The sequence below is a fragment of the Streptomyces longispororuber genome, from assembly GCF_014656095.1.
GTDB classification, from domain to species: domain Bacteria; phylum Actinomycetota; class Actinomycetes; order Streptomycetales; family Streptomycetaceae; genus Streptomyces; species Streptomyces longispororuber.
The window spans coordinates 1-56,798 of sequence record NZ_BNBT01000021.1 but is presented as its reverse complement, the minus strand read 5'-3'; the positions used below and the strand labels follow the sequence as shown (position 1 = coordinate 56,798).

The following is a 56,798-nucleotide window of genomic DNA, read 5'->3' as shown; positions in this document are numbered from 1 at the left end:
CCGTGGAGCCCGGCCGGATGACGCCCAAGGACATCGCGGCCCGCGCGCTGTCCGAGAACGACCCGGCGATCCTGGACCAGCTCCTCGCCCTGCCGCAGGCGCACCTGGTCGTCGACGGCTACAACGTGACCAAGACCGGCTATCCCACGATGCCGCTGGAGAAGCAGCGGCTGCGCCTGCTCGGCTCGCTCTCGCAGCTCGCGCTGCAGACCGGGGCCGAGGTGACCTGCGTCTTCGACGGCGCCGAGCTGGCCGCGCCGGTGCTGCTCGCGCCGCCGCGCGGTGTCCGCGTGCTCTTCTCGAAGCCGGGCGTCACCGCGGACGAGCTGATCCGCCAGCTCGTGCGCGCCGAGCCGCCGGGGCGGCCGGTGATCGTCGTCTCCACCGACCGCGAGGTGGCCGACGGGATCGCCAAGGCCGGCGCCCGGCCGGTGGCGTCCGCGGTGCTCCTGAAGCGGCTTACGCGCGGCTAGCGCGCCTTGGGCGCGGCCGTCACGACTTGAACACCGTTGACGGGTAACGGCAACTACCGTGCCCAATGCCCGAATTGGCCCACCATTGCATGCGACGGAACGTCAATTGAGCATTACTGTCCGTCCATCAATCGTAAAGAAAACGCTCGGCGACCGTCTTTTTCCCGATGAGGATTTGATCTGATCACAATGAGGTCACTAGGGTCGCGCCCAGACCTCCCTCTGTTGATCACTCATCGAAGGAGCCGCCTTCGTGGCTTCCCACCGTCGACCCAAGCAGCCGAACCGCGCCCGCGTGACCGTGCTCACCGCGACCGCCGCCGCTGCCGTGGCCCTCACCTCGCAGGCCGCCAACGCCGCCCCGAGCGAGAAGCCGAGCAAGGACGAGGTGAAGTCGAAGGTCGACAAGCTCTACGAAGAGGCCGAGAAGGCGACCGAGAAGTTCAACGGCGCCAAGGAGAAGCAGCAGAAGCTGGAGAAGCAGGTCGACCGCCTCCAGGACAAGGTCGCCCGCGGCCAGGACGACCTCAACGACCTGCGCAGCGGCCTCGGTTCGCTCGCCAGCGCGCAGTACCGCTCCGGCGGCATCGACCCCTCGGTGCAGCTCTTCCTCTCCTCCGACCCCGACAGCTACCTGGACAAGGCCTCCGCGCTCGACCAGCTCAGCACCAAGCAGGCCGAGGCCCTCAAGAAGATCCAGGCCAAGCAGCGCACCCTCGCGCAGCAGCGCAAGGAGGCCTCCGGCAAGCTCGCCGACCTCGCCACCACCCGCGAGGAGCTCGGCAAGAAGAAGCGCGAGGTCCAGGGGAAGCTCGGCGAGGCGCAGCGCCTGCTCAACACGCTCTCCGCCCAGGAGCGCGCCGCGCTCAAGGCCAAGGAGGACCGCGCGAGCCGCGCCGCCGAGCGCAAGGCCGCCGACGCGTCCGACGCCTCCGGGGCCTCCAAGGGCGAGGCGCCCAAGGGCGGCGCCAAGGGCTCGGGCCGCACCATGTCGGCGTACGCCGCGGCGCAGAGCAAGATCGGCTCGCCGTACGTCTACGGCGCCTCCGGCCCCAGCTCCTTCGACTGCTCCGGCCTCACCTCCTGGGCCTACGCCCAGGCCGGCGTCTCCATCCCCCGCACCTCGCAGGCGCAGGCCAACGCCGGTACGCGCATCTACTCGCAGAGCGACCTCAAGGTCGGCGACCTGGTCATCTTCTACGGCGACCTGCACCACGTCGGCTTCTACGCGGGCAACGGCCAGGTGCTGCACGCCCCGCGCACCGGCGCCGTGGTCCGCTACGAGTCGATCAACAACATGCCGTACCAGTTCGGCGTCCGTATCTGACGGCCCCCGGACGACGTCGGCGGCACGCCCGATCGGGCGAATTCCGCCACCTTCCAGTGACCCCGCGCCCCGTCGGTGACCTGCGTCTCCGGCGGGGCGTCACCGTGCGTAGGCGCCGAGGGTCTTTGGCCGGAGTGTGACCGCGCGGCTACTGTCGCGCCGTTCCCCGGCACCCGGGGTGCGCCCCCGTGTCCGCGGGGGTCCGTCCAGCGGAAGGGAGAACGGCTACCCGTGGGGTCCCATCGCCGTCCCGCAGCCACCGGCCTCGACCGGAGCGCGCGCACCGCCACCGTCACCGTGCTGTCCGCCGCCACCGCGGCAGCGGCCTTCGCGGTTCCCGCGAGCGCCGCGCCCAAGGACACACCGGCCGCCACCAAGGCCAAGGTGGACCGGCTCTACGAGCAGGCAGAGCAGGCGACGGAGGCGTACAACAAGGCCGACGAGCGCGCGGGCACGCTGCGCCGGCAGGTCGAGCGGGCCCAGGACAAGGTGGCCCGCGGCCAGGAGCGCATCAACGAGATGCGCGGCGAGATCGGCACGCTCGCCGAGGCCCAGTACCGCTCCGGCGGCATCGACCCCTCGCTCGCCCTGATGCTCTCCTCCGACCCGGACGCCTACCTGGACAAGGCCTCCGCGCTCGACCGCATCAGCTCCCGGCAGAGCAGCCACCTCACGGAGCTCCAGCGGGCCCAGCGCGCGCTCGCCCAGGAGCGCGCCGAGGCCGGGCGCACCCTCGCCGAGCTGGAGAAGAGCCGCAAGACCGTCGCCCGCCACAAGCGCGTGGTCGAGGACAAGCTGGCCAAGGCCCGCCGCCTGCTCAACACCCTCACCGCAGCCCAGCGCGAGGAGTACGACAGGGCCTCGCGCTCCGGCGGGGGCGGGCGGGAGGCACCACGCCCCGACCCCTCCGACGCCGGGGCAGGGGCCGGGGCCCCGGCGTCCTCGCGGGCGGCGGCGGCCATCGCCGCGGCCCGCTCGGCGGTCGGCAAGCCCTATGTGTGGGGCGCCAACGGCCCCTCCGGCTTCGACTGTTCGGGCCTCACCCAGTGGTCGTACGCGCAGGCCGGCGTCGGGCTGCCGCGCACCTCGCAGGCGCAGCGCCACGCCGGGCGGCAGGTGCCGCTCTCCCAGGCCCAGCCCGGCGACCTCGTCACCTACCGCGGGGACGCCAGCCACGTCGGCATGTACGTGGGCAACGGCCAGGTCGTGCACGCCCCCTACCCGGGCGCCACGGTGCGCTACGACCCGGTCAACATGATGCCCGGGGCGACCGTGACGCGGGTCTGAGGCCCGCGCGCCGCAGGTGACCGGCCGCCGCCCGGTGGGTGCCCGGCCCGTCCCCGTACGATCGATGACGTGGCTGGTCGACGGCGTGGGCGCGGTGCGGGGGCGGTGGGGCTGTGTCTCGCGGTGCTCGCTCCCGCCGTGCTCGCGGGCTGCGGCGGCTCCGCGCGGGACACCGCGCCCGACGACGTGCGCCGGCTGCTCGACCGCCGGGCGGCCGCGGTGCTCGACCGCGACGAGCGGGCCTACCGGGCCACGGGCGGACCGGTCACCGCCTACGACAACCTCCGCGAGGTGCCGCTGGCGTCCTGGGCGTACCGCGTGCGGGACTTCGACCGGGACGGGGCCCGCGCCACCGTCACCGCCGAACTGCGCTACCGCGTCGCGGGCCACGACCGCGCGCCGCTCACCGCCGACCGCGCGCTGACGCTCCAGCGGCGCGACGGGCGGTGGCACGTCACCGGCGAGCGGCCCGCGCGCAGGGCCGCCCGGCAGCTCTGGGACCAGGGCCGGGTGGATGCCGTGCGCGGCACCCGCAGCCTCGTGCTCGGCGTCGGCCGGGCGCCGCGGGACCTGCGCCGGTACGCGGAGCTGGCCGACGGCGCGGTGCCCGCCGTGCGCGCCGCCTGGCCGCGGCCGTGGGCGGGCCGGGTCCTGGTGCTCGTCCCCAGGTCCCTGGACGGCATGGCCGACCTGCTCGGGGCGCCCGCCGCCGGCTACCAGGGCATCGCGGCGGTGACCACGGGCGAGACCGGGGGCCCGGGGACGGCGCCCGCCGACCGGATCATCGTCAACCCCGACGCCTACGGGGTCCTCGGCGACCTCGGCAAGCAGGTCGTCCTCACGCACGAGACCACGCACGTCGCGACCCGCGCGCACACCTCGCGGGCCACCCCGCTGTGGCTCTCCGAGGGCTTCGCGGACTGGGTCGGCTACCGCGGCACGGGCCGCCCGCCCGCGCAGGCCGCGCCGGCGCTGCGGCGCGCGGTCGCGGAGGGCGCGCCGCCCGCCGCGCTGCCCGAGGACGACGACTTCGGCTTCGGCGGCGACGCCCGCCGCCTCGCCCGCGCCTACGAGGGGGCGTGGCTGGCCTGCCGGATGATCGCCGACGAGTGGGGCGCGCGGAAGCTCACGGACTTCTACGCGGCCGTCGGCGCCCACGACGAGCGCCCGGGAGCGGTCGCGGACGCGCTGCGGGACGTCCTGGACACGGACCAGGAGGAGTTCACCGCGCGCTGGCGAGCGTATCTGCGGCGGGAGCTGGGCTGAGCTCCGCGCCGGGCCGCGGCACCGTCCGCCGCCACAGCGTCCGGCAGGCCAGGACGGCCGCCGCCACCAGCAGGCCGTTGCGGACGGCGAGCAGCGTCAGGCCGAGCGCGTCGCTCGCCACCACGTGCGAGAACCACACGGGGAACTCCAGGAACGTCACGAAGGTCGCGGCCAGCACGAGACGGGCGGGCACCGCCATCCGCGACTCCCGGTACGCCAGGCACACCGCCGCGAGGCCGACCAGCCACAGCATGTACTGCGGGCTGATCACCCGGCTCGTCGCCGTGAAGAGCAGCACCGCGGCGAACGCCGCGTCGGCGGGCGTGGTCACCGTCCAGGTACGGGCCCGCAGCCGCCACAGCAGCAGCCAGCCGAAGGCCGCCGCCGTCAGCGCCTGCGCCGCCGCGCTCACCACCGCCACGTACGGGCCGAGGAACTCCACCGAGCCGTAGTTCAGCCGGACGGAGCCCGGCCAGCCCAGGTGCCGCGCCACGTGGAAGACCAGCGCGCCCAGCGACTCCACCTCGGTGCCCCGGTCCCGCTGGAAGGCCAGGAACGCGAAGGCCCCCGGCATCGCCGCCGCGAGGACCACCGCGCCCGCGCCCGCCGAGGCCGCCGCCGCGTGCCGGGGACGCCGGGCCGGGCCGCCGTGCTCGGCGCCAACGAGCAGCAGCGCCGGCCACACCTTCACCAGGGCCCCGAACCCGGCGAGCACCCCCGCCGCGCGGGCCCGGCGGGCGCCCGCGAGCAGGGCCGCGACGGCGAGGGCCGTCACCATCAGGTCGTAGCGGGCGTACGCGGTCGGGCCGAGCAGCGCCACGCCCGCCGTCCACACCCACGCCCCGCGCGGGGTGCGCCCCGGCCGCTCGCCCGCGTACAGCAGCAGGCTCGTCACCGCCGCGTCGGCCACGCACGTCAGCAGGTAGAACGCGGCGGGGTAGCCGAGGAACGGCAGCGCGCCGGGGGCGAGGACGGCGAGCGCGGCGGCGGGCGGGTACTGCCAGGTGACGTCGTCGAGCGGGAAGGTGCCGGTCCGCAGCACCTCGTACCAGCCCTGGTAGATGTACGTGACGTCGCTCGTCACGTCGGGGCCCGGGGTGACGATCACGCGGAGGACGCACAGCAGGAGCAGCGCCCTGGTCAGGGTCCAGACGGCCAGGATCCGCAGCCCACCCGCGCCCGCCATGCGCACCTCGCCCGGTTTCCGGTACTTCATGGGTATGTGGTGAGTCATGATGCCCCGGCGGGCGGCGGGGGGCCGTGAGGCGGGGCCGGGGCGACGGGCCGGGCGGAGGAGGAAGCGCGGCCGCGGGCCCGGTACTGTCGGCGGCGATGCACAAGACCCTCATCGTCACGAACGACTTCCCGCCCAGGCCCGGTGGCATCCAGGCGTTCCTGCACAACATGGCGCTGCGCCTGGACCCGGCCGAGATCGTCGTCTACGCCTCCACCTGGAAGCGCGGCCGCGAGGGCACCGAGGCGACCGCCGCCTTCGACGCCGAGCAGCCCTTCCCGGTGGTCCGCGACCGGACGACCATGCTCCTGCCCACCCCCCGTGCGACGCGCCGCGCGGTGTCGCTGCTGCGCGAACACGGCTGTACGTCGGTGTGGTTCGGCGCGGCGGCGCCGCTCGGCCTGATGGCGCCGGCGCTGCGCGCGGCCGGGGCGCGGCGCCTGGTGGCGACGACGCACGGGCACGAGGCGGGCTGGGCGCAGTTGCCCGCGTCCCGGCAACTCCTGCGCCGTATCGGCGAGTCCACGGACACCCTCACCTACCTGGGCGAGTACACGCGCTCGCGGATCGCCGCCGCGCTGACGCCCGCCGCGGCCGGGCGCATGGTGCAACTGCCGCCCGGCGTGGACGAGAAGACCTTCCACCCCGGCTCCGGCGGCGACGCGGTGCGGGCGCGCCTCGGCCTCACCGACCGCCCGGTCGTGGTCTGCGTCTCCCGGCTCGTCCCCCGCAAGGGCCAGGACACCCTGATCCTCGCCATGCCGCGGATCCTGGCCACCGAGCCGGACGCGGTGCTGCTGGTCGTGGGCGGCGGGCCGTACGAGAAGGAGCTGCGCAGGCTCGCCGCGGAGACGCGGGTCGCGGACTCGGTGGTGTTCACCGGGGCGGTGCCGTGGGCCGAGCTGCCCGCGCACTACGGCGCCGGTGACGTCTTCGCCATGCCGTGCCGCACCCGGCGCGGCGGCCTCGACGTCGAGGGCCTCGGCATCGTCTACCTGGAGGCCTCCGCCACGGGCCTGCCCGTCGTCGCGGGGGACTCCGGCGGGGCGCCGGACGCCGTCCTGGACGGGGAGACCGGCTGGGTCGTCCCGGGCGGCTCCCCCGAGGACGCCGCCGACCGGATCGTCACCCTGCTCGGCGACGCGGAGCTCCGCGCCCGCATGGGCGAACGCGGCCGCGCCTGGGTGGAGGAGCGCTGGCGCTGGGACCTCCTGGCGGAGCGGCTGCGGGACCTGCTGTAGGCCTGGCTTCGCGGGGGCGCCGGACGGGCTGGGGACAGCCCGTCCGGCGTTTGAGGACGAGCGCGTCAGCGCGATCTCGGGGGTCCAGGGGGCGGAGCCCCCTGGTTACGGGAAAGGGGCGCCCGCGCGCGGAGCGCGCTGATGGGCACAGCGGGGCCCCCGCGAGGGCTACCCCCGGTACAGCGCCTCGATCTCGTCCGCGTAATCCTTCGCGACAACGTTCCGCTTCAGCTTCAGCGACGGCGTCAGATGCCCCGAGTCCTCAGTGAACTGCGCGGACAGGATGCGGAACTTGCGCACGGACTCCGCCTTGGAGACCGCCGCGTTCCCGTCGTCCACGGCCCGTTGCACCGCCGCGAGCAGCTCGGGGTCCTCCCGCAGGGAGGCGGCCGTCGCCCCGGCGGGCTTGCCGTTCTCCTGGGCCCACCGCCCCAGGAACTCCTCGTCGATGGTGACGAGCGCGGCCACGAACGGCCGCCCGTCGCCGACGACCATGCACTCCGCGACCAGCGCGTGCGCGCGGATGCGGTCCTCGATGACGGCGGGCGCGACGTTCTTGCCGCCCGCCGTCACGATGATCTCCTTCTTGCGGCCGGTGATCCGCAGGTACCCGTCCTCGTCCAGCGTGCCGATGTCCCCGGTGTGGAACCAGCCGTCCGCGAGGGCCTCCTTGGTGGCGGCCTCGTTGTTCCAGTAGTGGGAGAAGAGGTGCTCGCCGTGGAGCAGCACCTCGCCGTCGTCGGCGATGCGCACGACGGAGCCGGGCAGCGGCTGCCCGACCGTCCCGATCTTCTGCCGGTCCCAGGGGTTGAACGCGGTGGCCGCGCAGGACTCGGTGAGGCCGTAGCCCTCCAGGACGGTGAAGCCGATGCCGCGGAAGAAGTGGCCGAGGCGCTCGCCGAGCGGGGCGCCGCCGGAGATGGCGTGCTCGCCGCGCCCGCCGAGGACGGCCCGCAGCTTGCTGAAGACGAGCTTGTCGAAGACCTTGTGCTTGAGCCTGAGGCCGAACGAGGGGCCGCCCGGGGTGTCGAGGGCCCGGCTGTAGGCGATCGCGGTGTCCGCCGCCTTGTCGAAGATCTTGAGCTTGCCGTCGGCCTGCGCCTTGGCCCGCGCCCCGTTGTAGACCTTCTCAAAGACGCGCGGCACCCCGAGGATCAGCGTCGGCCGGAACGCGGCGAGCTCGTCGGTGAGGTGCTTGATGTCGGGGGCGTGGCCCAGCTTGATGGGCGCCATGAGCGCGGCCACCTCCACCAGGCGGCCGAAGACGTGCGCGACGGGCAGGAAGAGGAGGACGGAGCACTCGCCGGTGCGGAACAGCGGGTTGAGCCGCTCCACCACGTTGCCGCACTCCGCGAAGAAGCTGCGGTGGGTCAGCACGCAGCCCTTGGGGCGGCCCGTGGTGCCCGAGGTGTAGACGATGGTCGCCGGGTCGTCGGCGCCCGCGGACGCGCCGCGCTCCTCCAGGGTCTCGTCGGAGACCTCCGCGCCCGCCCGGGTCAGCTCCCCGACGGCGTCCTGGTCGAGCTGCCACACGTGGGTGAGGGCGGGCAGCCGGTCGCGCACGGACTCGACGGCCGCCGCGTGCGCCTCGGTCTCCACGACGCAGGCCACGGCGCCGGAGTCGCCGAGGATCCACTGGATCTGCTCCGCCGAGCTGGTCTCGTACACCGGGACGGTGACCGCGCCCGCGCTCCAGATCGCGAAGTCGAACAGCGTCCACTCGTAGCGCGTACGGGACAGCAGGCCGACCCGGTCGCCGGGCCGGACGCCCGCGGCGATCAGCCCCTTCGCGGCGGCGCGCACCTCGGCGAGGAAGGCCGTCGCGGTGACGTCCTCCCAGCGTCCGTTCACCTTGCGGCCGATGACGGCGACGTCCGGGTGCTGCGCGGCGTTGCGGCGGACGATGTCGGTCAGGTTGCCGTCCGCGGGGACCTCGTACAGGGCCGGAAGGCTGAACTCGCGCAAGACTGCTGCTCCTACATAGGGCGCCGGCGCCACGACGTTGTGCGATGCGACGGTGCGGTCCAAGGTCGGGCAGGCACTCAGCCGACTTCCGGGGAATGCGTCGAGGGGCGTGGGGCTGAGCACTACTGGACTGCCCGGACGTTACCCACCGGTATGGCTCATTCGGTAGGGGGGCCGGGCCAGATGTTCCGTGCGTCACACGACGTTGTGGTCTGAACCGCACAGTACGCCACGCACTTCCTGACTCGGAAGTAACCGCAGGTCCCGCCACCGCACCCGGCCCCCGAACCCCCGCCCTGTCCCGGTCGCGAGCGGGCGGCTTAGGGTGACCGGCATGCGAGGTTTCCGGGTCCATGTGGTCAGCGACGTGCACGGCAACGCCAAGGACCTGGCCCGCGCGGGCGACGGCGCCGACGCCGTCGTCTGCCTCGGCGACCTGGTCCTCTTCCTCGACTACGCCGACCACGCGCGCGGCATCTTCCCGGACCTCTTCGGCAAGGAGAACGCCACCCGCATCGTCGAGCTGCGCACCGCGCGCCGCTTCGAGGAGGCCCGCGCGTTCGGCGCCTCCCTGTGGGCGGGCATCGACCGCGGCCCGGCGGTGGAGCGCGCGGTCCGCAAGCAGTACGCCGAACTCTTCGCGGCCTTCCCCGCCCCTACGTACGCCACGTACGGCAACGTCGACATCCCTCGTCTCTGGCCGGAATACGCCGGTCCCGGCACCACCGTCCTCGACGGCGAGCGCGTCGAGATCGGCGGCCGCGTCTTCGGCTTCGTCGGCGGCGGGCTGCGCACCCCGATGCGCACGCCGTACGAGATCGACGACGAGGAGTACGCCGCCAAGATCGAGGCCGTCGGCGAGGTGGACGTGCTCTGCACGCACATCCCGCCCGAGGTGCCCGAGCTGGTGTACGACACCGTGGCCCGCCGCTTCGAGCGCGGCAGCCGCGCCCTGCTCGACGCCATCCGCAGGACCCGCCCCCGGTACTCCCTCTTCGGGCACGTCCACCAGCCGCTGGCCCGCAGGATGCGGATCGGGCCGACGGAGTGTGTGAACGTCGGACACTTCGCGAGCACCGGCCGCCCCTGGGCCCTGGAGTGGTGACCTGCGCCCGCGCCGCCCGAGGTAGCCTTCACGCGGCAGACACAGCACCCCGTACCGGACCGCATCTGGAGGAGCCACGGCGATGGCGGAACACACCAGCTCGAGCATCACGATCGAGGCGGCACCGGCCGACGTCATGGGCGTGATCGCCGACTTCGCGCGCTACCCGGAGTGGACCGGCGAGGTCAAGGAGGCCCAGGTCCTCGCGACGGACGACGCCGGACGCGCCGAGCAGGTCCGCCTCGTCATGGACGCGGGTGCGATCAAGGACGACCAGACGCTCGCCTACACCTGGAACGGCGAGCACGAGGTGTCCTGGACCCTCGTCAAGTCCCAGATGCTCCGCTCCCTGGACGGCTCCTACCTCCTCACGCCCGCCGGCACCGGCACCGAGGTCACCTACCGCCTCACCGTCGACGTCAAGATCCCCATGCTGGGCATGATCAAGCGCAAGGCGGAGAAGGTCATCATCGACCGCGCCCTGGCGGGCCTGAAGCAGCGCGTCGAGAGCAAGTAGCCCCGCGGGGGCGCACCACCCGCCGCCAGCGCCGCGGCCCGCACTCCGCCGCTCCCCGCCGGGGACCGCCGTTCCGTCGGCGAGGCCGGGAGCCCGGGGCAGGGCGGGCACCGCTCCAGGTGCCCGAGCAACCGGACAGTTAGGCCCCGTACAGAGCATGCGCACCCTCCTCGTCACCGGCCCCGGCGGAGCCGGGCGGACCACCCTGGCCGCCGCCACCGCCGTCACCGCCGCCCGCGCGGGCGCCCGGACCCTGGTCGTCTCCGCGGACCCCGCCGACACGCTGGGCGCCGCCCTCGGCACCCCCACCGGCCCCCGCCCCACCGCCGTCACGCGGCACGTGACGGCGCTGCGCCCCGCCCCGGACGACGCCTTCCGCGACGGCCTGCTCGCCCTCCAGGACCACGCCCGCCCGGCCCTCGACCTGCTCGGCGCCGACCGCCTCGACGGCGAGGAGCTCACCCCGCTCCCCGGAGCCGCGGAGCTGACGCTGCTCGGCGCCCTGCGCGAGGCCGCCGACGGCGCCCACGGCACGTACGACACCCTCGTCGTCGACCTGCCCGCCACGCCCCGCGCCCTCGCGCTGCTCGCCCTGCCCGCGCAGCTCCGCCGCTACCTGCGCCGCCTGCTCCCTCCGGAGCGGCAGGCGGCCCGCGCGCTGCGCCCGGTCCTCGGCCGGCTCGCCGGCGTCCCCATGCCCGCCGCCACGCTGTACGAGACCGCGGCCCGCTGGGACGCCCGGCTCGCCGCCGCGCAGGCCCTGATCGAGGGGCCGGACACCAGCGTCCGGCTCGTCGCCGAACCGGGCCCCGCCGCCGCGGACGCCGTCGCCACCGCCGCCCTCGGCCTCGCCCTGCACGGCCTGCGCCTGGACGCCGTCGTCGCCAACCGCGTCCTGCCCGCCGCGGACGGCCCCGGGGGCGACGGGCCGTGGCTCGCCGCGCTCCGCGCCCAGCAGCACAAGACGCTCCAGGAGTGGGAGGCCACCCACCCCACGCACCCCGTCGTCCACCTCGGGGCGGAGCCGCGCGGCCTGGACGACCTGGCCGCCCTCGCCCCGCCGGCGCCGGGCCCGGCCCCGGCCCCCGTCGACTGGCCCGTCACCGACGCCCGCGCCGAGGAGTCCCTGCTGTACTGGGCCGTCCCGCTGCCCGGCGCCGTCCGCGACGAGCTGGGCCTGGTGCGGCGCGGCGACGAACTCGTCATCACCGCGGGCCCGTTCCGCCGGATCGTCCCGCTGCCCTCCGCGCTGCGCCGCTGCACCGTCAGCGGCGCGGGCCTGCGCGACGGCGTCCTGCACCTCCGCTTCACGCCGGACCCGGACCTGTGGCCCCGGACCCGGTGAACGCCGTGCCTCCGTTCGGGTAACGTCGAGAGTACGCATTCGCCGCCTCTGCGCAGGAGCCAGCCGACCATGAGCGATCCCACCGAGCGCGACGCGCGCGACGCGTCCGAGCCGGAGCGTCCCGGGGCCGGGGCCGCCCCCGGCCGCCCCGAGCAGGGCACCGCGGACGGCGCCGACACCGCCGCACCCGACGCCGACGCCTGGGCGACGGCCTGCGCCGAGGACCTCGCCGCGGAGAAGGCCCGCCGCCGCGCCCGGTACGGAGCGCCGCCCGGCTCCGCCGCCGAGGAGCTGCGCAAGCTCGTCGACGCCGTCTCGGAGAAGCTCTCCGGCCTCCAGTCGCCGCTGTTCGGCGCGGTCGCCCAGGGCGCCGTGCAGGAGACGGTGCAGCAGGTCGTCCGGCAGGCCAAGGCCGCGGTCGAACCCGTCATCGAACGCAACCCCGACGTCTTCGACCACCTCGCCGCCGCGGGCGCCGAGCTCCTCGCCGCCTACCGCAGCGCCGTGACCGGCCAGGAGAGCCGCTGGACCCGCGAGCCGGGAGACGGCCCCGCCGCCCCCGGCGGCCCCGGGCGCCGGGACGAGGGGCCCGGACCGGGGGAACACATCGATCTGGACTGACCCCCCTCCGGTACGGTGGGCCGTAGCGGGGCTCGATCGAACTGAGGGATACATGGGACTCACCATCGGCGTCGACATCGGCGGCACGAAGATCGCGGCCGGAGTGGTCGACGAGGACGGCCACATCCTGTCGACGTTCAAGGTGCCCACCCCCGGCACCTCCGAGGCCATCGTGGACGCGATCGCCTCGGCCGTGGAGGGCGCGCGGGCAGGGCACGACATCGTCGGCGTCGGCATCGGCGCCGCGGGCTACGTCAACCGCGAGCGCTCCACGGTCTACTTCGCGCCGAACATCGACTGGCGGCAGGAGCCGCTCAAGGACGAGGTCGAGGAGCGCGTCGGCCTGCCCGTGGTCGTCGAGAACGACGCCAACGCGGCCGCCTGGGGCGAGTACAGGTTCGGCGGCGGCAAGGGCCACCGCAACGTCATCTGCATCACCCTGGGCACCGGCCTGGGCGGCGGCATCATCATCGGCAACAAGCTGCGCCGCGGCCACTTCGGCGTCGCCGCCGAGTTCGGCCACATCCGCATGGTGCCGGACGGCCTGCTGTGCGGCTGCGGCAGCCAGGGCTGCTGGGAGCAGTACGCCTCCGGCCGCGCCCTCGTGCGGTACGCCAGGCAGCGCGCCAACGCCACCCCCGAGAACGCGGAGTTCCTGCTCTCCCTCGGCGACGGCACCCCCGAGGGCATCGAGGGCAAGCACATCTCCATGGCCGCCCGCCAGGGCGACCCGGTCGCCGTGGACTCCTACCGCGAGCTGGCCCGCTGGGTCGGCGCGGGCCTCGCCGACCTCGCCTCGCTCTTCGACCCCTCGGCCTTCATCATCGGCGGCGGCCTCTCGGACGAGGGCGAGCTGGTGCTGGCCCCGATCCGCAAGTCCTTCAAGCGCTGGCTCGTCGGCGCGCAGTGGCGCCCCGAGGCCAAGGTGATCGCCGCGCAGCTCGGCAACAAGGCGGGCCTCGTCGGCGCCGCGGACCTCGCCAGGGAGCCCGACCCGGTGATGTGACGCCCCGGCTCCCCGCCGAGGGGAGCCGAGGTCGCCGCGGATCGCGTCGCGCGCCCGTCCTCGAACGCCGGACGGGCCGGAACTCCGCCGGGCGGGCTGGACACGACCAGCCTGCCCGGCCTTTCCCGTATCTTGATCGCCATGTCCACCAGCCCGACGCGTACGCTGCCCAACTCCCGGACCGAGGCGGACGGTTCGGCCGTCATCCGGGTGCTCAGCTACAACATCCGTTCGATGCGCGACGACACGGACGCGCTCGCCCGGGTCATCGCCGCGTGCGAGCCCGACCTCGTCCTCGTACAGGAGGCGCCCCGGTTCTTCCGCTGGCGCAAGAAGCTCGCGCGGCTCGCGCGCGCCAGTGACCTGGTGATCCTCTCCGGCGGCGGCACCGCGGCCGGGCCCGCGCTGCTCTGCTCGCTGCGGGCCACCGTGGAGCGCACCGAGGACGTCCTGCTGCCGCTCACCCCCGGCCTGCACCGGCGCGGCTTCGCGACGGCCGTCGTCCGCTTCGGTGGCGCCCGGCTCGGCGTCCTGAGCTGCCACCTGAGCCTGCAGAGCGAGGAGCGCTACGCCCAGGGCGGCATGCTGCTCGACCGGCTCGCCGGCATGGGCGTACGGCACGCGGTCGCGGGCGGCGACCTCAACGACCGGCCCGACGGGCGCACGTTCCGCAGGCTCGCGGAGAACCTCCAGGACTGCTGGGCCACCGCCCCCTGGGGCGGCGAGCACACCTCGACCCCCACGAACCCGCACCAGCGCATCGACGCCCTCTTCGCCACCCCCGGCGTCCAGATCCTCGGCTGCGGCGTCCCCCTCGGCCACCCCGGAGTAACCGAACAGGACCTCAAAACAGCCACAGACCACCTCCCCGTCCTGGCAGCCCTCCGCGTACCCGCAACGAACAGCGTTCCCAGCCCGTCCGGCGTTTGAGGACGAGCGCGCCAGCGCGATGAAACACAGCCGGTCCGCAGACAGGTACGAGCGCTCGGCGGGACGAATCCAGCCCGTCCGGCGTTTGAGGACGAGCGCGCAGCGCGAAACCCTGCTCAAGGCCCAGGGGCCAGGCCAAGCGCGAAACCCCGCTCAAGGCCCAGGGGCCAGGCCAAGCGCGAAACCTCGCTCAAGGCCCAGGGGCCAGGCCAAGCGCGAAACCCTGCTGAAGGCCCAGGGGCCAGGCAAAGCTAGACGACGGCCCCCCGCCCAGGGTCGTCGTCCTCCTCCTCGTCCCCCTTCATGCGCACGACCAGCGTCGTGAACCCGCCCAGGAACCCCCCGATGCCCAGTGCCGTCAGCCACCACGTCATCTGCCAGCCGAGGAGCACGGCGAGCAGCAGCAGCACGGGCCCGCCGATCACCGCGAGCCAGGCGAACTTGGCGGTGACGTCCGCCTCCGGCAGCGGCGGCGGCTCGGGTGGCACGAAGTGGCCGTCGTCGTCCTCGTCGAAGTCGTCCTCCGACGGCTCGGGCACGGTGTGGTCCCGCGGACCCGCGCCGCCCACGCCGGGGGCGAAGGAGACGGAGCTGCCGAGCGGCCGGACCGCGTCGCCGTCGCCCGCCTTGTCGCCGGGGTCCTTGGACAGGTCGGGGCGCGGGGCGTCGTCGGGCGCCCCGTTGGCCTCCGCCTCCAGGAGCGCCAGGTCCTCCACGGACTTGAAGGGCTTCGCGCCGGGCGGGTCCGCGGGCTCCTCGCCGTACCCGGCGACGATGGCGCGCCAGGCGGCGTCCTCGTCGAGGGGCACCCCGCGCTCCTCGCCCGGGGGCGCGGCCCGCTCCTCGGGCTCGCGGCTCTCGTCGCGGTCCTGCTGCTCAGCCACCGGTCGTCGTCCCTTCCTTGCCTGCGCTGGGGGCGAGCCGGCCGATGAATCCGTAGCTCTCCTCGAAGATCCGGTCCGCGTCGTGGTCCAACGTCGCGACGTGGTAGCTCTGTTCCAGCAGGATCTCCGTGACGTCCGTGGACGAGACGCGGCTGAGCACGCGCGCGGAGTCGGCGGGCGGCACCACGTGGTCGTGCGGGCTGTGCAGGAGCAGCAGCGGCTGGGTGACCTGGGGCAGCTCGGCGTCGACGAGACGGAAGAAGCGCCGCATGGAGTGGGCGGCGTGCAGCGGCACCCGGTCGTACCCGATCTCGACGGGGCCGTCCTTGGCGATGTCGCTGGTGATGCCCTTGGTGGTGGGCAGCAGGAAGCGGGCGACGGGCAGGGCGTGCGCCGCCAGGCCGTGCACCTTGTTCGCCGGGTTGACGAGGACCAGGCCGCGCACCGCGTCGCCGTGCTTGGCGGCGAGCCGCAGCGCCAGCGCGCCGCCCATGGAGAGCCCGAAGACGAACACCTCCGCGCAGCGCTCCCTGAGCAGGCGCAGCTCGCGGTCGACTTCCGCGTACCAGTCCTGCCAGCCGGTGACCTGCATGTCCTGCCAGCGCGTGCCGTGGCCGGGCAGCAGCGGAAGCGAGACGGTCAGGCCGCGCGCCGCCAGGTACTCCGCCCAGGGGCGCAGCGACTGCGGGGATCCGGTGAAGCCGTGACACAGGAGGACGCCGACCTCGCCGCCCTCGTGGCGGTACGGCTCGGCTCCGGGGAGGACCGGCACCTTCGGTCTCCTTCGTGAGGTGAGAAGCGTGGGACTCAGGGGATTCCGGGGAACTGAAGGAACTGCGGGAACAGCGGGAACTGCGGAAGCTACGGAAACAGCAGGAACAGCGGGAACAGCAGGAACAGCAGGAACAGCAGGAACAGCAGGAACAGCAGGAACAGCGGAAAGGGGGACTCGGGACGGAACCGCGCGCCGGTACCGCGCGTGCGGGGGTACCTCACCGTACGCGACCGCGCTGACACCGACCAGGTCCGCCGGGGCTGCTCGGACGTACGGCCGGGGTCCGGCGGCAGCGCCCGGGCCTGCGGCACGGCCACGCTCCGGAGGGAGCCGGGGCCGTGCTCGGGTTATGGTCTGATCCACAGACACAGGAGGCACTCGGTTTGATCTACGGCGCAATGAAGTTTTCCATCGGAGGGCCCCTGAAGCTCGCCTTCAGGCCCTGGGTGGAAGGCCTCGAGAACATTCCCGCCGAGGGCCCCGCCATCCTGGCCAGCAACCACCTGTCGTTCTCGGACTCCTTCTTCCTGCCCGCGGTCCTGGACCGCAAGGTCACGTTCATCGCGAAGGCCGAGTACTTCACCACGCCCGGCGTCAAGGGCCGCCTGACCGCCGCCTTCTTCAAGGGCGTGGGCCAGCTCCCGGTGGACCGCTCCGGCGCGCGCGGCGCGGGCGAGGCCGCGATCAAGAGCGGCATCGAGGTCCTGGAGCGCGGCGAGCTGTTCGGCATCTACCCCGAGGGCACCCGCTCGCCCGACGGGCGCCTCTACCGCGGCAAGCCCGGCGGCCTGGCCCGGGTGGCGCTCGCCACCGGCGCGCCCGTGATCCCGGTGGCGATGATCGACACGGAGAAGATCCAGCCGCCCGGCAAGGTGATGCCGAAGCTCATGCGGCCCGGCATCCGCATCGGCGAGCCCCTGGACTTCACCCGCTACCAGGGCATGGAGCACGACCGCTTCGTGCTGCGCGCGGTGACCGACGAGGTCATGTACGAGATCATGAAGCTCTCCGGCCAGGAGTACGTGGACATCTACGCGACCGCCGCCAAGCGACAGCTCCAGGAGGCGGCCAAGGCGGAGAAGGAAGCCGCGAAGGAAGCCGCGAAGGAGGCGGCCAAGGGGGCCGCGAAGGAAGCGGCCAAGGACCTCGCCCGCGCGCAGGGCGAACGGCCGCGGCGGGAACGGTCCGGCTCCTAGCCGCGTCGTGCGTAAGGGACGCGTGGGGCGTCCCGTGGGGTGGGGGGCATGGTCGAGCGCGAGAGAGTCATGAGGATGTCGGTCGAGCAGCCGCTGTGGCGCGCGCTGACCGCGTACCGCGTCCTGACGATGCTGTACGCCGTCGCCCTGTTCGTGGCCGCGCACGACGACTTCGCCCGGCCGTGGGTCGCCGTCGGCTACTTCTCGGTGCTCGCCGTCTGGACCCTCGCCACGCTGCCGAAGGTCGCGGGCGCCGCGAGCTGCACCAAGCGCTTCCTCGCCGTCGACCTCGCGGTCGCCCTGACCGGCATCCTGCTCACCCGGGCCGCCGACGCCGCCGAGCGGATCTCCGACGGCGGCCCGACGCTGCCCTCCATATGGACCGCCGGGGCCGTCCTCGCCTTCGCGATCAAGGGCGGCTGGCGCTGGGCCGCCTTCGCCTCGCTGCTCGTCGGCGTCGCGAACGTCGTGCAGCGCGGGGCCTTCAGCCGGGACACCGTGCACAACGTCCTGCTCGTGTGCATCGCCTCCATCGCCATCGGCTACGTCGTCGAAGTGGCCCGCGCCTCCGAGCGCACCCTCGCCCGCGCCCTGGAGATCGAGGCGGCGACCCGCGAGCGCGAGCGCCTCGCCCGCGACATCCACGACAGCGTCCTGCAGGTCCTCGCGATGGTGCAGCGCCGCGGCACCGCCCTCGGCGGCGAGGCGGCGGAGCTCGGCAAGCTGGCGGGTGAGCAGGAGGTCGCGCTGCGCTCCCTGGTCGCCGGGGGCCTGGCGCCCGCCTCGCGGGTCTCGGAGGACACCGCGCGGGGCGCCCTCGTCCGCGTCGTGGAGGAGCCCGACGACCTCGCGGACGAGGCCGCCGCGCCCCGCGACCTGCGGACGCTCCTCACGCCGTACGCCGGTGCCCAGGTCACCCTGTCCGAGCCCGGCGCCCCGGTGCCGCTCGCCCCGCGCGCGGCCCGGGAACTCGCGGCGGCCGTGGGCGCCGCCCTGGACAATGTCCGCAGGCACGCGGGGCCCGGGGCCCGCGCCTGGATCCTGGTCGAGGACGAGCCGGACGCCGTGGTCGTCACGGTCCGGGACGACGGGCCCGGCATCCCGGAGGGGCGGCTGGCGCAGGCCGAGGGGGAGGGGCGGCTCGGCGTCGCCCTGTCGATCCGCGGCCGGCTGCGGGACATCGGCGGCACGGCCGAGCTGATCTCGGTACCGGGCCAGGGAACGGAAGTGGAACTACGCGTCCCGAGGGACGCGCGGGGGAGGACGGCACAGCGATGAGCGCACAGCACGAGCAGACCACCGCGGAGCGGGTCACGGTGATGGTCGTCGACGACCACCCGATGTGGCGCGACGCCGTCGCCCGGGACCTCGCCGAGGCCGGCTTCGCGGTCGTGGCGACCGCGGGCGACGGCGAGCAGGCGGTGCGCCGGGCACGGGCCGCCACGCCCGACGTCCTCGTCCTGGACCTGAACCTGCCGCTGAAGCCCGGCGTCCAGGTGTGCAAGGAGCTCGTCGGCGCCGACCCGGCGCTGCGCGTCCTCGTGCTGTCCGCGAGCGGGGAGCACGCCGACGTCCTGGAGGCCGTCAAGTCCGGCGCCACCGGCTATCTGCTGAAGTCCGCCTCCACCGCCGAGCTGATCGACGCGGTGCGCCGCACGGCCGTCGGCGACGCCGTGTTCACCCCGGGCCTCGCGGGCCTGGTCCTCGGCGAGTACCGCCGCCTGGCCTCCGAGCCCGCGCCCGCGACGGCCGACGAGCCCGGCGCCCCGCGCCTGACCGACCGCGAGACGGAGGTGCTGCGCCTGGTCGCCAAGGGCCTGAGCTACAAGCAGATCGCCGAGCGCCTCGTCATCTCCCACCGCACGGTCCAGAACCACGTCCAGAACACCCTCGGCAAGCTCCAGCTCCACAACCGGGTGGAGCTCGTCCGGTACGCCATCGAGCGCGGCCTCGACACCGACGAGGGCGACCGCCCCTGAGGCTCCCCGGCCCCTGCCGCCGGAAGAGCCCCCGCCGCCGGGAGCGCCCCCGCCGTCGGGAGCGCCCCCGCCCCCCGTCCCGCGGGCGCCCCGGCGTTGTCCCCCTTCGGGTGAACCGCGCCGGCCGCCTCACCCGCAACTCCCGTACCACGTACGGGAATTCACCGTTCGCCCCATCCCGGAGTGACGCGCATCACCATTAGCGTGGCCCGCGTCAGCGCAACCGCGGCGAAGGGACATTTCCATGCGGGTCGGAGTTCTGACCGGAGGCGGCGACTGCCCCGGGCTCAATGCCGTCATCCGGGCCGTCGTCCGCAAGGGCGTACAGGAGTACGGCTACGACTTCACCGGCTTCCGCGACGGCTGGCGCGGGCCGCTCGAAGGCGACAGCGTCCGGCTCGACATCGCCGCCGTGCGCGGCATCCTGCCCCGGGGCGGCACCATCCTCGGCTCCTCGCGCACCAACCCCCTCAAGGCCGAGAACGGCATCCGCCGCATCAAGGAGAACCTCGCCAAGCACGAGGTCGAGGCGCTCATCGCCATCGGCGGCGAGGACACCCTCGGCGTCGCCGCGCGCCTGACCGACGAGTACGGCGTGCCCGTCGTCGGGGTGCCCAAGACCATCGACAACGACCTCTCGGCGACCGACTACACCTTCGGCTTCGACACCGCGGTCTCCATCGCCACCGAGGCCATCGACCGGCTGCACACCACCGCCGAGTCGCACATGCGCGTCCTCGTCGTGGAGGTCATGGGCCGGCACGCGGGCTGGATCGCGCTGCACTCCGGCCTCGCCGGGGGCGCCAACGTCATCCTCATCCCGGAGCAGCGCTTCGACCTCGACCAGGTCTGCGCCTGGGTGACCTCGCGGTTCAAGGCCTCGTACGCGCCGATCGTGGTGGTGGCGGAGGGTGCCATGCCCAAGGACGGCGACGTGGTCCTCAAGGACGGGTCCTTGGACTCCTTCGGGCACGTGCGCCTGTCGGGCGTGGGGGAGTGGCTGGCCAAGGAGATCGAGAAGCGCACGGGCAAGGAGGCCCGCACGACGGTCCTCGGCCACGTGCAGCGCGGGGGCACGCCCAGCGCGTTCGACCGGTGGCTGGCCACGCGGTTCGGCCTGCACGCCATCGACGCCGTCCGGGACGGCGACTTCGGCACGATGGTCGCGCTGCGCGGCACGGACATCGTCCGGGTACCCCTCGCGGACGCCACCGCCAAGCTGAAGACGGTGGACCCCGCCCTCTACCGCGAGGTGGGCGTCTTCTTCGGCTGACCGCCCGCCTCCCCGCTGCCCGCTGTGGAGGGGCGGGCGCGGGTACCCCCCGCCGCGCACCGGCGGTCCGTTGTACGTATATTCGCCCCTGTACGGGACCATGCGTACCCCGAACGGGAGTGACACCGTGGAGATCCTGGCCTTCGGCGTCCAGGCCGACGAGCGCCCGCTCATCGAGCGGGCCTTCGCCCCGCACCACGACATCCGCTGCGTGGACGTCTTCCTCACCGAGGACACCGCCCCCATCGCCGCCGGCCACGAGGCGATCTCCACCAGTGTCAACGCCAGTCTCGACGCCGGCGTGCTGCGGATCCTCGCCGCCGGCGGCACGCGGATGATCGCCCAGCGCTCGACGGGCTTCAACAACATCGACCTGGAGGTCGCCGAGCGCCTCGGCCTCACCGTCGCCCGCGTCTCGTCCTACTCGCCGTACTCCGTCGCGGAGTTCGCCTGGACCCTGGCCATGGCCGTGAACCGCCGCATCGTCCGGGCCGGCAACCGCACCCGCGACTTCGACTTCCGCCTCGACGGCCTGATGGGCCGGGACCTGCGCGGCCGCACCGTCGGCGTCCTCGGCACCGGCAAGATCGGTGAGGCCTTCACCCGGATCGGGCACGGCTTCGGGATGCGCCTGCTCGGCTGGGACGTCGCCGAGAACCCCGCCTGCGTCGAGCTCGGCATGGAGTACGTCGACAAGGAGCGCCTCCTCGCCGAGTCCGACCTGGTCAGCCTGCACGTGCCGCTGCTTCCCGCGACCCGGCACCTGATCGACGCCGCCGCGCTGCGCGCCATGAAGGACGACGCGATCCTGGTGAACTCCAGCCGCGGCGGCCTCGTCGACACCGAGGCCCTCGTCGCCGAGCTGCGCAAGGGCCGCTTCACCGGCGTCGGCCTCGACGTGTACGAGGCCGAGGCCGGGCTGTTCTTCCTCGACAAGTCGCTGCACGCCGTCGAGGACGACACCCTGGCCCGCCTCGTCACCTTCCCGAACGTGGTGGTCACCTCGCACCAGGCGTACTACACCGAGGACGCCGTCACCCAGATCGTCGACACCACCCTGCACAACGTCCTGGACTACCTGGCGGGCCGCCGCTCCGAGAACGTGCTGGTGCCCGCGGCCCCGGTGAGCTGACCGAGCAGCTCGCGCACCACTGCCGCCCCGCGCAGCGACAGCACCGACTCCGGGTGGAACTGCACCGCGGCGAAGCCCGGCCCGCGCAGGGCGTGCACCTCGCCCGTGGCCCGGTCGCGGCTGACGTCGACGCCGTGCGCGGCCAGCTCCCGCTCCGCCTCGTCGTCGCAGCGGGCCACGAAGCTGTTGTAGAAGCCGACGGTCTCCGGCCGCCCGAACAGGTCGATCACCGTCTGCGCGCCCTGGTACGGCACGCTCTTGCGGACGATCTCCAGGCCCAGCTCGGCCGCGATCAGCTCGTGGCCCAGGCACACGCCGAGCACCGGCAGCCGCCGCTCGCGGACGAGCCCGGCGGCGAGTCCGCGCAGCAGCCGCATCTTCGGGTCGGCCGCGTCCGACGGGTCGCCGGGGCCGGGGCCGAGCACCACCGGGCCCTCGTGGCGGGCCAGGGCGTCGGCCAGCCCCGCGTCGTCGTACCGGCGCACGGTCACGCCGAGCCCCGCCGAGCGCAGCACGTGCGCCAGCATCGCGGTGAACGTGTCCTCGCCGTCGACGACCAGGGCGTGCCCGGACAGCTCACGCGCCGCCTCCTGCATCCGCAGCCAGAACGGCGCCAGCCCCGCCCGCCGCGCGTCCAGCGCCGCCCGCACCCGCGGGTCCTCGGCCAGCGCGGGCCGGGTGTCCTCACCGCGCGGCCGCCCCGGCCGCACCCCCAGCGCGGCGAGCACGGCCGCCGCCTTCGCGTGGGTCTCCGCCACCTCGCCGGCCGGGTCCGAGCCGCGTACCAGCGTCGCGCCGACCGGCACCCGCAGACGGCCGTCCGCGTCGATGTCGGCGGTGCGGATCAGGATCGGCGAGTCCAGGGTCTGCCCGCCCGCGTCCCGGCCGAGGAGCGCCAGGGCCCCGGCGTAGTAGCCGCGCCCGGCACCGTCCCGCCCGAGGGGCTCGTGGCGGGCGATGACCCGGCAGGCGTTCTGCACCGGCGAGCCGGTGACCGTCGCCGCGAACATCGTCTCCCGCAGCACCTCCCGCGCGTCCAGCGAGGAGCGGCCGCGCAGTTCGTACTCGGTGTGCGCCAGGTGGGCCATCTCCTTCAGGCGCGGCCCGACCACCACGCCGCCCCTGTCGCCGACCGTGCACATCATCTTGAGCTCCTCGTCGACGACCATCGACAGCTCCTCGGTCTCCTTGGCGTCGGCCAGGAAGCGCAGCAGGCCGTCGACGGTGGGCCCCTCGGCGGGGTAGCGGTAGGTGCCGCTGATCGGGTTCATCACCACCGTGCCGCCGGACATTCGCACGTGGACCTCGGGGCTCGCGCCGACGAGGGTGCGCCCGCCGCCGGGCCCCTGCCGGTCGCCGGTGTGCACGACGTACGTCCAGTAGGCGCCCCGCTCCTGCGCGAGCAGCCGCCGGAACAGCGCCAGCGCGTCGGCCCGCCCGAACCCGGGGATCTCCCCCTCGTACGTCCGCCGGATCACGAAGTTCGCGCCCTCGCCGCGCCCGATCTCCTCGCGCAGCACCCGGCCGACGGTCTCGGCGTACGCGTCGTCGCCGACGTCGAAGCCCCGGCCCTCCACCCGCACCTCGTGCGCGGGCAGCTCCGCGAGGGCCTGCGCCAGGGGGAGTTCGTACGTCTCCTCGGGCGTGAGGACGGCGAGCGGCGTGCCGTCGTCCACGGCGTCGAAGCCGCGCTCGCGGATCTGCCGGAACGGCACGAGCGCCAGCCCGTCGGGGAGGTCGGCGAGCCGGTCGTACGCGGTGACGGGGCCGCGCAGGACCTCCACCGTGTCGTGGTCGCGGCCGGGCGTCCGGCGCCGCAGCAGGGCGAAGGGGCGGTCGTCGGTCAGCAGGTCGGTCAGGTGCACGGTCCTGGTCCTGTCCTTCTCGTCGGGAGCGGGAAAGCGGGGAAGCTCGGGAAGCCCGGGAGAGGGACGGCCGGTCCGGAGTGTTTGGAAGACCCGGAAAAGCCGGAAAACACGGAAGGCCGCCCCTCGGGCGGCCTTCGTGATGTCTGCGGGGTACGCGCAGTCAGTGGGCCGCCGAAGGAGCGGGCCACCACCAGGAACGGGTCGACTGCGTGAACATGCCCCGCACCCTAGCGCATCGTCAGCGCGCCATCAGCACGTCCAGCGCCTCGTCCAGATAGGGGCCGAACTCCTCCTCGCCGGGCAGCACGGACGGCGCCGCGTGCCCGAGCTGGGCGTGGCCCAGGTAGACCGTGTACGCGAGCAGGCCCCGGCGGCGGGCCTCCGGGGCGGGGAAGCCGAGCGTGGCGAACAGCCCGGCGACGTACTCCACCCGGCGCTCGGTCACGCGCCGCAGCGCCGCGGCCACCCGCGGGTGCGAGGCGGTCGCGAGCAGCGTGACCTCCAGGGGGTCGGCGGAGGCCGAGCTGACGGCCTCGGCGAACAGCAGCCGGATGCGCCGGCGGACGTCCGGCTCCCGCTCGACCTCGCTGATGATCCCCTCGGTGTTGACCTCCGCCCAGCGGTCCAGGGCCGCCTCGATGAGCGCGTCCCGGTTGGCGAAGTGCCAGTAGAAGCTGCCCTTGGTGGTGCCGAGGCGGACCGCGAGGGGCTCCACCGCGACGGCCGCGAGCCCGCCCTCGCCGATCGCCACGAGGGCGGCGTCCGCCCAGTCCTGTGCGGTGAGCCGGGCCTTCGCCGGGGTCCGCCCCCGCTGCCGTTGCGCCATGACCATACGGTACCGTACGGTGACCATGCGCCAGCGTATGGAGGTGCGCCGTGGGTGTCGTACGCAATGAGCACGAGCGGGTCGTCGCGGCCCCGGCCGAGGTGGTGGGGGCCCTGCTCGACCGCCTGTCCGCGCCGGACGACCCGGTCTTCCCCACCCCCGCCTGGCCCGCGATGACCTTCGACGGCCCGCTCGCCGTGGGCGCCGCCGGAGGCCACGGCCCGGTGCGCTACCGCGTGACGGCCTACGAGCCCGGGCGCCGCGTCCGCTTCGACTTCACCGACCCGGAGAACGGCTGGCACGAGATCCGGGTCGAGCCGCTGGGGGAGCGGCGCTGCCGGGTGCGGCACGTCCTGGAGATCGAGCCGAGGGGCCTGGAGCGGGTGCTGTGGCCGACGGTGATACGGCCCGTGCACGAGACGATGGTCGAGGAGGTCCTGGACAACTTCGAGCGCGCCGCCACCGGCGAGTGCGCCTGTCCCGTCGCCTGGACGCCCCGCGTACGGCTGCTCAACCGGCTCGGCTGGCCCCGCCCCGAGGCCGCGGACTGGCCCGCCGAGGCCCGGCTGATCCGCGACGCCGTCGACGGCCCCGGGTACCGCGACGCCTACCGCATGCCCCTGCTCCCCGGCCTGCCGCGCGACCCGGGGGCCTGGACCGGCGTGCTGCGCGACGCCTTCCCGGTCCTCGCCCGCGAGGGCGGCGAGCTCCTCCTCGACGTGGACGTGGCGGGCCTGACCGCACGGGCCTCGCTGCTGGTCGACGAGCGGCACGTGTGGCTGTGCACCGCCGTGCGCGCCGACACCGCCCGGGGGCGGCTCTACTGGGCTCTGGTGCGGTTCTTCCACCCGCCGATGGCCCGCCTGATGCTGCGGCGCACGCACCGGCGCCTGGCGCTCGCGGCGCCGCGCGCGCCCTGGCGGAGCCGTCTCACTTTGTGAGCGCGTGGCTGGACGCCCCGCGCGACCCCGTAGGGTTGACGCGTGACCGTGAACGCTGATTCCCACGCCGTCGCCGCCAAGGCGACCTGGCGAGACCTGCCCGCGGCGCAGCAGCCCGAGTACCCCGATGCCGAGGCTCTGCGCGATGTGATCGCGGACCTCGAGTCGTATCCCCCGCTGGTCTTCGCGGGCGAGTGTGACGCGCTGCGCGCCCGTATGGGAGCCGTCGCCCGGGGTGAGGCGTTCCTCCTCCAGGGCGGCGACTGCGCGGAGTCGTTCGACGCCGTGAGCGCCGAGCACATCCGGGCCAAGCTGAAGACCCTGCTCCAGATGGGCGCCGTGCTCACGTACGCCGCCTCGGTGCCCGTGGTCAAGGTGGGCCGCATCGCGGGGCAGTACTCGAAGCCGCGCTCCAAGCCGACCGAGACCCGTGACGGCGTGACGCTGCCGACCTACCGCGGCGACTCCGTCAACGGCTTCGACTTCACCGAGGAGGCCCGCGTCCCGGACCCCGAGCGCCTCAAGCGGATGTACAACGCCTCCGCGTCGACGCTCAACCTGGTGCGCGCCTTCACCACCGGTGGCTACGCCGACCTGCGTCAGGTGCACGCCTGGAACCAGGACTTCGTGAAGTCGTCCCCGTCCGGCCAGCGCTACGAGCAGCTCGCGCGGGAGATCGACAACGCGCTGCACTTCATGCGGGCCTGCGGCACGGACCCGGAGGAGTTCAAGACGGTCGAGTTCTTCTCCTCGCACGAGGCGCTGCTGCTCGACTACGAGTCGGCGCTGACCCGCGTCGACTCCCGCACCGGCCAGCTCTACGACGTGTCCGGCCACATGGTGTGGATCGGTGAGCGCACCCGCCAGCTCGACGGCGCGCACATCGAGTTCGCCTCCCGCATCCGCAACCCGATCGGCATCAAGCTCGGCCCGACCACGACCGCGGAGGAGGCGCTCCAGTACATCGAGCGCCTCGACCCGGACCGCGAGCCCGGCCGGCTGACCTTCATCGTCCGCATGGGCGCGGACAAGATCCGCGACAAGCTCCCGGAGCTGGTCGAGAAGGTCACCGCGTCCGGCGCGACGGTCGCCTGGGTGACCGACCCGATGCACGGCAACACCTTCGAGGCGGCCTCCGGCCACAAGACCCGCCGCTTCGACGACGTGCTCGACGAGGTCAAGGGCTTCTTCGAGGTGCACAAGGGCCTCGGCACCCACCCGGGCGGCATCCACGTGGAGCTCACCGGCGACGACGTCACGGAGTGCGTGGGCGGCGGCGACGAGATCTTCGTCGACGACCTGCACCAGCGCTACGAGACGGCCTGCGACCCGCGGCTCAACCGCAGCCAGTCGCTGGACCTGGCGTTCCTGGTCGCGGAGATGTACCGGGACCAGTAGGCACCGGCCGGCGGGCGCGCCGTAAGGCTGCGCCCGTACGGCTCCGTCCGACACGCGCGTGGGGCGCGGATCCTTGTGATCCGCGCCCCACCGGCGTACCCGGGCTTTTGTGGGTCCGGGCTCGCGGGTAAGGTTAGGTTAGCCTCACCGATCAATCGGTACGGCCTTTACCTATGGACCCCGCCATGGACCCTGATCGGGAGGTGACCCGCGTGTACGTCTGCAACTGCTTCGGCATTACCGAGGCGCAGGTCAAGCGGCACGCGGAGGACGGCGCCTGCACCCCCCGGCAGATAGCGTCCGCCTGCAAGGCGGGCACCGACTGCGGCTCGTGCGTCCGCCGCATCCAGGCGCTGCTCGGCCGGGGCGCGTGCCCGCGGCGGGAGCTGCTCGACCAGGGCGAGCCCGCGGCGGCCCTGGCCGCCGAGGCGGAGCTCCCGGAAGCGGCCTGACCGAAAGCCGCCCGGCCCGGTGGGGCCGGTCTAGCTGTCCGGCTGCTCGATGACCTGGGCGATGTACAGCGGCTCACCGAGCTTCTCGACCAGTTCGAGCTGGGTGTCGAGGTAGTCGATGTGGTGCTCCTCGTCCTTGAGGATGTCCTCGAAGATGTTCGCGGACGTGACGTCGCCCTTGGCCCGCATCACCTCGATGCCGCGCCGGAGGCGGTCGATCGCCTCCACCTCGATCTGCCGGTCCGCCTGGAACATCTCGGTGACGGTCTGGCCGATGCGGACGTGGAAGAGCCGCTGGTAGTTGGGCAGCCCGTCGAGGAACAGGATCCGGTCGGTCAGCACCTCCGCGTGCTTCATCTCGTCGAACGACTCGGCCCGGGTGTACTTCGCGAGCTTCGTCCAGCCGTTGTTCTCCTGCATCTTCGCGTGCAGGAAGTACTGGTTGATCGCGGTGAGCTCGGCGGTGAGCTGCTCGTTGAGGAATTCGATGACCTCGGGGTCGCCCTGCATCGCAGAGGCTCCTTCCAAGCGGGGGAACTGGCAGGTCCGGGCATCCTTGCACTGGCGTCCGAGGGGCGTCCAGTAAGTGCAGGCTTAGTAGGAGTTGCCCGAATCCGCGTATACCTGGTCACGTCCACCACTCCCGGTCTGTCAGGATGGAGGGTATGGGTCAGCCGGTGGGTCGCACATCTCGAGACGTCATGGAGCCGGACCTTCCGCCGGGGCAGCGACTCCAGCGCGGCTGGCCGGTCACGCACTACGGCCCGGTGCCCAAGTTCCGCCCCGAGCGCTGGGACTTCAGGGTCTTCGGCGCCACCGCGGACGGCGAGAAGCACTCCTGGACGCACGAGGAGTTCTCGGCGCTGCCGTACACGACGGTGGTGGCCGATCTGCACTGCGTCACGAAGTTCAGCATGCTCGGCGCCGAGTGGGGCGGGGTCCTCGCGCGGGACGTCCTCGCCCTGGCGCCGCCCGCGCCGAACGCCACGCACGTGATGGTCTGGGCCGAGTACGGCTTCAGCTCCAACCTGCGGATGGACGACTTCCTCTCCGAGCGCACGATCTTCGCCACGCACAAGGGCGGTGAGCTCCTCACCGCCGAGCACGGCTTCCCGCTGCGGCTCGTGGTGCCCCACCTGTACGCCTGGAAGGGCCCGAAGTGGGTCCGGGGCATCGAGTACATGACCGCCGACCGCCGCGGCTTCTGGGAGGAGCGCGGCTACCACAACATCGGCGACCCCTGGCGGGAGCAGCGCTACTCGTACCAGGAAGAGCCCGGGGACGGCCCCGAGCTCTGAGTCCTGGCGCACCGCGCGCGGCGGTCAGTGGTGGTACCGGTGCACCACCGCGTGGCCCTTGCCGCGGCCGATCATCCACTTGTTGACCGGCGTCGTGATCACGAAGGCGGCGGCGAGCGCGAGCGCGAGCACCCACCAGAACATCGCGTCCGACAGGTGTGCGTCCATACCGCCCGGCCACAGCGCGATCACGCCGTTGTCGATGAGCTCCATGACGGCGATGGACAGCGTGTCGGCGGCCAGCGCGACCCGGATCGCCGCCCGCAGGTCGACGCCGGCCTTGAGGACGCCGCGCAGCGTCAGCGAGTAGCCGAAGAGGAACGCGAGGGCGATCGCGAGCGCCATGGTCGGCACGTTGCCCCAGCCGAGCGCGGTGCCGATCACCATGCCGAGCACCTCGCCGATGGCGCACCCCGTGAGGCAGTGCAGCGTGGCCCGCGCGGCCACGGCCCAGCTCACCTTGCCGCTGCCGCCGCCGTGCGTGCCGTGGTGGGCGTGGGCGCCGTGCGTGTGCTGGGCGTGGTCGTGGTGGTGCCCGGCGTGCGCGTCGTGCTGCATGAGGTCCCCCGACGTCGAGAGCGGTTCCTGCCGATGACAGGAACCGTATACCCCTGGGGGGTATTCCTCAAGATCTGGAGTTGTCGAGCGAGCCGTCCGGGCGAGGCCACCCGCAGGGGTCGTGTCCGTGCTCCGCCCTAGTCCCGCAGCTCCTTGAGGCGGGCCACGTCGGCCGCGTGGCCCTCCTTGCCGCCGGGCGTCTCGATGACCAGCGGTACGCCGTCCGTGGCGGGGTGGCTCATCAGCTCGCGGAACGCCTCGGCGCCGATGTGGCCGGTGCCGATGTTCTCGTGCCGGTCCTTGTGGGCGCCGACGACGTCCTTGGAGTCGTTGGCGTGCACCAGCTTCAGCCGGCCCGCGCCCACGGTGTCGACCAGCAGGTCGAGCGTCTGCTTCACGCCACCGGGGCCGGCCAGGTCGTGCCCGGCGGCGAAGATGTGGCAGGTGTCCAGGCACACCCCGAGCTTCGGGTGGGCGTCCAGGGCCTCGAAGTACGGGCCGAAGTCCCAGGTGCGGGAGCACAGCGAGGCGCCCTGGCCCGCCGTGGACTCGAGCAGCAGGAACGGGTCGTCGTCGTGCGTCAGCTCGTCGAGCAGCGGCAGCAGGCGCTCGCGCACCTGGCGCAGCGCCACCTCGCGGGTGCGCCCGCCCGTCGCCGAACCGGTGTGCACGACGACCCCGAGCGCGCCGATCTCGCGGCCCCGGCGCAGCGAGTGCCGCAGCGACTCCACGGACTTCTCGACGGTCGCCTCGGTGTGTGAGCCGAAGTTGATGAGGTACGGCGCGTGCACGTACGCAGGGACGCCCTCATCGGCGCAGGCCGTACGGAAGGCCTCGTCCTGCTTGGGGTTCCCCGGGGGCGTCGCCCAGCCGCGCGGGTTCGCGACGAAGACCTGGACGGTCTCGGCGCCGAGGTCGCGGGCGTACGACAGGCCCACGGTGGCCAGGCCGCCGGCGACGGGGACGTGGCTGCCGACGGGGTTGCGGAGGGCGGTGCGGGGTGCGGGGGTGCGGGGAGGCTCGTTGCTGCTCACCTGCTCAAGGGTGACATGCCCGGGCCGGTGACCCGGAACCGGAGGCCCCGGCTCAGCGAGCAGGCGCTGGGGGTCGGGCCTCCAGGGCAGGTACCGGGGGGCCCGGCTCGGTGGTGGGAGCCGGAGGACCCGGCTCAGCGGGCAGGTACCGGGGACCGGGCCGCTGCGGCAGGTACCGGAGGCCGGGCCTCCGCGGCGGACGCCGGGGGCCCGGCTCAGCGGGGGCGCCGGGGCCCGCCCGGTCTCAGCGGATCGTGATGGAGATGGTGGAGCCCTTGGGTGCCTTGTCGCCCGGGTCCACGGACTGGTCCTTCACCGTGTCGCCGAAGATGCCGAGCAGCCCGCGGTCCTCGTGCACGTCGAACCCGGCGCTCTCCAGCTCGTCCTTCGCCTCGCCGACCTTCATCCCCTCGACGTCGGGGACCTCGATCATCTCCGGGCCCTTGGACAGCGTCAGCGTCACCGTGTCGCCCTTGGCGAGGACCTTGCCCTCCTCGACCGACTGCTCGACGACGGTGCCCTTGTCCTCCTCGGAGTGCACCCGCTCCGGCGCGATCCGCACCTTCAGCCCCAGCTCGTCCAGCTCCTCGCGCGCGTCGCCCTCGGACTCCCCGGTGAGGTCCGGCACCTCGACCGGGCTGCCCTTGCTCACGACGAGGGCGACGGCCGAGCCCGCGCGGCGGACCGTGCCGGCCTTCGGGTCGGAGCGCACCACGGAGCCCTTGGGGACGTCCTGGCTGAACGCCTTGGTCACCATCCCGGCGCCGAGCCCCACGTCCTCCAGCTTCTCCCTGGCCTCGGCCAACGGCGTGCCCTTCAGGTCCGGGACCTTTGCGGTCCGCGGGCCCAGCGACACGGTCAGCGTGACCTTGCCGTTGTGCCGGATGCGGTCGCCGACGCCGGGGTCGGTGGCCACGACCGTGCCGCGCTTGTCGGTGTCGCTGTACGCGCTCTTGACCTTGCGGACGCCGAGGCCGGCGTCGTCGAGCCGGTCCCGGGCCTCCTTCTCGGTCTTGGCGAGCACCGCGGGGACCGTCGTGAACTGGCCGGAGTTGATGTACCAGACGCCCGCGCCGACGCCGAGGAGGAGCAGCACGGCGGCCACCGCGGCGGTCATCCCGCGCCGGGCCGACAGCCGGTCCCGGAGGCGCTCCGTGAGGGTGGCGGGGCGGGCGGCCGGGGCCCCGGCCGGGGCCGGCGGGGTGCGCAGCACGCTGGTCCGGTTGAGCCCGTCCCGCGCGCCGTCCCCCGCCTGCCCGTGCGGTGCGTGCTGCCCGTGCTGCCCGTGCGGTCCGTCGTGGTCCGGGCCGCCGTCCCGCTGCGCCGTGGGCAGCGGCACCTGCACCGACCGCGCCGCGCGCGGGATGACGCTCGTACGGTCCTCGGAGTTGTCGTGGGCGTCGTGCTCCGACGCCCGGGCCAGCGGCGGCACCGCGTCCAACTGCTCGTCGGTGAGCGCCAGGCGCGCCTCGCGGAGCCGCGCGAGCAGGGCCACCGCGTCGTACGGGCGCAGGTCAGGGTTGCGGGCGGTGGCCGTGGCGACCACGTCGTCCAGCTCGTAGGCGAGGCCCGGCACGGCGGCGGACGGCGGCGGGACGTCCTCGTTCAGGTGCTGGAACAGGACCTGCGCGGGGGAGTCGCCGGAGTGCGGCTTGGCCCCGGTCAGCATCTCGTACAGCACGACCCCGGACGCGTACACGTCCACGCGGGTGTCCGCCGTGCCCTGCTCGATCTGCTCGGGGGCCAGGTACGACACCGTGCCGAGGACGGTGCCCGTCGTGTTGGTGACCGAGTCCACGGCCCGGACGAGCCCGAAGTCGGCGACCTTGACGCGGCCGTCGTCCCCTATGAGGACGTTCTCGGGCTTCATGTCGCGGTGCACGAACCCGGCGCGGTGGGCCGCGCCGAGCGCGGCGAGCACCGGCTCCAGGATGTCCAGGGCCGCCCGGGGCCGCAGCGCGCCGCGCTCGCGGAGCACGTCGCGCAGGGTGCAGCCCGCGATGTACTCCATCGCCAGGTACACGTACGGGCCGTCGGTGCCCTGGTCGAAGACGCCGACCACGTTCGGGTGGGCGAGCCGGGCCACCGACTTGGCCTCGCGGATGAACCGCTCCACGAACGAGGCGTCCGCCGCCAGCGTCGGATGCATCACCTTGAGCGCGAGCACGCGGTCGAGGCGGGTGTCCACGGCCCGGTAGACCGTGGCCATCCCGCCGACCGCGATCCGCCCGTCCACGCGGTACCGCCCGTCGAGCACCTGCCCGACGAGGGGGTCCTTAAGGGTCGTGTCCACGCAGGGAGTCTACGAGTCACCACGGACACCCCGGCCTCCCCGGGGCCCCGTGGCCCCGGACTGCAGCGGACCTGTGACCCGGCCCGGCCGACCGGGAGGGCCCTGCGCCCGTCGCTCCCGTCCAGGGGCCCGCTCAGAAGGCGGGCCGCTCCGGGTCCAGCGCGGCCAGGCCGTCCGCGGGCGAGGAGGCCTCGGCGAAGTGGCGCCGGGGGATCCGCCCGGCCCGCCGGGCCAGCCGTCCGGCGACGACCGCGCGGCTCATGGCCTCCGCCATGAGCACCGGCTCCCGCGCCCGCGTCACGGCGGACGCGAGCATCACCCCGGCGCACCCCAGCTCCATCGCGAGCGCCACGTCGGAGGCCGTCCCGGCGCCCGCGTCCAGGATCACCGGCACGCGCGCGTGCTCGACGATGAGCTGGAAGTTGTGCGGGTTGCGGATGCCGAGCCCGGAGCCGATGGGGGAGCCGAGCGGCATCACGGCCGCGCAGCCGACGTCCTCCAGCTTCCGGGCGAGCACGGGGTCGTCGTTGGTGTACGGCAGCACGGTGAAGCCGTCGTCGACGAGGGTCTCCGCGGCGTCGAGGAGTTCCACGGGGTCGGGCAGCAGCGTGCGCTCGTCGGCGATGACCTCAAGCTTCACCAGGTCCGTGGAGAGCGCCTCGCGCGCCAGGCGCGCGGTGAGCACGGCCTCGCCCGCGGTGAAGCAGCCCGCGGTGTTGGGCAGGACGCCGATGCCGAGCCGCTCCAGGACGGACAGGACGGAGCCGTGCGTGCCCGGGTCGACGCGGCGCATCGCCACGGTGGTCAGCTCCGTCCCGGAGGCCACCAGGGACCGCTCCAGGACGTCGAGGCTCGGCGCGCCGCCGGTGCCCATGATCAGCCGGGACGACAGCGTGAGGCCGCCGATGACGAGGGGGTCGTCCGCCATGGTCGTCAGCCTCCTTGGACGGCGGTGAGGACTTCGACGCGGTCGCCGTCGCGCAGCGCGGTGGCGGCCCACTGCGCGCGCGGGACGACGGTCTCGTTGAGCGCGGCGGCGACGCCGGACGGCGCGGCGGTCAGCTCGGCGACGACGGCGTCGAGCGTGGTGCCCGCGGCGACGTCGCGCGCCTCGCCGTTGACCGATATGGCGTGGACGGTGGAGGGCGTGGTCATACGGGAAGCTCCGAGAGGTGCTGGGTCGGCGGGGTGGGCGGCGTCGTGCCGGACGGCGGCGCGGCGGTCGCGGCGAACCGCAGCGGCGTGAACGGCCGGGCCTCGTCCGGCAGTTCGCCGGTGGTCAGGGCGTGCGCCATGACGTCGCCCGTGACCGGGGTGAGCAGCACGCCGTTGCGGTGGTGGCCGGTGGCCAGGTGGAGGCCGGGCAGCGCGGTGGGGCCGAGCAGCGGCGCGTTGTCGGGCGAGCCGGGCCGCAGCCCGGCGCGGGTCTCGACGAGCGGCAGCTCCGTGATGCCGGGCACCAGCTCGTGGGCGTCGCGCAGCAGCTCGTACACCCCGCCCGCGGTGACCGTGGTGTCCCAGCCCTGCTCCTCGCTGGTCGCGCCGACGACGAGCTCGCCGCTGAGGCGGGGCACCAGGTAGACGTGGCCGCCGCGGACGACGGCGCGCACGGTGCGGCTCAGGAACGGCGCGTACCGCGGCGGCACGGTGAGCCGCAGGACCTGGCCCTTCACCGGGCGCACGGGCGGCAGCAGGTCGTCGGGGACCCCGGCGAGGCGGCCGCTGAGGCTGCCCGCTGCGAGGACCGTCAGACCGGCGCCGAGCGCCGTGCCGTCGCCGAGGACGACACCGGCGGCCCGCTCCCGTGCGACGGTCAGCCGCTCGGCCCACGCGCGCGCGAAGGCCACCCCGGCCCGCTCGCACGCCACGAGGAGGGCCGCCGTGAGTCGGCGCGGGTCGACCTGGTGGTCGCCGTCGACGCGCAGCCCGCCGCGCACCCCGGGGGCGAGCATCGGCTCCAGACGGCGGCACTCGCGGCCGGTCAGCCACTCCGACTCCAGGCCCGACTGCCGCTGCAACAGGTGCAGTTCGCGCAGGTGGGCGCGGTCGTCGGCGTCGAGCGCGACGGCGAGCGTGCCGCACGCGCGGTAGCCGACGTCCGCGCCGGAGGCCTCCGCGAGCTCGGCGACGAAGTCCGGGTAGCGGCGCGCGGAGGCCAGGTTCAGGCCGAGCAGCGTCTGCTCGCCGTGGTACAGCTCGGTGACGGCGGCCAGCATGCCCGCGGCGACCTGCGCGGCACCGCCGCCCGGCTCGGGGTCGACGACGGTGACGGAGAGCCCGCGGCCGGCGGCCCGCCAGGCCGTGACCAGGCCGATGATCCCGCCGCCGACGACGACCACGTCGCACGTACGCCCGGCCGGACGCGCGGCCGGGCGCCCGGACGCACGCTCGGCCGACGACGGCGCGCGGGAGGCGGGCGCGGAGGGCACCTCACGGGCATCTGCCGCCACGGCCGCATCGGCCGCGGTGGAGGGAACGGCTGCATCGGATGACATGGGTGCGGCGGATGACATGGGTGCGGCGGAAGATGTGCACGCTGCGGATGACGCGGATGACGCGGATGACGCGGATGACGTGGATGAAACGGACGGAACGGATGGTTCCGTGACCGGTGGCTCCGTACGGGAACGCATGGGCGTCCAGCCCCTCCCTTCGCCGGCATGACCCGGATCAGGTTCGTACGGTCGGAGGCCGTTCCAGCCTCCCTCTCAGCCCGGTCGTCCGGGCTCCCGCGAGTGCTCTGCACAGGCCACCCTATCCCGTCGCCCCGCCGGGGCGTCGACCTCCGTCATGTCCGGGCACCACGGACCGCCCTACAGTTGATCGGGTGAGCGATGAGCGGAAGAGCGCGGGGACGGGACGGCGCGTCGTCATGGCGGGCGCCGGCATGGCCGGGGTGCAGACGGCGGTGGCGCTGCGCGAGCGGGGGTTCGACGGCACGATCACGCTGATCGGCGCGGAGCCCCACCAGCCGTACGACAGACCGCCGTTGTCCAAGGCGGTGCTGCTCGGCAAGGCGGAGGGCTCCGCCTTCGACATCGACTTCGACACCCTCGGCGTCGAGCTGCGCCTCGGCGTGGAGGTGACCGGCGTCCGGCCCGCCGACCACGAGCTGGACACGGAGGCGGGCCCGGTCGCCTACGACACCCTGGTCCTCGCCACGGGCGCCGAACCGCTGCGCCTGCCCGGCTCCGAGGGCGTCCCCGGCGTGCACCTGCTGCGCACCCTCGACGACGCGGAGCGGCTGCGGCCGGTCCTGGCCGAGCAGCACGACGTCGTGGTCGTCGGCGCGGGCTGGATCGGGGCGGAGTTCGCCACGGCGGCGCGGGACGCGGGCTGCGCGGTGACGGTCGTGGAGGCCGCCGAGCACCCGCTGGCGGGCGCGCTGCCCGCCGAGGTCGCCGCCCCGATGGCGGCCTGGTACGCCGAGGCGGGCGCCGAGCTGCGCACCCGCACGCGCGTGGCCCGCGTCGAGCCCGGCGAGGTCCTCCTCGACGACGGCACCAGGCTGCCCGCGGGCGCCGTCGTCGTCGGCATCGGGGCCCGGCCCGCGACGGGCTGGCTCGTGGGCTCCGGCATCGAGCTCGGTGCCCACGGCGAGGTCGTGGCCGACGCCCGGCTGCGCACGTCCGCCCCCGACGTCTACGCGGTCGGCGACTGCGCGTCCTTCCCCTCGGACCGGTACGGCGAGCGCCTCCTGGTGCACCACTGGGACAACGCCGTCCAGGGCCCGCGCACGGTGGCCGCCGACATCGCGGGCGAGACCCCGGCACCGTACGACCCGGTCCCGTACTTCTGGTCCGAGCAGTTCGGCCGCTTCGTCCAGTACGCGGGCCACCACGGGGGCGCCGACGAACTGGTGTGGCGCGGCGACCCGTCGACCCCGTCCTGGACCGTCTGCTGGCTCCGCGAGGGCGTCCTCGTCGCCCTCCTGGCGGTGGGCCGCCCCCGCGACCTGGCCCAGTCCCGCAAACTGATCACCACGGCCACCCCCATGGACCCCACCCTCCTGGCGGACCCCGCCGTCCCCCTGAAGAAGGCGGTCCGCCCGTAGGGCACCGGCCCACGGCGCACGGACGGCCGGGAATCCGCGCTCACCCACGTCACACAGCACACGCCCCCAGGGGCGAAGCCACGGCCCCCCGCTACCGGCCCCCGGCCAGAGGTGGCACGCTTGATCCGTGACCGAGATTGACGCAAAGACCGATGCTCTCGTCCCCGCCTGGCTGCACCTCCCCGACATCGCAGAGATGCTCGGTGTCGAGGTGACCCGTGTGCGGCAGTTGGTCAAGGACGGCCAGCTCATCGCCGTACGCCGCGGTGAGAACAGGACGCTTCAGGTTCCGGCGGCCTTCATCGACGGCGACAAAGTCGTCAAGGGCCTGTCCGGCACGCTGACGCTCCTGCGGGACGACGGTTTCACCGACGAAGAGATGCTCGAGTGGCTCTTCACCCCCGACCCGACCCTGCCCGGCACGCCCGCGCAGGCCCTGAGCGAGAATCGCGGCACGGAGGTGAAGCGCCGCGCGCAGGCGCTCGCCGTCTGATCCGACCACCATCCGGCGTACGGGCGGGGCGCGCAGCCCGGCCCGTACGCCTCCGACACCCGGGGGGAACCCTTCCATGGCCACCGACACGGCGGGCGGCTCCGCGCGCGCCCGGCTCGCGGACGCGCGGCTCTACCTGTGCGTGGACGCGCGCAAGCGCCAGGGGGACCTCCCGGAGTTCCTGGACGCCGTCCTCGCGGGCGGCGTCGACATCGTGCAGCTCCGCGACAAGGGCATGGAGGCGGCGGAGGAGCTGGAGCACCTCCAGGTCTTCGCCGAGGCCTGCCGCCGCCACGGCAGGCTCCTCGCGGTCAACGACCGCGCGGACGTCGCCCACGCCATCGGCTCCGACGTGCTGCACCTCGGCCAGGGCGACCTGCCGGTGCCCGCGGCCCGCGCCGTCCTCGGCGGGGACGTCCTGATCGGCCGCTCCACGCACGCCGAGCGGGAGGCCGCCGCGGCGGCCGTCCAGGACGGCGTGGACTACTTCTGCACCGGCCCGTGCTGGCCGACGCCGACGAAGCCGGGGCGGCACGCCCCCGGCCTCGACCTGGTGCGGTACACCGCCGGGCTTGCCACCGACCGCCCCTGGTTCGCGATCGGCGGCATCGACGCGGGCAACCTCGACCAGGTCCTCGAAGCGGGTGCCCGCCGCGTGGTCGTGGTGCGCGCGATCACGGAGGCCGACGACCCCGGCGCGGCGGCGGCCGACCTCGCCGAGCGGCTCCGTACGGCCTGAGACGGCCCACCACCGACGGCGGGCCCCGGGCCCGGCCCCCGGGCCGCCGACGGCTCGGGCCGCTGGCTGCCGGGCCACCGCTGTGCGCCCCCGGCGTACGCCCCCGCCCCACCGGATGCGCCCCCCGGCCGCATCCGTGCTCCGTACACCCGTCTGATCAATCGCCGGAAAGTGTCCGAGGGGCGGACAACAAGCTGACCAAATGGACATATCACCTGCCTTTGGTTGGGCGACCGGCGCGGCCTGGCTAACCTGCCCGTATGGCCCTAGGCACTGCTTCCACCAGGACTGACCGCGCACGCACCGTGCGCGACATGCTCGCGACCGGCAAGACCACGTACTCCTTCGAGTTCTCGGCGCCGAAGACCCCCCGGGGCGAGCGGAACCTGTGGAACTCGCTGCGCAGGGTCGAGGCGGTCGCGCCGAGCTTCGTGTCCGTGACGTACGGGGCCGGCGGCTCCACGCGCGCGGGGACGGTCAAGGAGACCCAGCAGATCGTCGCCGACTCGACGCTCACCCCGGTCGCCCACCTCACCGCGGTCGACCACTCGGTGGCCGAGCTGCGCAACATCATCGGGCAGTACGCGGACGCCGGGATCCGCAACATGCTGGCGCTGCGCGGCGACCCGCCCGGCGACCCGATGGGCGAGTGGGTCAAGCACCCCGAAGGCCTCACCTACGCCGCCGAACTGGTCCGCCTCATCAAGGAGTCCGGCGACTTCTGCGTGGGCGTCGCGGCCTTCCCCGCGATGCACCCGCGCTCGCCCGACTGGGACTCCGACGTCCGCCACTTCGTCGACAAGTGCCGCGCGGGCGCCGACTACGCGATCACGCAGATGTTCTTCCACCCGGAGGAGTACCTGCGGCTGCGCGACCGCGTCGCGGCGGCGGGCTGCGAGACGCCGATCATCCCCGAGATCATGCCGGTGACGAACGTCCGCCAGCTCGAGCGGCTGCCGCAGCTCAGCAACGCGGACTTCCCGCCCGCCCTCAAAGAGCGGATCCTCTCGGCGCAGCACGATCCCGCCGCTGTACGCTCCATTGGGATCGAGTTCGCGACGGAGTTCTGCGCGCGGCTCCTCGCCGAGGGCGTCCCGGGGCTGCACTTCATCACGCTGAACAACTCCACGGCGACGCTGGAGATCTACGAGAATCTGGGCCTGCACCACCAGCAGGCCTGACCGGTCGTACCCGCACGGCGCGACCGCAGGGGAGAGGGGCGTACATGGGCTGGACGGTCCTCTACATCGCGTTCGGCGTGGTCGCGCTGTGGCTGCTGGGCGAGGTGCTGTTGCAGTACAAGGCGCGGCTGCGCTGGCGGCTGCTGGCCTTCGGGGGCTTCCTGGGCGTGGTCGTCGGCGTGCTGCTGCCGTCGGTGCCGGTGATCGCGGCGGGCGCCGTCGCCTTCGCCGTCGGGCAGACGTACGTGACGCTGTCGTTCCGCCGCGGCTTCGCCCAGGGCTGGGCGCTCGGCGGCAAGCCCGGCGCGAGCAAGCGCCGCCCCGGTGGCAGCAAGCGCCGCAAGGGCGCCCCCGGCACCGCGGCCGCGCAGCCGACGCTGCAGGTCACCGAGGTGGCGTACGAGCCCGGCGACGGCCCGGCCGCGCCCGCGGAGGACGCGCTGGAGTCGACGGCCATGCTGGACGTGACGGACATCCAGGCCGCCGGGCCCCCGCCCGGGCCGGTGACCGGCGACGCCGGGCCCTACGGCGGCCACGACGGCGCCCCCCAGCCGACGCCCGCCGCCGGTGACGGCTACGCCTTCGACACCTACGCCGGTTACGACCAGCAGGGCGCGCAGGACCCGATGCCGTTCGGGTACGGCGACACGGGCGAGCAGCGCTACGCGGCCTACTCCGACCCGTACATCGGCCCGCAGTACGGCGCCCAGCCGGGCTACGACGCCTACGCCGACCCGCAGCCCGCGTACGCCCCCTACGGCGGCGACGCGTACGGCACGGGCTACCAGGACACCCCGCCCGGCGGCGTGTGGGTGCCGCACCAGCGCACCACTGACGCCGCGTCCGCCGCCTCCTACGGCGCCGAACTGCCGCCCGACCAGCCGCCCTACCCGCCGTTCCCCGCGCCGGGGGGCGAACAGGAGCAGGGCAACGCCTTCGGCTACGAGCCGGGGCACAACGGCGAACAGCAGTACCGCTACTGAGGTCCCGGCACGGGCCGCCTCCCGCAGGGGCGGCCCCGGCTCACTGCGAGCCGCGGAACTCCGGTCCCTCCACGATCAGCCCGGCGGCCAGCGTGCCGGACATGCCCGCGTGCGGCAGGCCGCCGCCGGGGTGCGCCCAGCCGCCCACCGCGAAAAGACCGCGCAGCGACGTGCTGTTGGCCGGGTGCAGCAGCCGGCCGTCCGCCGCCGCCAGCGCGGGTGCCGGGACCGCCCCGCCGTCGGCGCCGGTGGCCTCCGCCACGTCGACGGGCGTGCGGACCTCGTGCCACAGCAGGCGGTCCCGTAGCCCGGGCACGGCACGCTCGGCGCGGGCGATCATCTGCTCGGCCTGTGCGGCGAAGGCGTCCCGCGCCGCCCCGTCCGGCCCACCGGCGTACGCGGGCACGGTGGCGGTCAGGGTGACCGCCTCGTGCCCGGCGTCGGGCACCACGGTCGCGTCGTCGGGCCGGAGCACGGTCACCGCGGGCGGCGCGGTCCCGGCGCCCGGGGCGTCGAACAGGCGGTTCAGCTCCGCGTCCCGGTCGGGGGCGTGCACCACCGTCCGGTGGGGTGTGCCCTCGGGGCGCGCGCCGCGCAGGGCCAGCAGCACCGTGAGACGGCTGGGGCGGCCGGGACCGCCGGGGCCGCCCTGTGCGGGCACCTCACCCTCGGCGCGCACGCGCTCGCCCGGCAGCAGCCGCTCCAGGACGCCCGGCGCCACGCCCGCCACCACGAAGTCCGCGTCCACGACGGTCCCGTCGGCCAGCTCGACGCCCGCGGCACCGCCGTCCTTCACCGCGATCCGCGTCACCGCCGAGCCGAAGGCGAACTCCACCCGCCGGGCCAGGCACCGCTCGTACACCGCGGCCGCCAGCGCCCGCAGGCCGCCGCGCACCGACCAGGTGCCGAACGTCTGCTCCAGGTACGGCAGGACGGCGGCGCTCGCCGGGGCCGTCCTCGGGTCGAGGCCGTGCGCCAGCGCGAAGTGCTCCAGGAGCGCGCACAGCCGGGGCTCGCCGCCCAGCTCGTAGGCGCCGATCTCGGCGAGGGTGGCCGCGCGCCGCTCGCGGCGGAAGAGGCGGCGCTCGGCCACCGCGGGGTACGGCTCGCGCTCGGCCAGCACCTGCCAGTTCGGCCACAGGGGCTCTTCGAGCAGGGGGCGGCGGGTGCGGTCCCAGGCCTCCCGCGCGCGGTTCATGAACGCCGACCAGCGCGCGCCCGCACCGGGGCCGAGCGCCGCGTCCAGGGCCTCGGCGACGCCCGCGCGCGAGGCGTTCGGCAGGTCCACGGCCGTGCCGTCGGCGAAGACGTGCCGGACCGCGGGCTCGACCTGCGACAGCTCGACGCAGTCCTCCAGGGGCTGCTTGCCGGTCTTCACGAACAGGTCGCGGTAGACCGCCGGGAGGTGGAGCAGGGCCGGGCCCGTGTCGAAGGCGAAGCCGTCGCGCTCCACGCGGCCGAGCGCGCCGCCGTACGTCTCCGCGCACTCGTGCACCACCACCCGGTGGCCCGCGACGGCCAGCCGGGCGGCGGCCGTCATCGCGCCCATCCCGGCGCCGATCACCACAATCCGTGCCATGCCAGGGACTTTATCCGCCGCAACCGACAGCGCCGCGGCCGCCCGGCCCGACCGCCCCGCCGGGGCGCCCCGCTCAGCCCGGTGGTCGCCCCGCCGCCAGGCGGCGTTCCTCGCGGCGCTGGGCCCGGCGGCGCCGGAACCGGCGGATCCGGGAGGCGAGGAACAGCAGCAGCACCAGGCCGATGAGCAGCAGCACGCCCGCGATCACGGCGGCGGCCCGGGGGTGGAACATGGCGAAGCTGACGACACCGCCGACGCCGAGGTCCTCCGCGGTGCTCACGAGGACGTTGCTGAACGGCTCCGGCGAGGTGTTCACGGCCATCCGCGTCCCGGCCTTGACGGCGTGGCTGGCCAGCGCCGTCGTCCCGCCGACGGCGCCCGCCGCCACCTCCGGCAGGGAGCCGCTCTGCCCGGCCAGCAGCGCCGCCACCCAGGCGCCTGACACCGGCCGGACGACCGTGTGCGCGGTGTCCCACACCGAGTCCACGTACGGGATCTTGTCGGCGACGGCCTCGCAGGCGAAGAGCACCCCGGCCGCGATCAGGACGCCGGGGCTCCGCAGCGCCTCGGGCACCTCGTCGGACACTCCCGTGGCGCCGAAGACACCGAGGAGCAGGACCACCGCGTAGGCGTTGATCCCGCTGGCCCAGCCGCTGGTGAACACCAGGGGAAGTACGGACACGGCGCGATCGTAACCAGCGGGCGGCGGTCCGGCCCGCGGATGAGCGCCCGGGGGTGAGTATCCGTACCTAGGGACGGAGATGAGTACCCGCGCGGATGGGGTCCGGCCCGCGGGGACGGGAGAGTGAGGGCGCGACGAAGGGCACGGCACCGGCACCGCCGACACGGGGCGGCGGAACGGTGGCGGCGCCCTTGGCCGCTCCTCCCGCCGCGGGCGGGGGCACGGGGGTGACCCGGGGGAACGACCACGGGGGTCGCGCGGGGGACACGCGGGCGCCGGTCCGGGGGGCCTGGACTGCCAGGCTCACCGGACCGGCGCCGCGCGACGCTCCGGCCGTACGGATGCCCGTGCGCTCAGGGCGCGGGAATCGCCCGAACGGGTGAGGCGCCCTCGGCCGGGCCGGGGACCCCGCGGGTCAGCGGGTGCCGCTCACCCGGCCCTGGAGCAGCCGGGACAGCGCCGCGTGGACGTCGTCGAGCGTGCGTTCCGGCTGGAAGGACTGCCAGTCGAGCGCGGCGACCAGGACCATGCCGACCAGCGCGGCGGCCGTCAGCGGGATGTCGATCTCCTCGCTCAGCTCGCCGTTGGCCACGCCCGCGCGCAGCACGTCCTCCACGACGGCCACGGCCTGCTGCCGGACCACCATCAGGGTGGACTGCCAGGCGCGGTTCGTGCGCCACAGCTCGGCGACGTAGAGCTGGGTGAAGGCCGGGTAGCGGTCGATGAAGACCAGGCCCGCGCGGATCATCGCGTCCAGGGCGTCGACCTTGCTGCCGCCCTCCAGGGCGACCCGCTCGGCGGCGTCCCGCAACGAGGCCGTGAGCAGGCCGACCCCGTGCCGCAGCAGCTCCTCGAAGAGGACGGACTTGCTGGCGAAGTTGTAGTAGACCGTGCCCTTCGCCACCCCCGCCCGTTCGGCGATCTCGTCAACTGTCGTGGCGGAGAACCCCTGTTCCGCGATGAGGGTGACGGCGGCCTCGTAGAGCTTCTGCCGGGTGGCCTCGCGCCGTGTACTGCCCCCGCCGCTTGCGCTTCGTTCCATGGGAGAGATTTTCACAGGTGCCGGCCCGTTCACAGGCTCAGCTCCGGATGCAGCCGCTCCAGTGTCCACACCTGCTTGCGGCGCGCGGAGACGGCGGTCAGCGCGAGGGCGCCCGCGGTGAAGGCCGCGAGGACCGCGCACGCCTGCCAGACCGGGCCCGTGCCGCCGCCCGTGATGAGCCTCCTGAGGGCGTCGACGACGTAACTCATCGGCAGGTAGGGGTGGATCGCGCGGAAGAAGCCGGGGCTCGTCTGCACCGGGTAGGTGCCGCCCGCCGACGTGAGCTGAAGCATCAGGAGCGCCAGGACGAGGATCCGCCCGGCCGCCCCGAAGCGCGCGTTCAGCCACTGCACGAGGGCCGCGAAGCAGCCCGTCACCAGGACCAGGAAGCCGATCGTGCCCGCGGCCCGCGTCATCCGCAGCCCGAGGCCCCAGTGCAGCACGGACATCAGCGCCGCCACCTGGAGCACCCCGAGGGCCGCGACCGGCAGCCAGCCGGCGAGCGCGATCCGCCACGCGGAGGCGCCCGCGGCGAGCGCGCGCCGGTTGAGCGGCGGGATCAGCATGTACGCCACCATCGCGCCGACCCACAGGGACAGCGGGATGAAGTACGGGGCGAAACCGGTGCCGTAGTTGGGCGCCTTGTGCAGCGACCGGGAGGCGAGCTGCACCGGGTCGGCCATCACGTCGGTGCGCCGGTCGCGGTCCTTCTTGTCGTAGTCGGGGATCTTCTTGACGCCGTCGTGCAGCCCGCCCGCCAGCTTCCGCGAACCGTCGGCCAGCTTGAACATGCCGCCCTCCAGGTCCGAGGCGCCCGTGCGGAGCCTGCCGACGCCCGTGTCCAGGTCGGTGGCGCCGGTCTTGGCGGTGCCGAGGCCCGTGCGCAGCTTCCTGGCGCCCTTGACGACCTCGCCCGCGCCCCTGTTGAGCGCGTTGACGTCCCGGACGGTCTTCTCCAGGTCCTCGTCCAGGTGCGGGGCGCGGTCGGCGAGGGCCCGGGCCTTGGTCTGGAGCTTCGCGAGGTTCGTGTCGAGCGTCTTCAGGTCGCCGCGGCGGTCCTTGACGAGCGTGTCGAGGTCCGCCGCGACCACCGCGACGTCGGCCGCCGCCTGCTTGGCCTTCTTCAGCTTCGGGCACCAGGGCTCGGCCTCGCGCCCGGGGAGGGGGCGGCACTGCTCCTCGTAGACGCCGTTCAGCGCGGCCGAGGCCTCCTTGGCGTCGGTGGCGGCCTTGGGGGCCTTCTCGACCAGGGTGTCCAGGTGGTGGCGGACGGCCCGGGAGGAGTCCGCCACGAGCCGTGCGGTGTCACCCAGGGCCTTGCCGTTGTCCTTCAGGTAGGGCCGTACCTTCCCTGCGGCGCCGTTGACCCGGTCGGCCAGCTTCCGGGTGCCGTCGGCGACGCGGCGTGATCCGTCCTCCAGGTCGCCCGCGCCCGTGTGCAGCTTCTTCAGGCCGCCGACGAGGTCGCCGCTGCCGTCCTTGGCGTGCCGCAGGCCGTCGACGAGGTCCTTGGAGCCCTTCTCGGCCTTTCCGATGCCGCCTTCGAGCCGGTCGGCGCCCTTGGCGGCCCGCTCGGTCTTCCCGTGGATGTCGGAGAACGAGACGAAGATCTTGTCGAAGAAGCTCCGCGAGGCCTTCGTGGACGCGGCCCGGCGCACCTCGGAGAAGACCGAGCGCGAGATCTGCCCCACGATGTAGTTGTTCGCGTCGTTCGTACGGACCTGCAGGGCCCCGGTCCCGGGGGAGTCGCCGGAGCTCGACGCGACGCGCTCGCTGAAGTCGGACGGCATGGTCAGCGACAGGTAGTAGGTGCCGCTCTCGACGCCCTCACGGGCCTGTGCCGCGCTCACCTCGTGCCAGTCGAACGTCCCACTGTCCCGGAGCCTGTCGGCGATGCCGTCGCCCGCCCGGAGCTTCTCACCGTCGACCGTGGCCCCCTTGTCGTCGTTCACGAGCGCCACGGGGATGCGGTCCAGGTGGCCGTAGGGGTCCCAGAACGAGCACAGGTACAGCGCGCCGTACAGCAGCGGCAGCAGCAGGAGCGCGACCAGTGCCGCGCGCGGGAGCCGGCCCCTGCCGAAGCGCTTGAGCTCAAGCGCGGCGAGCTTCGGGGAACGCATCCGCTGCCTCCTCCCCGTCGTCGTCGGAGCCGTCCCGCACGCCGCCGCGTGCCGGGACGGTGCCGTGGTCCGCGGCCTCGTGGTCCGCGGCCTCGTGGTGGGCGGCCTGGTGGTGCGCGTCCTGGGCGTCGTGCCCGTCGTGCGCCGCGCTCTCGTCGCGCCCGTCGCTCTCGTAGTACTCGTCGTGCCCGTCGTACTCGTCGTACGGGCCGTGCTCGTCGTACGTGTCGTCCTCGCCGGCGTCCCCGGGTGGTGCGGTGGGGTCCTGTACGTCGCTGTCGTCGGCGTACGCGCGCGGGGCGGTCGATACGACGAGCGCGTCCTCGGGGGCCTCGCGGCAGACGGCCACGACCGTGGTCCCGCCTGCGGCGACGGCCCTGAGCAGGTCCCAGGCTGCGGCCCGTTCGGCGGCCGAGAGCTTGAGGTCGACGTCGTCGACGCCCAGCAGCCGGGGGCGCCCGATGAGCGCGAGCGCCACCGAAAGGCGCAGCACCTCAAGCCGGTCCAGATCGCGCACGGCGGTCCGCGCGCCCTTGGGCAGGGCGGCGACGTCGAGCCCGGCGGCCCGCAGGGCCGTGTCGATCACCAGCCGGGACACGGCCGCCCGCTCGGCCCGCGGCCGCAGCAGCGAGCGCAGCGAGCCCTCGAACCGCCGCTGGAGCAGCGCCCGCTCCCGCAGGTGCTCGGCGACGGTCAGCGCGGGCTCCAGGTCGGTCACGCCGGGCACGGGCCCCAGGGCGCTGACGCGGCGCACGGCGGCGAGCTGGTCCGGCAGCCGGTGGCGGCCCACCGACGCCGTCCCCTCGGTCGCCCGCATACGTCCCGTGAGGGCGAGCAGAAGACAGGTGCGGCCGGAGCCGGACGGCCCCTCGACGGCGATGAGCGCGCCGGGCTCCGCCGCGAAGCCGATGTCGCGGAACACCGGGCCGCGCGGCCCTTCGAGCCCGAAGCCCACCGCGCTGACGGCGGCGCCGTGCGGAGCCTCCACGGGTTCCTCCTCGCTTGCTCACCACTCCCGGACGCGTGGACCGGGCGTTTTTGAACTGACCAGTCAGTACAAAAGGTAGTGCGAACCTTCGATCGGGGCAAAAGTCCAGGTCAGGACGGATTGTCAGTGGCATACCCCACGATGGGCACATACGGCCACTGCGCCGTCACACGACGACAGGAGGTTCGTCATGGCCCGTTCGCACGCAGCGGCCGCCGCTCGCCGGCGCCGCGCCGCAGGCCCTGCCCCCTCACTGACCGGCCCGGCGAGCGACGTGCACCCCGTCCTGCGCCGCGCCACGGCCCCGCCCGCCGCCCTCGGACTGCTCGCGCAGGCCCGCGCCGGACTCGACGAGGCGGCCCGTCTCGACCCGCCCAACGAGCGCTACGCCACCGCCCACCTCGCCGCCCTCCGCACCGCGGCCGCGGTCCTCGCCGCCCGCGGCCGCCCCGAGCTCGCGCCCCGGCGCCGGCAGCGGATCCGCAGCGCCTGGGAGGTGCTGCCCGAGATAGCCCCCGAGCTGACCGAGTGGAGCGCGCTGTTCGCCTCGGGGGCCGACCGCAGGGCCCGCGCCGAGGCGGGCATACAGGGGGCGGCCAGCGCCCGGGACGCCGACGACCTGCTGCGGGACGCGGCGATGTTCCTGCGCCTGGTCGAGCGGATGCTGGTCCTCCAGCCCGTGCTGCCCCAGGCGCGTCAGGAGTCACCGGATGCGGGCTGACCGCGGCACACCGGGTCGCGCTGATCCTCGGCACACGGAAACCGCGGCGCGCCCGCCTCCTCCGTGACCCGCCCGCCCGGCGGCGCGGGGCGGTCGGCACCGGGGCGACGGGGCCGGGGGTGGGCGGTGGACGGGGCGGCGCAGCCCGTGCGCTTTCCGTCCCCCGGGTGACCCGCCCGCCTGGCGGCACGGGGCGGGTGGCACCGGGCCGGTGAGGCCGAGGCGGTCGGCGCCGGGCCGACGGGGCCGGGCCGCCGGGGGTGGGCGGTGGTGGACGGGGCGGCGGGGTGGCCGTGCGCTTCCCATTAGGGTGGGACCGCCCGCACCCGAACAGCCCGCCGACACAGGCGGAGCACGCCGAGGAGTCACCTGCCGTGTCGGACCCGATGCCGCCCGCCTCCCACCGTCCCTCCCACACGGCGTCGCTGCGTTCCGACCCCCCGCGTCCGCGCGCCTCCCTGCGGACCGCCGTCGTCTGGGAGGTCCTCAAGGACGCCCTCGACCGCCGGGTCAAGGCCGTCGCGGGCGACGCCGCCCCCGGTGGCCTGGAGGTCCTCGACACCGGCGGCGGCAGCGGCAACTTCGCGGTGCCCGTCGCCCGCCTCGGGCACCGCGTCACGGTCGTCGACCCCAGCCCCAACGCCCTGTTCGCGCTGGAGCGCCGCGCCGCCGAGGCCGGGGTGGCCGACCGCGTGCGCGGCGTCCAGGGCGACGTGCACGGCCTCTTCGACGTCGTCGAGCGCGGCGGCTACGACGCCGTGCTCTGCCACGGCGTCCTGGAGTACGTGGACGACCCGGCCGAGGGCGTGCGCAACGCCGTCGGCGCGCTGCGCCCCGACGGCGTCCTGAGCCTGCTCGCCGCGGGCCTCGGCGGCGCCGTCGTCGCCCGCGCGCTCGCCGGTCACTTCACCGAGGCCCACCGGGCCCTGGAGGACCCGGCCGGGCGCTGGGGCGAGGGCGACCCCGTGCCGCGCCGCTTCACCGCTGAGCAGCTCACCGGTCTGGTCGAGGGCGCGGGCCTGCGCGTCACCGGCGTACACGGCGTGCGGGTCTTCGCCGACCTGGTCCCCGGCGTCCTCGTCGACACCGAGCCCGGCGCCCTGGAGGCACTCCTCAAGCTGGAGGCCGCCGCCGCCGAGCTGTCCGCCTTCCACTCCGTGGCCACCCAGCTCCATGTGCTCGGTGAGACGCCCGGGTCCGCGGGGGCCTGAGCGCCGCCCGGTGCGCGTGGCTCCTGTGACGCCTGGGACCACCCCGCTGATCAGCGCCGCAGCGGCACATGGAGTACGCCACAGGCCCCCCGTACGGGCGACGGGCGCCGTATGATCGAGGGACACCGTCCGGCATGACGGACCGGTCACTGGGGAATGCAGGCTTCAGTGAGCCGGGGCGACCTGGCGGTCCGGTTTGGCGAAGTTGGCGCAGAGGGGCGGGTTTCACGGGGGCGATTCCCTGCCTATCCTGAAGGGGACCCCCCGGTCGCCCCGGCGACTGCACGATGAGGAGGACTCCGTGCCGCTCTCGGAGCACGAGCAGCGCATGCTCGAGCAAATGGAGCGAGCGCTGTACGCCGAAGATCCCAAGTTCGCGACAGCGCTTGAGGGAAGCGGGCTGCGTACGTACACCCGGAAGCGGGTCTACCAAGCGGTCGCGGGCTTCCTGGTGGGCATCGCCCTCCTCATGGCCGGAATGGTCGCCCAGCTCATCTGGGTGAGCGTGGTCGGATTCCTCGTCATGCTGGGGTGCGCGGTCCTCGCCGTCACCGGTTGGCGCAAGGCGCCCAAGCCGGGCGAGCAGGTCCCCGGCACGGTCGCCGGAGCCGCTCCGGGCGTCCGGCGACAGCATCAGCCCAGGCAGCGCCGGTCCGTGATGGACCGGATCGAGCAGCGGTGGCAGCGCCGCAGGGACGAGCAACAGGGCGGCCAGTAGCCTCCAGGTCGGCCCTCCGGGGCCACCCGCCCGACGTCCTCCTCCTCTGCGCCTGCCCGAAGGCCCGGCCGCGCACCCGCGCGCCGGGCCTTCGCTCTGCCCGGACGCCACCGTCCGGATGCTGCCCACGCCACCGCGTACCGCCCGGGTGCGGCCCGCCGTCGCGCACCGCCCGCGCAGCCGCGCGCCGAGCCCGGTGCCTCCGCCCGCGCGAGGGCCCGAGCCGCCCCGCACCGGGCCGCCCCGACGTGTGCACCCGCCTGTGCATCCGCACACACCACCCGTACCCGGCACCCGCGCCAGCCCCCGCCCGGCACCCGCGCCAGCCCCCGCCCGGCGCCCGCACCCGGCCCCCGCCCGGGAGCCGCGGCCACCCACCGCCACCCGCCGAAACCCGCGCCAGAACACGGCAGAACACAGCGGAAGGGGCGAGCACCCACAGGCGCTCGCCCCCTCATGGCCGTACCGCGGCGGCGGCCGCTCAACCGCACCGCGCTACTGCCCCGGCAACCGCCCCGCTCACCCGCCCCGCGCCGCCGGACGCGTGGGCCACCGCTTCGGCAGGCGTTCCCGCAGCCCGAGGCGCAGGGCCGTCCAGCGGTCCGCCGTCGCCCACATCACCCGCGCGGCGGAGCGCGGAGCGAGCGTCGCTCGCAGCCGGGTCGAGCGGTTCGCGGAGGCGCGCAGCCCCTCCCGCAGCCGCCGGACGTCGTCCGCGAGGCCTGTCGCGAGCAGCGGCCGCGGCGCGTACAGGATCTGCTCGACCGCCGCCGCCACCCGGTGCGCCGACTCCGCCGCGGCCGTGTCCAACTGACCGAGGCGCACGATCCGGGCCGCCGCCGTCCGGGGCGTCAGGGACTCCTCCGGCGCGATCCCGTGGTCCCAGGCCGTGTCCGTGACCTCCAGCCAGGCCGCGAGGGTCCGCGCGGCGGCGTCCGCCTCCGTGCGCCCGCCGACGCCGAGCCGCACCGCGCGCACCCGGATGCGCCAGAGCATCGGCAACAGGGGCACCACCAGGACGACCAGGGCCGCGAGCGACCCGCCGACGATCATCCCGACCGGCGGCCCGCCGTCGTCGGAGTCCACCGCGAGCGGCGGCAACGCGCTGCTGCACCCGTCCTGCCGGCGCCGGTCGCGCGGGCAGTCGGAGGACTGCGAGGGCTGCGGGGACTGTGCCGCCGACGTGGACGGCTCCGGCGTCGCGGGGTCGTCGGCGTCGTCGGTGGGGCTCTGGTCACGGGTGTAGTCCGGCACCGAGCCACGGTTCGGCGTCGGCTCGAAGCGCGTCCAGCCCACGCCCTCGAAGTACAGCTCGGGCCAGGCGTGCGCGTCCCGCAGGCCCACCGACATCGTGCCGTTCGCCTGCGCCGAGCCCGGGGTGAAGCCCACGGCCACCCGCGCCGGGATGCCCAGCGTGCGCGCCATCGAGGCCATGGCGAAGGAGAAGTGGACGCAGAAGCCCTCCTTCTGCTCCAGGAAGCGCACCACGGCCGCGGGACCGCTGCCCGCGCGGACCTGCGTGTTGTACGTGAAGCCGCCGTCGGAGGCGAACCAGTCCTGGAGCTTCACCGCCCGCTCGTAGTCGTTCGCCGCGCCCCGGGTGACCTTGCGGGCCGTCTCCGCCACCATCGAGGGCAGCGTGTCCGGCACCTTCGTGAACTCCCGCTCCAGCGCCGTCGGCGGCGGGGGCGCCGCCGCGAGCTGCTCGGCCGTGGGCTCCAGGACCAAGCTGTTCACGGAGTACTGCGCGCCGCGCGTGGTCTGCTTGCGGTCGCCGACCACGGTGCGGCCCACCGGCTCGTACCGCCAGCGGCCCTCGATGCGCACCTGGCTCGCCGGGTACGGCATGGGCAGCCAGTTCTGCGCGTAGCCGTCGGCGGCCGACAGGTTCGTCTGGATCTCCGTCCTGCGGACGGTGGGGGACAGGCCCGGCGGCTCGGGCAGCCGCGCGGGCACGTCCTCGACGTCCCGGACGGTGGTCTTCCACGTCGTCCCGTCGAACTGGTCGAGCGACACGATCCGCAGGTACAGATCCTGCACGTCCTTCGCGTTCGTACGGTACGAGATGACCTCGCGGTCCTCCGGCTGGTTCAGGCTGTTCTGCAGCGCGACCAGCGGGTTCACCGCGGAGATCGTGCCGCCCTTGCCGCGGCCGCCGATCCCGGGGCCGTCCGAGTCGTCGAGGAGGCCGCCGTCGAGGGCCGGCAGGCCGAGCGGCACCACGAGCGCGACGCCCAGGGCGACCGCGCCGATGCGGCGGCCCGTGCGCACCGGCGCGAGCGCGCCGCCGTCACCGTCGAGGCCGGAGGAGGAGGCCGGCGCCCGGGCAGGACCGCCGAAGACCCGCCCCCACTGCGAGAGCCGGTCCCGGCCCTCCGCGAGGAGCAGCAGCAGGTACCCGGACGCCGCGAGCAGGAACCACAGCCACCCCGCGCCGTCCCCGGAGAGCCCGGCCGCGATCGAGTACAGCGCGAGCAGCGGCAGCCCCGCCGGTGCCGCCGTACGGAACGTCACCGCGAGCGCGTCCACCGCGAGGCCCACCACGAGGACGCCGCCGACCAGCATCAGCCGGATGCCGTCGGTGAGCGGCGCCGGGATCGCGTACCGCCCCACGTCGTCGCTGCCCGCCTCCAGGAGCGTGCCGAAGTGCCGGAAGACCTCCGGCCCGGGCACCACCCCGGCGAGCGCCTGCTCCCGCGCGAAGACCAGCGTCAGGAGCAGCAGCGTGACCAGGGCCTGGGCGGCCACGGTCAGCGGTCTGGCGAGCGGTACCCGCCGGGCCAGCGCGCCCACGCCGCTCTGCAGCGCGAGCAGGACCGCCGCCTGCACCAGCCAGCCCGACGTCTCGACGAGCGGCAGCATCGCGCCGGACGCCAGCAGCGTCGCGGCGGCGGCGCACAGCGCGAGCCGCGTACGCCCACTCATGTCCATCCCCCTGTTCCACCGGTTCTCCCTGTTCCGCGGGGGCCGCCCGGCCCGCCCGGCCCGCCCGTCACGGGCCCCGCGGTCGCCGCCTGTGGTCCCGCGCCCGCGCGCAGGTGGTCCGCCCGGCGCCACAGCTCCACCAGCGGCACCCCGAGCGGCACGGCGACCGCCGTCCAGCCCGCCTCGGCCAGCAGCCGCACCCGGTCCGCGGCCGGCGCGGACGGCGCCGCCCCGGCCCCGCGCAGCCAGGCCTGGCCGTCCAGGAGGAAGGCGACCGCCGCGCCGCTGCGGCGGCGCATCTTGGCGAGCACCGCGGCCTGCTCCTCGTCGAGGTCGCCGAGGAAGGCCACCAGCAGGCCCTCGTTGCCGCCGCGCAGCACGTCGTAGGCGCGGGAGAGCCCGGCGCCGTCCGAGTGGTCGATCACGGCGAGCGTGTCCATCATCAGCCCGGCGGAGTCCGCGGACTCCTGGCTCCCGCCCGCGAACCCCTCGGCGCCCTCGCCGGGCAGCGAGCTCCCGGTGTCCGTCAGCAGGCGTACGGAGAAACCCCGCTCCAGCATGTGCACGAGCGTGGACGCGGTGCCGGACACCGCCCACTCGAACGCCGAGTCGGGGCCCGCGCCCTGGTAGGCCACCGCGCGGGTGTCGAGCAGCACCGTGCAGCGGGAGCGCTGCGGCTGCTCCTCCCGGCGCACCATCAGCTCGCCGTAGCGCGCGGTGGAGCGCCAGTGGACGCGGCGCAGGTCGTCGCCGTAGCGGTACCCGCGCGGGATGATGTCGTCCTCGCCGGCGAGGGCCAGCGAGCGGTGCCGCCCGTCGCCGTACCCCTTGGCCTCGCCGGTCAGCCGTACCGGCGGCAGCGCCTCCACGCGCGGGACCACCGTCAGCGTGTCGAACGTGGAGAAGGAGCGGGTCAGCTCGCACATCCCGAACGGGTCGGTCAGCCGCAACTGGAGCGGGCCCAGCGGGTAGCGGCCCCGCAGGTCCGAGCGGACGCGGTAGGACACCTCGCGGCGCCCGCCCGCCTCCACCCGGTCGAGCACGAACCGCGGCCGCGGCCCGAGCACGTACGGCACCCGGTCCTGGAGCATCAGCAGGCCCGTGGGCAGCCGCGAGACGTTCTCCATCCGCAGGTGCACGCGCGCCTCCGAGCCCGCGGGCACGCGCGCGGGGGCGAGTCGGCGGCTGCCCGCGACGCGGTAGCGCGTGCGGTACAGCACGGCCGCGCACACCAGCGGAAGCACCGCGAGCAGCAGCCCGACCCGCAGCAGGTCGCTCTGGCCGAGGACGTAGGCGCAGACGGCGGCGGCGACGCCCGCCGCGAAGAAGGAGCGGCCGCGGGTGGTCAGGCCGGACAGCGCGGTACGAAGACCGCTGCGGTCGCCCCGGTCGGCGCCCTCGTCACCGGGGTGCGCCGGCGGCCTCCCCCCGGCGGTCATCACAGCCTCCGGGCGCCGGGCGGCTGCTGGCCGAAGAACCCTCCACCGGGCTGCTGGGCGCCCGGGACCGGCGTGCGCTGGAGGATCTCGAGCACGACCGACTCGGCCGTACGCCGGTTGAGCTGCGCCTGGGCCGTGGGCAGCAGGCGGTGCGCGAGGACCGCGACGGCCAGCGCCTGTATGTCGTCCGGCAGCGCGAAGTCACGGCCGCTGAGCGCGGCGGAGGCCTTGGCGGCCCGCAGCAGGTGCAGCGTCGCGCGCGGCGATGCGCCGAGTCTCAGCTCGGGGTGGGTGCGGGTGGCGGCGACCAGGTCGACCGCGTACCGCCGCACGGACTCGGCGACGTGGACCGTGCGGACCGCGTCGATGAGCTTCACGATGTCGTGCGCGTGCGCCACCGGCTGGAGGTCGTCGAGCGGGGAGACGCCGCCGTGCACGTCCAGCATCTGCAGCTCGGCCTCCGGGGCCGGGTAGCCGATGGAGACGCGCGCCATGAAGCGGTCCCGCTGCGCCTCGGGCAGCGGATAGGTGCCCTCCATCTCGACCGGGTTCTGCGTGGCCACCACCATGAAGGGGCTCGGCAGCTCGTACGTCTGGCCGTCGATGGTGACCTGGCGCTCCTCCATGGACTCCAGGAGCGCGGACTGCGTCTTGGGCGACGCGCGGTTGATCTCGTCCCCGATCACGATCTGCGCGAAGATCGCCCCCGGCTTGAACTCGAAGTCCCGGCGCTGCTGGTCCCAGATGGACACGCCCGTGATGTCCGACGGCAGCAGGTCCGGCGTGAACTGGATGCGCCGCACCGAGCAGTCGATGGAGCGCGCCAGCGCCTTGGCGAGCATGGTCTTGCCCACGCCCGGAACATCCTCGATGAGCAGGTGTCCCTCCGCGAGGAGCACCGTCAGCGAAAGCCGTACGACCTCCGGCTTGCCCTCGATCACACCCTCGACCGACCCGCGGACACGCTCCGCCGTCGCGGTCAGGTCTGTGAGGCTCGCTCGATCGTCATAGGTCGTCACCCGGCCCTCCTCGGCCCTTCCCCACGCTCGGCAAAGAGCAAGGGACACCTCTTTCCATGGTTCCCCGGGCCGACAACTCGATGTGCGGACCGGCCCACCCCGAAACACGGGCAGCACGCGTGAAGAGTTCAGCGCGCTGCCACACACGCATTCTTGTGGGGCTTACCGGTTCGTGTCACTCGCCTGTGGACAACTGGCGCCGTTATGCCCGACCTTGTGGTGTTTCGCGTACCGAACATTGTCCGGTACCCGGTACCACCGCGGCACACCGTGCCGGTCGGGTCACGCCGGGTCGATCTCGCGCAGCAGGCCCGTCTGCACGTCGAAGACGAAGCCGCGCACGTCGTCGGTGTGCAGCAGGAACGGCGAGGTGCGCACCCTCTGCATGGACTGCCGCACGTCCTGGTCGACGTCGCGGAACGACTCCACCGCCCACGCGGGCCGCTGCCCGACCTCCATCTCCAGGTCGTGCCGGAACTCCTCGGTCAGCGACTCCAGGCCACAGCCGGTGTGGTGGATGAGCGCCACGCTGCGGGTGCCGAGCGCGCGCTGGCTGATGGTCAGCGAGCGGATCACGTCGTCGGTGACGACGCCGCCGGCGTTGCGGATCGTGTGACAGTCGCCGAGCTGGAGCCCCAGCGCGGCGTGCAGGTCCAGGCGCGCGTCCATGCAGGCGACGACGGCGACGCGCAGGACGGGCCGGGCGTCCATGCCCGGATCGGCGAAGACGGAGGCGTAGCGCCGGTTCGCCTCGACGAGTCTGTCCGTGACGGTTCCTTCTGCGGCTATGCCGCCGGTCGGCGCTGCGGAGGTATGGCCCGGGGAAGAAGTCGACATGACGTCGACGGTAATAGCCATTGATCGCCCCGGCTTGCTGTGAGGACGGACAAAGAACCGCATTGCTTGTTGTTGTGAGGTAATCCACAGGTAGGTTTGGGCAGGTCCGAACGGGTGACGGGGCCCGACTCCACGGTCCTGCGGGCACCCCGGCGCGCGCCGCGCAGGCCAGTTGATTGACCGCGGCACACCGTGGACTAAAGTGACGCGAAGCGGGAGAGGAGACCTACTCCCTGCTGGTAAATCCGGAGATTCGCAGAATTCCCCACGTGCGTGGCGCGTACGTACGGCTCGGCCTCCTCCCGCTCCCGGTCGGCTGACGCCGCCTCCCCGGCGCCGGCAGTCCGGTTCCCCTTCACCGAGCGGGCGGGGACCCGGCGGTGCGTAGGGCGTCCGCCGGACCTGAGAGGGCCCCTTGACCGGCAACAGTCGACACGTCCCGGTGATGCTCCAGCGGTGCCTGGACCTGTTGGCCCCGGCGCTCACCCGGCCGGGAGCCGTCGTCGTCGACTGCACCCTCGGCCTCGGCGGCCACAGCGAGGCGCTGCTCTCGGCCTTCCCCGAGGCGCGCCTCGTCGCCCTGGACCGCGACAAGGAGGCGCTGCGCCTGTCCGGCGAGCGGCTCGCGCCCTACGGCGACCGGGCGACCCTCGTGCACGCGGTCTACGACGAACTCCCCGAGGTCCTCGACCGGCTCGGCGTGCCGCGCGTCCAGGGCGTCCTGTTCGACCTCGGCGTCTCCTCCATGCAGCTCGACGAGGCCGACCGCGGCTTCGCGTACGCCCAGGACGCGCCGCTCGACATGCGCATGGACCAGACGACCGGCATCAGCGCCGCCGAGGTGCTCAACACCTACCCGCCGGGCGAGCTGGTGCGGATCCTGCGCGCGTACGGCGAGGAGAAGCAGGCCAAGCGCATCGTGTCGGCCGTCGTGCGCGAGCGCGCGAAGCAGCCGTTCAGCACCAGCGCACGCCTGGTCGAGCTGATCCGCGACGCGCTGCCGCAGGCCGCCAAGCGCACCGGCGGCAACCCCGCCAAGCGCACCTTCCAGGCCCTGCGCATCGAGGTCAACGGCGAGCTGAGCGTCCTGGAGCGGGCCATTCCCGCGGCCGTCAAGGCGCTCGCCGTGGACGGGCGCATCGCGGTGCTGTCGTACCACTCCCTGGAGGACCGCCTGGTCAAGCAGGTCTTCGCGGCCGGGGCCGCCACCACCGCCCCGCCCGGCCTGCCCGTGGTGCCCGAGCAGTACCAGCCGCGGCTCAAGCTGCTCACGCGCGGCGCCGAGCTGCCCACCGAGGCGGAGATCGCCGAGAACCGCAGGGCCGCCCCGGCGCGGCTGCGCGGGGCGCAGCGCATCCGTGAGGACGCCGTATGACGGGCACCACCGGCCGCGCCCCCGCCCCGCGGGAGACACCGTGAGCCGCGTCCGCGAGGAGGCCGGGTGAGCAGGAAACCGCAGCTCCGAGGGAGGGCGGCGCGCCTCGCACGGCTGCTGCCCACGGGCCCCGACCGCGCGGCCCGCACCCCGTTCATGCTCCTGGTCGTGCTGCTGCTCGGCGGCGGCCTGATCACGCTCCTGATGCTCAACTCCTCGCTGAACGAGGGCTCCTTCCAGCTCACCAAGGTCAAGCGGCAGACCCAGGACCTCACCGACGAGGAGCAGCAGCTCCAGCGGGAGGTCGACGAGTACGCCGCGCCGGACGCCCTGCAGCGCCGCGCCCGCGAGCTCGGCATGGTCCCCGGCGGCGACCCGGCCTTCCTGAGCCCCGACGGCACCGTCCGCGGCGTCCCCCGCGCGGCGCCCGGCCCGCCCGCCCTGCGGGGGGCGGCGGCCCGCCCGCCC

At 74.3% G+C, this 56,798-nt stretch carries 54 protein-coding genes and 1 riboswitch (1 of these 55 running past the window's edge); of the genes, 30 read left to right on the top strand and 24 right to left on the bottom strand.

The features are described from left to right. From IE330_RS10195 to IE330_RS10180, 4 genes are all read left to right on the top strand, one after another. On the top strand, positions 1-473 hold the 3' portion of the coding sequence (locus tag IE330_RS10195) for an NYN domain-containing protein (protein WP_190135585.1). 877 nt of this gene lie to the left of the window's left edge; only the last 473 of its 1,350 coding nucleotides appear in the window; the start codon falls outside the window, past its left edge; its stop codon occupies positions 471-473. 253 nt (positions 474-726) lie between these two features. Further along, positions 727-1,800, top strand: coding sequence for a C40 family peptidase (locus tag IE330_RS10190; protein WP_190135584.1), 1,074 nt, complete (start codon positions 727-729; stop codon positions 1,798-1,800). 231 nt (positions 1,801-2,031) lie between these two features. Next, entirely contained in the window at positions 2,032-3,087 is a 1,056-nt protein-coding gene (locus IE330_RS10185; protein ID WP_229925531.1) for a C40 family peptidase, read from the top strand. Between the two features lie 69 nt (positions 3,088-3,156). Further along, positions 3,157-4,353, top strand: a complete 1,197-nt coding sequence (locus IE330_RS10180) for a hypothetical protein (RefSeq protein WP_190135583.1) — start codon at positions 3,157-3,159, stop codon at positions 4,351-4,353. On the opposite strand, the gene IE330_RS10175 is transcribed toward IE330_RS10180, so the two are convergent. Then, positions 4,310-5,569 (bottom strand): glycosyltransferase 87 family protein, encoded by a 1,260-nt coding sequence (locus IE330_RS10175; RefSeq protein WP_229925530.1) that lies wholly within the window; start codon positions 5,567-5,569, stop codon positions 4,310-4,312. The two genes, IE330_RS10180 and IE330_RS10175, sit on opposite strands and share 44 nt — an antisense overlap. A gap of 116 nt (positions 5,570-5,685) precedes the next feature. On the opposite strand from IE330_RS10175, the gene IE330_RS10170 reads away from it, so the two are divergent. Further along, complete coding sequence (locus tag IE330_RS10170) at positions 5,686-6,828, top strand: glycosyltransferase family 4 protein (RefSeq protein ID WP_190135582.1); 1,143 nt, start codon at positions 5,686-5,688, stop codon at positions 6,826-6,828. A gap of 168 nt (positions 6,829-6,996) precedes the next feature. Here IE330_RS10170 and IE330_RS10165 read toward each other — a convergent pair whose 3' ends face one another. Next, positions 6,997-8,793: an AMP-dependent synthetase/ligase gene (locus IE330_RS10165; protein WP_190135581.1), complete on the bottom strand. Its 1,797-nt coding sequence runs from the start codon at positions 8,791-8,793 to the stop codon at positions 6,997-6,999. A gap of 334 nt (positions 8,794-9,127) precedes the next feature. Here IE330_RS10165 and IE330_RS10160 point away from each other — a divergent pair, with 334 nt between their 5' ends. The 6 genes from IE330_RS10160 to IE330_RS10135 all read left to right on the top strand — a co-directional run bounded on the left by IE330_RS10160 (position 9,128) and on the right by IE330_RS10135 (position 14,317). Next, positions 9,128-9,898, top strand: a complete 771-nt coding sequence (locus IE330_RS10160; protein ID WP_190135580.1) for a metallophosphoesterase family protein — start codon at positions 9,128-9,130, stop codon at positions 9,896-9,898. Between the two features lie 82 nt (positions 9,899-9,980). Further along, positions 9,981-10,415 (top strand): SRPBCC family protein, encoded by a 435-nt coding sequence (locus IE330_RS10155; RefSeq protein ID WP_190135579.1) that lies wholly within the window; start codon positions 9,981-9,983, stop codon positions 10,413-10,415. A gap of 157 nt (positions 10,416-10,572) precedes the next feature. Further along, complete coding sequence (locus tag IE330_RS10150; protein WP_190135578.1) at positions 10,573-11,760, top strand: ArsA family ATPase; 1,188 nt, start codon at positions 10,573-10,575, stop codon at positions 11,758-11,760. A gap of 69 nt (positions 11,761-11,829) precedes the next feature. Then, entirely contained in the window at positions 11,830-12,381 is a 552-nt protein-coding gene (locus IE330_RS10145; RefSeq protein WP_190135577.1) for a DUF5304 domain-containing protein, read from the top strand. Between the two features lie 52 nt (positions 12,382-12,433). After that, positions 12,434-13,387, top strand: coding sequence for an ROK family glucokinase (locus IE330_RS10140; protein WP_190135576.1), 954 nt, complete (start codon positions 12,434-12,436; stop codon positions 13,385-13,387). A gap of 141 nt (positions 13,388-13,528) precedes the next feature. Beyond that, positions 13,529-14,317 (top strand): endonuclease/exonuclease/phosphatase family protein, encoded by a 789-nt coding sequence (locus IE330_RS10135; protein WP_190135575.1) that lies wholly within the window; start codon positions 13,529-13,531, stop codon positions 14,315-14,317. Positions 14,318-14,568: 251 nt separating this feature from the next. Here the strand turns inward: IE330_RS10135 and IE330_RS10130 are convergent, their stop codons facing one another. The 3 genes from IE330_RS10130 to IE330_RS10120 all read right to left on the bottom strand — a co-directional run bounded on the left by IE330_RS10130 (position 14,569) and on the right by IE330_RS10120 (position 16,293). Beyond that, positions 14,569-15,201, bottom strand: a complete 633-nt coding sequence (locus IE330_RS10130) for a hypothetical protein (RefSeq protein WP_373314607.1) — start codon at positions 15,199-15,201, stop codon at positions 14,569-14,571. Beyond that, positions 15,194-15,973: an alpha/beta hydrolase gene (locus IE330_RS10125; protein ID WP_190135574.1), complete on the bottom strand. Its 780-nt coding sequence runs from the start codon at positions 15,971-15,973 to the stop codon at positions 15,194-15,196. Before IE330_RS10125 ends, IE330_RS10130 begins: the two co-directional genes overlap by 8 nt. Before the next feature lie 89 nt (positions 15,974-16,062). After that, on the bottom strand, positions 16,063-16,293 hold the full coding sequence (locus IE330_RS10120) for a hypothetical protein (protein WP_190135573.1): 231 nt from the start codon (positions 16,291-16,293) through the stop codon (positions 16,063-16,065). Between the two features lie 81 nt (positions 16,294-16,374). Here IE330_RS10120 and IE330_RS10115 point away from each other — a divergent pair, with 81 nt between their 5' ends. The 5 genes from IE330_RS10115 to IE330_RS10095 all read left to right on the top strand — a co-directional run bounded on the left by IE330_RS10115 (position 16,375) and on the right by IE330_RS10095 (position 21,556). Beyond that, on the top strand, positions 16,375-17,172 hold the full coding sequence (locus tag IE330_RS10115) for a lysophospholipid acyltransferase family protein (protein WP_190135572.1): 798 nt from the start codon (positions 16,375-16,377) through the stop codon (positions 17,170-17,172). A 48-nt stretch (positions 17,173-17,220) separates the two neighbouring features. Then, positions 17,221-18,450 carry a MacS family sensor histidine kinase gene (gene macS, locus IE330_RS10110; RefSeq protein ID WP_190135571.1) on the top strand — a complete coding sequence of 410 codons (1,230 nt, stop codon included), beginning with the start codon at positions 17,221-17,223 and terminating at the stop codon, positions 18,448-18,450. Beyond that, entirely contained in the window at positions 18,447-19,151 is a 705-nt protein-coding gene (locus tag IE330_RS10105; protein WP_190135570.1) for a response regulator, read from the top strand. Before macS ends, IE330_RS10105 begins: the two co-directional genes overlap by 4 nt. Before the next feature lie 244 nt (positions 19,152-19,395). Beyond that, positions 19,396-20,424 (top strand): 6-phosphofructokinase, encoded by a 1,029-nt coding sequence (locus IE330_RS10100; protein ID WP_190135569.1) that lies wholly within the window; start codon positions 19,396-19,398, stop codon positions 20,422-20,424. Between the two features lie 127 nt (positions 20,425-20,551). Further along, positions 20,552-21,556 carry a 2-hydroxyacid dehydrogenase gene (locus tag IE330_RS10095; protein WP_190135605.1) on the top strand — a complete coding sequence of 335 codons (1,005 nt, stop codon included), beginning with the start codon at positions 20,552-20,554 and terminating at the stop codon, positions 21,554-21,556. Here the strand turns inward: IE330_RS10095 and IE330_RS10090 are convergent. From IE330_RS10090 to IE330_RS10085, 3 genes are all read right to left on the bottom strand, one after another. Further along, positions 21,499-23,421 carry an anthranilate synthase family protein gene (locus tag IE330_RS10090; RefSeq protein ID WP_190135568.1) on the bottom strand — a complete coding sequence of 641 codons (1,923 nt, stop codon included), beginning with the start codon at positions 23,419-23,421 and terminating at the stop codon, positions 21,499-21,501. The genes IE330_RS10095 and IE330_RS10090 overlap by 58 nt on opposite strands. 163 nt (positions 23,422-23,584) lie before the next feature. Then, entirely contained in the window at positions 23,585-23,641 is a 57-nt protein-coding gene (locus IE330_RS40190) for a trp operon leader peptide (RefSeq protein ID WP_506005377.1), read from the bottom strand. 21 nt (positions 23,642-23,662) lie between these two features. Beyond that, positions 23,663-24,256, bottom strand: coding sequence for a TetR/AcrR family transcriptional regulator (locus IE330_RS10085; protein WP_190135604.1), 594 nt, complete (start codon positions 24,254-24,256; stop codon positions 23,663-23,665). Positions 24,257-24,300: 44 nt separating this feature from the next. On the opposite strand from IE330_RS10085, the gene IE330_RS10080 reads away from it, so the two are divergent. The 3 genes from IE330_RS10080 (at position 24,301) to IE330_RS10070 (ending at position 27,041) form a co-directional block, all read left to right on the top strand. Then, positions 24,301-25,191 (top strand): DUF2867 domain-containing protein, encoded by an 891-nt coding sequence (locus tag IE330_RS10080; RefSeq protein WP_190135567.1) that lies wholly within the window; start codon positions 24,301-24,303, stop codon positions 25,189-25,191. A gap of 42 nt (positions 25,192-25,233) precedes the next feature. Beyond that, entirely contained in the window at positions 25,234-26,589 is a 1,356-nt protein-coding gene (locus tag IE330_RS10075; RefSeq protein WP_373314606.1) for a class II 3-deoxy-7-phosphoheptulonate synthase, read from the top strand. A 185-nt stretch (positions 26,590-26,774) separates the two neighbouring features. Next, positions 26,775-27,041, top strand: coding sequence for a (2Fe-2S)-binding protein (locus IE330_RS10070; RefSeq protein ID WP_229925529.1), 267 nt, complete (start codon positions 26,775-26,777; stop codon positions 27,039-27,041). A gap of 30 nt (positions 27,042-27,071) precedes the next feature. Here IE330_RS10070 and bfr read toward each other — a convergent pair whose 3' ends face one another. Continuing rightward, a complete protein-coding gene (gene bfr / locus IE330_RS10065) occupies positions 27,072-27,551 on the bottom strand; it encodes a bacterioferritin (protein WP_190135566.1) in 480 nt (159 codons plus the stop codon). A gap of 155 nt (positions 27,552-27,706) precedes the next feature. On the opposite strand from bfr, the gene IE330_RS10060 reads away from it, so the two are divergent. Then, positions 27,707-28,339, top strand: coding sequence for a sulfite oxidase-like oxidoreductase (locus IE330_RS10060; RefSeq protein WP_190135565.1), 633 nt, complete (start codon positions 27,707-27,709; stop codon positions 28,337-28,339). Between the two features lie 24 nt (positions 28,340-28,363). On the opposite strand, the gene IE330_RS10055 is transcribed toward IE330_RS10060, so the two are convergent. From IE330_RS10055 to thiO, 6 genes are all read right to left on the bottom strand, one after another. Further along, positions 28,364-28,897, bottom strand: a complete 534-nt coding sequence (locus IE330_RS10055; RefSeq protein ID WP_190135564.1) for a DUF4396 domain-containing protein — start codon at positions 28,895-28,897, stop codon at positions 28,364-28,366. Between the two features lie 137 nt (positions 28,898-29,034). After that, entirely contained in the window at positions 29,035-29,931 is an 897-nt protein-coding gene (locus IE330_RS10050; protein ID WP_190135563.1) for a deoxyribonuclease IV, read from the bottom strand. Positions 29,932-30,175: 244 nt separating this feature from the next. Further along, complete coding sequence (gene pknB, locus IE330_RS10045; protein ID WP_190135562.1) at positions 30,176-32,224, bottom strand: Stk1 family PASTA domain-containing Ser/Thr kinase; 2,049 nt, start codon at positions 32,222-32,224, stop codon at positions 30,176-30,178. 133 nt (positions 32,225-32,357) lie between these two features. Then, positions 32,358-33,152, bottom strand: coding sequence for a thiazole synthase (locus tag IE330_RS10040; protein ID WP_190135561.1), 795 nt, complete (start codon positions 33,150-33,152; stop codon positions 32,358-32,360). A 5-nt stretch (positions 33,153-33,157) separates the two neighbouring features. Beyond that, entirely contained in the window at positions 33,158-33,379 is a 222-nt protein-coding gene (gene thiS / locus IE330_RS10035) for a sulfur carrier protein ThiS (RefSeq protein ID WP_190135560.1), read from the bottom strand. After that, positions 33,376-34,563, bottom strand: a complete 1,188-nt coding sequence (gene thiO / locus IE330_RS10030) for a glycine oxidase ThiO (protein ID WP_229925534.1) — start codon at positions 34,561-34,563, stop codon at positions 33,376-33,378. The genes thiS and thiO overlap by 4 nt, the downstream gene beginning before the upstream one ends. A gap of 291 nt (positions 34,564-34,854) precedes the next feature. Then, positions 34,855-34,967: riboswitch (TPP riboswitch) on the bottom strand. Positions 34,968-35,096: 129 nt separating this feature from the next. On the opposite strand from thiO, the gene IE330_RS10025 reads away from it, so the two are divergent. The 5 genes from IE330_RS10025 to IE330_RS10005 all read left to right on the top strand — a co-directional run bounded on the left by IE330_RS10025 (position 35,097) and on the right by IE330_RS10005 (position 39,674). After that, positions 35,097-36,278: an NAD(P)/FAD-dependent oxidoreductase gene (locus IE330_RS10025; RefSeq protein WP_190135601.1), complete on the top strand. Its 1,182-nt coding sequence runs from the start codon at positions 35,097-35,099 to the stop codon at positions 36,276-36,278. Positions 36,279-36,405: 127 nt separating this feature from the next. After that, positions 36,406-36,771: an Rv2175c family DNA-binding protein gene (locus IE330_RS10020; RefSeq protein ID WP_190135558.1), complete on the top strand. Its 366-nt coding sequence runs from the start codon at positions 36,406-36,408 to the stop codon at positions 36,769-36,771. Positions 36,772-36,847: 76 nt separating this feature from the next. Next, complete coding sequence (thiE, locus tag IE330_RS10015) at positions 36,848-37,510, top strand: thiamine phosphate synthase (protein ID WP_190135557.1); 663 nt, start codon at positions 36,848-36,850, stop codon at positions 37,508-37,510. Positions 37,511-37,770: 260 nt separating this feature from the next. Beyond that, a complete protein-coding gene (metF, locus tag IE330_RS10010) occupies positions 37,771-38,691 on the top strand; it encodes a methylenetetrahydrofolate reductase [NAD(P)H] (RefSeq protein WP_190135556.1) in 921 nt (306 codons plus the stop codon). A gap of 44 nt (positions 38,692-38,735) precedes the next feature. Beyond that, positions 38,736-39,674, top strand: coding sequence for a hypothetical protein (locus tag IE330_RS10005; RefSeq protein ID WP_190135555.1), 939 nt, complete (start codon positions 38,736-38,738; stop codon positions 39,672-39,674). 40 nt (positions 39,675-39,714) lie between these two features. Here IE330_RS10005 and IE330_RS10000 read toward each other — a convergent pair whose 3' ends face one another. From IE330_RS10000 to IE330_RS09980, 5 genes are all read right to left on the bottom strand, one after another. After that, positions 39,715-41,253, bottom strand: coding sequence for a phytoene desaturase family protein (locus tag IE330_RS10000; protein WP_190135554.1), 1,539 nt, complete (start codon positions 41,251-41,253; stop codon positions 39,715-39,717). Between the two features lie 73 nt (positions 41,254-41,326). Further along, a complete protein-coding gene (locus tag IE330_RS09995; RefSeq protein ID WP_190135553.1) occupies positions 41,327-41,935 on the bottom strand; it encodes a DUF4126 domain-containing protein in 609 nt (202 codons plus the stop codon). A 415-nt stretch (positions 41,936-42,350) separates the two neighbouring features. Further along, complete coding sequence (locus IE330_RS09990) at positions 42,351-42,977, bottom strand: TetR/AcrR family transcriptional regulator (RefSeq protein ID WP_190135552.1); 627 nt, start codon at positions 42,975-42,977, stop codon at positions 42,351-42,353. A gap of 29 nt (positions 42,978-43,006) precedes the next feature. Next, entirely contained in the window at positions 43,007-45,097 is a 2,091-nt protein-coding gene (locus IE330_RS09985; protein ID WP_190135551.1) for a YhgE/Pip family protein, read from the bottom strand. Beyond that, entirely contained in the window at positions 45,069-46,085 is a 1,017-nt protein-coding gene (locus tag IE330_RS09980) for an ATP-binding cassette domain-containing protein (RefSeq protein ID WP_229925528.1), read from the bottom strand. Before IE330_RS09980 ends, IE330_RS09985 begins: the two co-directional genes overlap by 29 nt. Before the next feature lie 190 nt (positions 46,086-46,275). Here IE330_RS09980 and IE330_RS09975 point away from each other — a divergent pair, with 190 nt between their 5' ends. The 3 genes from IE330_RS09975 to IE330_RS09965 all read left to right on the top strand — a co-directional run bounded on the left by IE330_RS09975 (position 46,276) and on the right by IE330_RS09965 (position 48,735). Further along, entirely contained in the window at positions 46,276-46,806 is a 531-nt protein-coding gene (locus IE330_RS09975) for an SAV_6107 family HEPN domain-containing protein (protein ID WP_190135550.1), read from the top strand. Between the two features lie 374 nt (positions 46,807-47,180). After that, positions 47,181-48,017 carry a class I SAM-dependent methyltransferase gene (locus IE330_RS09970; RefSeq protein WP_190135549.1) on the top strand — a complete coding sequence of 279 codons (837 nt, stop codon included), beginning with the start codon at positions 47,181-47,183 and terminating at the stop codon, positions 48,015-48,017. Between the two features lie 301 nt (positions 48,018-48,318). After that, positions 48,319-48,735: an SCO2097 family morphological protein gene (locus IE330_RS09965; protein ID WP_190135548.1), complete on the top strand. Its 417-nt coding sequence runs from the start codon at positions 48,319-48,321 to the stop codon at positions 48,733-48,735. Positions 48,736-49,254: 519 nt separating this feature from the next. Here IE330_RS09965 and IE330_RS09960 read toward each other — a convergent pair. The 4 genes from IE330_RS09960 to IE330_RS09945 all read right to left on the bottom strand — a co-directional run bounded on the left by IE330_RS09960 (position 49,255) and on the right by IE330_RS09945 (position 55,018). Continuing rightward, positions 49,255-51,660, bottom strand: a complete 2,406-nt coding sequence (locus IE330_RS09960; protein ID WP_190135547.1) for a transglutaminase TgpA family protein — start codon at positions 51,658-51,660, stop codon at positions 49,255-49,257. Beyond that, on the bottom strand, positions 51,657-53,099 hold the full coding sequence (locus tag IE330_RS09955) for a DUF58 domain-containing protein (protein ID WP_190135546.1): 1,443 nt from the start codon (positions 53,097-53,099) through the stop codon (positions 51,657-51,659). Before IE330_RS09955 ends, IE330_RS09960 begins: the two co-directional genes overlap by 4 nt. Beyond that, positions 53,099-54,118 (bottom strand): AAA family ATPase, encoded by a 1,020-nt coding sequence (locus IE330_RS09950; protein WP_190135545.1) that lies wholly within the window; start codon positions 54,116-54,118, stop codon positions 53,099-53,101. The genes IE330_RS09955 and IE330_RS09950 overlap by 1 nt, the downstream gene beginning before the upstream one ends. Positions 54,119-54,400: 282 nt before the next feature. Further along, positions 54,401-55,018 (bottom strand): beta-class carbonic anhydrase, encoded by a 618-nt coding sequence (locus tag IE330_RS09945; RefSeq protein WP_190135544.1) that lies wholly within the window; start codon positions 55,016-55,018, stop codon positions 54,401-54,403. A 352-nt stretch (positions 55,019-55,370) separates the two neighbouring features. Here IE330_RS09945 and rsmH point away from each other — a divergent pair, with 352 nt between their 5' ends. Together rsmH and ftsL are read left to right on the top strand one after the other, a co-directional pair. Next, positions 55,371-56,330, top strand: a complete 960-nt coding sequence (rsmH, locus tag IE330_RS09940) for a 16S rRNA (cytosine(1402)-N(4))-methyltransferase RsmH (protein ID WP_190135543.1) — start codon at positions 55,371-55,373, stop codon at positions 56,328-56,330. Between the two features lie 66 nt (positions 56,331-56,396). Next, positions 56,397-56,798 (top strand): cell division protein FtsL (ftsL, locus tag IE330_RS09935; RefSeq protein ID WP_190135542.1); only part of this gene is annotated, 402 nt, incomplete at its 3' end.

Coding starts and splice junctions, on each gene's coding strand:
- IE330_RS10175 (WP_229925530.1), bottom strand. CDS start 5,569: ATGAAGTACCGGAAACCGGGCGAGGTGCGCATGGCGGGCGCGGGTGGG.
- IE330_RS10170 (WP_190135582.1), top strand. CDS start 5,686: ATGCACAAGACCCTCATCGTCACGAACGACTTCCCGCCCAGGCCCGGT.
- IE330_RS10160 (WP_190135580.1), top strand. CDS start 9,128: ATGCGAGGTTTCCGGGTCCATGTGGTCAGCGACGTGCACGGCAACGCC.
- IE330_RS10155 (WP_190135579.1), top strand. CDS start 9,981: ATGGCGGAACACACCAGCTCGAGCATCACGATCGAGGCGGCACCGGCC.
- IE330_RS10150 (WP_190135578.1), top strand. CDS start 10,573: ATGCGCACCCTCCTCGTCACCGGCCCCGGCGGAGCCGGGCGGACCACC.
- IE330_RS10145 (WP_190135577.1), top strand. CDS start 11,830: ATGAGCGATCCCACCGAGCGCGACGCGCGCGACGCGTCCGAGCCGGAG.
- IE330_RS10140 (WP_190135576.1), top strand. CDS start 12,434: ATGGGACTCACCATCGGCGTCGACATCGGCGGCACGAAGATCGCGGCC.
- IE330_RS10135 (WP_190135575.1), top strand. CDS start 13,529: ATGTCCACCAGCCCGACGCGTACGCTGCCCAACTCCCGGACCGAGGCG.
- IE330_RS10115 (WP_190135572.1), top strand. CDS start 16,375: ATGAAGTTTTCCATCGGAGGGCCCCTGAAGCTCGCCTTCAGGCCCTGG.
- macS (WP_190135571.1), top strand. CDS start 17,221: ATGGTCGAGCGCGAGAGAGTCATGAGGATGTCGGTCGAGCAGCCGCTG.
- IE330_RS10105 (WP_190135570.1), top strand. CDS start 18,447: ATGAGCGCACAGCACGAGCAGACCACCGCGGAGCGGGTCACGGTGATG.
- IE330_RS10100 (WP_190135569.1), top strand. CDS start 19,396: ATGCGGGTCGGAGTTCTGACCGGAGGCGGCGACTGCCCCGGGCTCAAT.
- IE330_RS10085 (WP_190135604.1), bottom strand. CDS start 24,256: ATGGTCATGGCGCAACGGCAGCGGGGGCGGACCCCGGCGAAGGCCCGG.
- IE330_RS10070 (WP_229925529.1), top strand. CDS start 26,775: ATGGACCCTGATCGGGAGGTGACCCGCGTGTACGTCTGCAACTGCTTC.
- bfr (WP_190135566.1), bottom strand. CDS start 27,551: ATGCAGGGCGACCCCGAGGTCATCGAATTCCTCAACGAGCAGCTCACC.
- IE330_RS10060 (WP_190135565.1), top strand. CDS start 27,707: ATGGGTCAGCCGGTGGGTCGCACATCTCGAGACGTCATGGAGCCGGAC.
- IE330_RS10055 (WP_190135564.1), bottom strand. CDS start 28,897: ATGCAGCACGACGCGCACGCCGGGCACCACCACGACCACGCCCAGCAC.
- IE330_RS10040 (WP_190135561.1), bottom strand. CDS start 33,152: ATGGCGGACGACCCCCTCGTCATCGGCGGCCTCACGCTGTCGTCCCGG.
- thiS (WP_190135560.1), bottom strand. CDS start 33,379: ATGACCACGCCCTCCACCGTCCACGCCATATCGGTCAACGGCGAGGCG.
- IE330_RS10025 (WP_190135601.1), top strand. CDS start 35,097: ATGGCGGGCGCCGGCATGGCCGGGGTGCAGACGGCGGTGGCGCTGCGC.
- thiE (WP_190135557.1), top strand. CDS start 36,848: ATGGCCACCGACACGGCGGGCGGCTCCGCGCGCGCCCGGCTCGCGGAC.
- metF (WP_190135556.1), top strand. CDS start 37,771: ATGGCCCTAGGCACTGCTTCCACCAGGACTGACCGCGCACGCACCGTG.
- IE330_RS10005 (WP_190135555.1), top strand. CDS start 38,736: ATGGGCTGGACGGTCCTCTACATCGCGTTCGGCGTGGTCGCGCTGTGG.
- IE330_RS10000 (WP_190135554.1), bottom strand. CDS start 41,253: ATGGCACGGATTGTGGTGATCGGCGCCGGGATGGGCGCGATGACGGCC.
- IE330_RS09990 (WP_190135552.1), bottom strand. CDS start 42,977: ATGGAACGAAGCGCAAGCGGCGGGGGCAGTACACGGCGCGAGGCCACC.
- IE330_RS09985 (WP_190135551.1), bottom strand. CDS start 45,097: ATGCGTTCCCCGAAGCTCGCCGCGCTTGAGCTCAAGCGCTTCGGCAGG.
- IE330_RS09975 (WP_190135550.1), top strand. CDS start 46,276: ATGGCCCGTTCGCACGCAGCGGCCGCCGCTCGCCGGCGCCGCGCCGCA.
- IE330_RS09960 (WP_190135547.1), bottom strand. CDS start 51,660: ATGAGTGGGCGTACGCGGCTCGCGCTGTGCGCCGCCGCCGCGACGCTG.
- IE330_RS09955 (WP_190135546.1), bottom strand. CDS start 53,099: ATGACCGCCGGGGGGAGGCCGCCGGCGCACCCCGGTGACGAGGGCGCC.
- IE330_RS09945 (WP_190135544.1), bottom strand. CDS start 55,018: ATGCGGTTCTTTGTCCGTCCTCACAGCAAGCCGGGGCGATCAATGGCT.